Raw genomic sequence first — 57,671 nt, 5'->3', positions numbered from 1 at the left:
TTAGTATTCTAATTATTGTTTGGGGTACCTTCTTTAGAGACCTGCCCAAAGGTTACAGCTGGTTAGAGTGTTCCATGGATCCAATAATCATTGGTGCGGCTTCTACGGCAGGATTAATTGCTATGGCCTTGGTCTTTATGCTGTATAATAAAAGCAAAACTAAAGAGTACGCATAATTTTGGAACTGGGGAAACAGGCATGGATTAAGATAGGGAGGGTGCTTCTGCCCCCATTACTTCTTTTAATGCTACTGCTCTTCTTCCCATTTTCTATAACTATCATAGATGCCCTAAGCTTACAACCCCTAGCAGATTACAGTATTCAGATACATTTCTGGAGAACGGTCTTTGAACCCTTTTTGGGTCCTTTGCTTTATTTTAAAAGATCTATAAACCCACTGCAGGAAGTGCCAATGGCAATCCTGTGGGGGCTTGTGATCTATCTGCTCCATGGGTTTTGGAAGTACAAAAAAATGGAGGATAAATCTGGAGGGGGAAAATACTTTTTAAGGAAACTAAGCAATTTACCTTTGATTTTGGGAATGGGGTTTGCTTACTTTCTTTTAGTCCTTTTTATTCCATTGCCAACCAATACCATCGTCAATAATTCCGAGCACGATATTTTGGTGACCACCCATGCACATTCCGAATACAGCCATGACGGATTAATCTCTCCAATACAATTGTGGGAATGGCATAAAAGAAATGGATTTGACGCCTTGTTTATTACCGAACATGCCCATCATCATAAAACCCTAGAGTTTTCAAGACAACAGCGCAATAGTAAATTTCCTATGGATCCATTGGTTATGGTAGGGCAGGAGTATTCTGGCTCTAACCATATGAGTCTTTTGGGGTTAAACGGAAGCTTTGTGACCAAAGGAAAAACAGATGCAGAAATTGTGGACTTAACCCACAGGCATGGGGGTGCAGTAATCGTTAACCATTGGTTTGATGGGAAAGGAAAGGAAAAAGAATTCTATACGGCCATGGGAGTAGATGGATTTGAAATTGAAAATGTAGGCAAGAAATTATACTACAATCGGTTAGTTTTCAAGAATCTTAAAGAACACTGTGAGGAAAACGGACTTATCATGGTGGGCGGCTTAGACTATCACGGATATGGAAGGGGATGTTCCCTTTGGAATGCTTTCACCATTCCCAATTGGCACAAAATGAACCCAAAAGCAAAAGAAAGTGCCATACTACAGATTTTACAGGATAGGGATCAGTCTAAGCTTAAGGTACTTATGTACAGGGATAGGCCTTTTTACGAGGGGATCCCTCCTTTGATTAGTCCACCTATTAACGCCCTATATTATTTTAGAACGCTCAATGGCTATCAAGTGGCATCTTGGATAGTTTGGTGGGCTATTTTTCAGTTGTTTCTTGTTGTAGGAAGGAGTTGGCTAATGTATTGGGAAGATGCTTTGCCATTAGGGGGAGGCCTAAGCGCAACGTTTATGCTGATCTTGGGCGTAATTTATTATTTAAAGGACCAGACGCTGCAGGGGTATAGTAGTTTGTATGCCGAATACGGTACCCTCTTGTTGACAATTGGGGGCATATATATCCTATACGCGGGCTACTTAATCCGTCGTCGTTTTTTTAGAGTGAAAATATAGTCTGAGGTAAAAGCCTGCTGTTCATTTTTATATCCAGCCTTCTACGGGTGGCCATTTACCATCTTTAACGGTGAAGCTTACGCGCTCTTAAATAATTTAAAAGAGCTTCCGGCAAATCTGTCTGTATTACATTTACATATTTTTTGCTCAAAAGGGCATCAAACCCAGCATCTTTCTCTAACCGCTCCATGCTATCATATTTTCCTAAGGCATTGATCCATACCCTTGTTCCCGAGTCTATAATCTTGCGCATCTTACGGTCCTTGTAAAAGCTTTCATCAATATGGATAATATCTATCAGGTCCATTTTTTGAATCGCCCTCACTTCTCTTCTAGAATACGCCCTAGGCATTATTCGTATTTCACTATCCATTTCTTGCAGCCTGGGGGTTTCCTTATAATCGTACAGAAAAAATAATATTTGGTTCTCCATCCCGAATTCTTGAATAAGGGAATAGGCTTTTTCAACAGCGGCCATATCCTCCAATTTAAAGTCGATGTCTAAAAGGACTTTTCCTTTAGTCAATTGCAGTACTTCTTTAAAGGTGGGAATACGCTCTGTAGTGATACTGTCTTTAAATAATAGGCGTAGGTCTTTTAGCTGGTCTAAGCTAAAATCGGACACATTTCCACTACCATTGGTGGTTCTATCCAAAGTGCGATCGTGCATTATCAGCAACACTCCATCCTTACTTTGTCTAATATCTAATTCCACGATATCTACTCCTATACGGATACTTTCCTTAATGGCAGCCAAAGAATTTTCTGGGTAATAATCATTGGTGGCTCTATGGGCAGCAACTAATATTTGTTCGGGATTGTTTTTAAAATCGATTAAAATACGATCCAAGTTGGACTCCTGTGCTGCTAATCCTACATAGAGAAATAACAATAGCACTAAGAGAAGCTTTTTTGGGTGTGGTGATAGGTGGTTGTTCATTTCAAAAATAAATAAACTGGCGCGGTAGCCAGTAATTATAAGCTTCCCTAAGTTAGGAAATTATTTTGGCTCTCCTTACTCTGCACCGGCTAGGATCAGTAGTTGGGCAATTTCTTTAAACCCACGACGTTTTGCGTGCTGTAAGGGAGTGATACCGTTATTGTCGGCAATATTAACGTTGGCACCTGCAGCTATAAGCATGGATACAGCTTGCTGGTAACGTTGGTTGCCTTCCCCTAAGATAATGGCCTCCAATAAGGCCGTCCATCCCAGGCGATTGATGTGGTCTATGGGATAATTGGGGTCGTCTAGTAAGAGCTTTATCACCTCTAAATGGGCATGCTCACTGGCGGGAATTAGGGCCGTTCCTTTATACCTGTTTAGTACCCCGTAATCTGGATTAGCAGTCATGCAGATTTTTACAATTTCTGTGAAGCCTTCGGCGCCAGCATATAAAAAAGGAGAGTTAAGCATATGATCTTGGGCATTGACATTGGCTCCTGCTTTTATAAGAATTTTTGCAGCTTCTACATGGTTGGCATAGGTAGCAAGCATAAGGGCAGTACGTCCCTTAGTGTCTTTTAAGTCTAGCTGAGCACCATTCGCTATCGCCTTCTTTAGGGAGAGGGTATCATTGTTGGCAGCCGCCCTAAGTAGTAAGGTGCTTTTCATTGTGTTTTGTCCCTTGCTCTGAGCGCAGGATACTCCGATGAGAAGCATACATCCCATCAAGAAAAAAGTCTTCATTTTTTATCATTTTCGGTAAAGTTAAGGATCATTTTCGTCAATGGGAAGAGGGGGGCTGTCGTAGGAGAAGCGCTCAGCTAAGGTTGTTTGCATCAATATATTTATGATAAGGATTCATTATAAATAAGGCAGACCTGTATTTTTAAAGAAAAAATGCCAATAGTAGGAAGTATCGTAAAAGGGTTTTTGGATTTGAGAGATCGATTGGTGAGTGATAAAAATCCGGTAGAGGCCCAAAAGGAGGTGTTGAAAATGCTCTTGGAAAAGGCCAAGAACACCGATTTTGGCAAGCACTATCAATTTTCAAAAATCCTGAAATCGCCCAATCTAGTAAGAACTTTTGCTGAAACCATCCCTTATTTTGATTATGATAAAATGAATGCCGAGTGGTGGTGCAAAATCCATGAGGGCACTCCGGATGTTAGTTGGCCGGGAAAGCCAGATTACTTTGCGTTGAGTTCTGGTACTACGGGAAAAACAAGTAAGCGTATCCCCGTTACTAATGACATGATTAAGGCTATACAGGAGGCGGGTTTAGAACAGGTGTATGCCCTAAGCAATTTTGACCTTCCTGCCGATTTCTTTGAGAAAGATATTATGATGTTGGGAAGCTCCACAGATTTGGAGAGTGTAGATCAGCATTTGGAAGGGGAAATCAGTGGAATTAGTGCTAGCCAGATCCCGGCATGGTTTAGAGGCTATTATAAACCAGGAGAAGAAATTGCCAAGATTGATGATTGGGACAAGCGGGTTGATCGTATTGTGGAGAAAGCGGCCGATTGGGATGTTGGGGCACTTAGTGGCATACCCTCTTGGATGGAGCTTATGTTAAAACAAGTAATAGAAAGACATCAGCTTAAAAATATTCATGAGTTATGGCCCAATTTACAGGTGTACACTTCCGGAGGGGTGGCTTTTGCCCCATACGAAAAGAGCTTTAATGCCCTTTTGGGAAAACCCATTACAGTTATTGATACCTATTTGGCTTCCGAAGGATTTATTGCGTTTCAGGCGAGACCAGAAACCGAAGCAATGCAGTTGGTGACCAATGGGGGAATATATTTCGAGTTTGTGCCGTTTAATCCAGACTATATTAACCAAAATGGTGCCTTAGTGAAAGATGCTCCATGTGTATCCCTGGCTGAGGTGGAGTTGAATCAGGACTATGTGCTGGTGATCAGTACCGTAGCGGGTGCATGGCGCTATATTATAGGGGATACCATTAAATTTACGGATTTAGAACGGGCCGAGATAAAGATTACCGGGAGGACCAAGTTTTTCCTTAATGTGGTTGGGTCCCAGCTGTCCGTAAATAAAATGGACGATGCTGTAAACCGATTGGAAGATGCATTTTCCATGAAAATTCCCGAGTATACCCTGTGTGCTAAAAAAATAGACGGCGAGTTTTACCATTGTTGGTATTTGGGAACCGATGCCACAATGGATGAGAATGAAATAGCGGCAAAACTGGACGAATATTTAAAGGATGCCAATAAGAATTATAAGGTGGCTCGCTCAAAAGCTTTGAAAGGGGTAAAGGTAAGCCCGGTACCAGTGGCTATCTTCCATGAATGGAATGCTGTTAATAAGAAGAAAGGCGGACAAGTAAAGATGGAACGGGTAATGGATACGGAGAAATTTGCGGAATGGGAAGAATTCGTAAAAGAAAATTTGTAGAAATCAACCTAATTTATTGCTCTTTATAATAGGGGTAGGCCTAGTGTTTTACCTTTTATCCATTTCTTCTACAAGGACCATAATCTCTTCCGGGGATAGGTAGTACTTTTTAATTCTGTCTTTATATTCCTGTCGGATTTCTGCATGATCCAATATAAAGTTCTTGGTATCCAAAATATAAGTTCCCATCCCTTGAGCTACTGCATAAGTGTCTGCGGCGCGCTCTGCTTCTACGATGTAGGATCCGGAAAAAAGATATTTAACCCCAAACCAAAGTAGGTTAAGACTGCTCCTGTTTTTATAATCCATAATATGCCCCAATTCATGACCTAACCAGCCAATCATAATTTTGGGATCTATGGATTTGGTATGAAACTCTGTCCCTGAAATTTTAAATTTCTCACTAATCAGAATAATATATTTCCTTTTTTTTCTAGACCCAAAAAGACTCCAGAAATTTGGCTGGGCCATCATGGTAGATTTTTTGATGTTTTTCTTGAATTTTACGGTAATCGGGGTGTTTTCCAATTCCGGATAATAGGATAGTGCCGTAGCTACTTCCTTCTTTATGGATTTGGGTGCTATGTGTTGGGCATTTAAGGAAACTAAACTCATGAATAGTATTGCGATTAATTGGATTTTCATCTGCGTTTCTAATGCTTGTCATTCTGATAAGCTATAAGTTATAAAAAATTAGTACGCGTATGAAATGGCCTTTGCAATTCCATTAAAAATTGTTGGAAATGGGATAAAAGGGTGCCACTTAAAGCATAGAAGCACTAACCTTACGCCTTATCTAGCCTAAGGGAAAGATACCCTGCATGAATACTAAACCTAATAACTGAAATCTTAGTTTGCAACGGTAGGTTTCTCCTCCTTTATTTTACTTTCAATATGATTGATAATCATAGGAGCATGTATCCTAGAGTTTTCTATAAACCACTTATGCGTTTCCATCCCGCCGCAAATTACTCCAGCCAAATAGATGCCTGCTATATTGGTTTCCATGGTCTCCGGGTTGTAGCTGGGTAGTCTTTTTGGGTCCTCGGATAAGTGAATGCCCAGTTTCTCCAAAAAGCCAAAGTTGGGCATATAACCGGTCAGGGCCAAAACGTAATCATTGGCCAATGGTACGCTTCCCTCGGGAGTGTTAATAAGAATTTCCTCCTCTCTAATCTCTTCTACCGTACTGTTGTAGTAAGCCTTTATACTCCCTTCACTAATCCTATTTAAAATATCGGGTCTTACCCAATATTTAACTCGTTCACCTATGCTAGAACCGCGAACTATTAAGCTCACATCGGCCCCTTTTCTATAGCATTCCAAAGCAGCGTCCACAGAGGAGTTGCTGGCGCCAATAACGGCCACTTTCTGATTAGAATAAAAGTGTGGATCCTTGTAGTAATGGGATACTTTATCCAAATCCTCTCCGGGGACATTCATCTTATTGGGTATATCATAGAATCCGGTGGCTACAATTACATTGTTTGCACGATAGTCGGTTTTTGTAGTGTTTACAAGAAAATGATCTTCGGTCTTTTGAACAGAATTCACCTTTTCGAAGAGTTGTATATTTAAGTTGTTAGAGGTTACAATTCTCCTGTAATATTCCAAAGCTTCGTTTCGTTTGGGTTTTGCCTCTATACTGATAAAGGGAATATCATCTATCTCCAACTTTTCGGAAGATGAGAAAAATTGCATATTTAAGGGGTAGTTGTAAAGTGAATTTACAATACATCCCTTTTCCAGAATTGTATAGGACAATCCTTTCTTTTGGGCTTCCAGTCCGCACGCAATACCGATGGGGCCACCACCGATGATTATAATATCAAAATCCTTCATTATCCCACGATTTCTTTTAATTTCTTAATTGTTTGGGTTGGGTCATCACTTTTAAAAATAAAACTTCCGGCCACTAATACATCCGCTCCGGCATCAACCAATTGTTTGGCATTTTCCGAAGTTACCCCGCCATCTATTTCTATCAGGGTATGCGACTCCTTTTGGTTAATTAAAGCCTTTACATCCCTAATTTTCTTATAGGTGTTTTCTATAAAGGATTGGCCTCCAAAACCTGGATTTACACTCATGATTAACACCAAATCCAAATCACCGATAATATCTTCCAAGAGACTTATTGGGGTATGCGGATTTATGGCAACCCCTGCGGTCATCCCCTCATCCTTAATAGCCTGAATTGTTCTGTGTAAATGCGGGCATGCCTCATAATGTACGGTAAGATTATCAGCTCCCAATTGCGCAAATGTTTTTATATACCTATCTGGATCTACAATCATCAGGTGCACATCAATTGTCTTAGTGGCATGGGCAGTAATCGATTTTAATACAGGCATGCCAAAGGAGATATTGGGAACAAAGACCCCGTCCATAATGTCTATATGGAACCAATCTGCATCGCTTCTATTCACCATTTCTATGTCTCGCTGTAGATTGGCGAAATCGGCTGCTAAAACGGAAGGTGCAATAATTTTTTTATCCATAGGAATGTGTCTGAGAGTTGGTGCAAATATAATTAAATGAAAGGTTCTACTAAAACTGCGTATTCATGGGCATGGGAATCACCGTAATAAATTTATTCCGGTTACCTATTACTAGCTGTTAGTACCAGCGTTTCTTTTTCTTTTTAGAGGCTTCGGACTTTCTTCCTTTCCTGTATTTACTACCCTTCTTTTTGTGTACCACAGGTTTCGCAGTGGGGTCTAAGGGGAAGGGGTGTTCCGTTACCACCTCTATTTGCTTTTGCATTAGCTTTTGAATACTTGCCACATATTCTTTTTCTTCTGCTGCGCATAAAGAGTAAGAAATACCACTTTGTCCTGCTCTTCCGGTCCGCCCTATTCGGTGTACATAGGTTTCGGGAATATTGGGAAGATCAAAGTTTATAACATTGTCTAGTTGTTCAATGTCTATTCCCCTAGCAGCGACATCTGTGGCAATTAAGATGCTTGCTTCCTTGTTCTTAAATCGGTTTAAGGCTTCCAGACGTTCCTCTTGGGATTTTCCTCCATGCAGGGTTTCTACCTTATACTGGTTCTTGAGTAGGGATTGCTCTAGCTTGTCTACCCCGTATTTGGTTCTCCTAAAAATAAGTACATTTCCTTTTATACTGTGTTTTAAAAGATGCAAACAAAGCTGAATTTTTTCGTGTATTGGAGTGTAATAAAGCAATTGATGTACTCTTGCAGCCGCCAAGGAAGTAGGGCTTATTTCAATTTTAATGGCATTCTGTAAAATGCTATTAGTCAATTGTACTACTTTATATGGAATGGTGGCAGAGAAAAGTAGGGTTTGTTTTCCTGTGGGGCAGAGGCGTTCTATCTTCTTTACGTCTTCTACAAAGCCCATATCTAACATGAGGTCTGCCTCATCCAAGACCAGGGTTTCTACATAGTCTAAATTTACAATATCTTGTTTATGCAGATCTAAGAGTCGGCCTGGGGTGGCTACTAAAATATCTACTCCTTTTCTTAGCTCCGCAATCTGTGGCTCCATGGCGGTGCCACCGTAAATCACAGCAGTAATTAAGCTAGCGTGGGTACCGTAATCCAAGAAGTTTTCATGGATTTGAATGGCCAATTCCCTAGTGGGACATACCACTAATGCCTTAATTTTTCGTCCTTTTTTGGTGCTTTCCTGTTTGTGGAAAAGCCGCTGAAGGATGGGAAGTGCATAAGCAGCGGTCTTACCGGTTCCCGTTTGCGCAGATACTATAACATCCTTACCCTCCAAAACCAAGGGAATGGTTATCTCCTGCACTGGGGTTGGGGCGTTGTAGTTTTTTTCGGCGACAGCTCTTAAAAGCGGTTTGTTAAGCTTTAATTCCTTGAAATTCATGCAAGTTGTTTAATAATACGGATACAAAAATACGGTTAAATTGGTAGCTATTGTTTTTGTTTCTAGGTAGTTTACTCCAGGGTTTGTGATTTTTTATTTTAAAAGGATATAAGATGGTCCAATGTTTTTAATAATATCCCATACGGTGTTTTACAATCCTCAATAAAGGTTTTTAGGAACCACTTCCCAACCCCTAAAATGAAAAAACTCCGGTAATCAGCCGGAGTTTATTCATCAATCAAAAAACGAACAGTCATGATAACTGTTGTTAATGGTCACAATCTACAATTTTTACGCGTAATATCCAATTTGAGTGGGTTTTAGCGTTAAAATTAAAATTGATTAGGCTACCCAAGATACGTTTTAAGAATCTTGCTTCTTGAGGTATGCTTTAATCTTCTGATAGCTTTTTCTTTAATTTGTCGTACTCTTTCCCTAGTTAGGTCAAAGGTTTCCCCTATCTCTTCTAAGGTCATAGAGTGTTGTCCGGCTAGGCCAAAGTATAGGCGGATTACATCTGCCTCTCTTGGAGTTAGTGTTTCCAAAGCTCTTTCAATTTCGGTCCTTAGGGATTCATGTAATAAATCCTTGTCCGGATTAGGAGATTCCCCACTACGCAATACATCGTATAGGTTAGAGTCTTCCCCGTCTATCAATGGAGCGTCCATAGAGACGTGGCGTCCAGAGTTCTTAAGGGACTGCTTTACATCCTCCACGGTCATGTCTAATTCCTTAGCAATTTCCTCTGGGGATGGCTGTCTTTCATGTGCCTGCTCCAAGAAGGCAAAAGTTTTGTTGATTTTATTGATGGAGCCAATTTTGTTTAATGGCAATCTTACAATACGGGATTGCTCTGCCAAAGCCTGTAAAATGGACTGTCTAATCCACCAAACTGCATAAGAGATAAATTTAAATCCACGTGTTTCATCAAAACGCTGGGCAGCCTTTATAAGGCCAAGGTTTCCTTCATTTATTAAATCGGGAAGGGTTAAACCTTGGTTTTGGTATTGTTTTGCAACGGAAACCACAAATCGCAAGTTGGCCTTGGTTAGCTTTTCAAGGGCAATCTGGTCACCAGCCTTGATTCGTTGTGCCAATTCAACTTCCTCATCTGCAGTAATCAGGTCTACCTTTCCAATTTCTTGTAGGTACTTGTCTAAAGAAGCGGTTTCCCTATTGGTAACCTGTTTAGTAATTTTAAGCTGTCTCATCTAAATATTTCCTTTCTAAATTAAGTGCGCTAATCATATGCTGCATTAGTTATACGTAGGAATGTTGGAAATGTTACAAAGGGACCCCTTTATTTTTCATTTTTGGCTTATTGGCATAAAAAAAACCACGTATTCACAGTTTAATTGGAATACGTGGCTGATAATTAAGAGAATGAGATTTTACCTAGTCTCTTCTAGGTTTACGATCGCGATCTCTATTTCTATCGTTTCTCCTATCATTTCCTCGATCGTTTCTATCACGATCTGTTCTTGGAGCTCTTTCCTTAAAGCCTTCTGGCTTGGGCAAAATAGCTTTTCTAGAAACTTTCTCCTTTCTGGTTCTTGGGTCTATACCAAAGTACTTAACATCAAAAACATCGCCCATATTAACAACATCGGAAACATTTTCGGTTCTTTCCCACGCCAATTCGGATACGTGTAATAGTACTTCGTTCCCTGGGGCTTCCGTGTATTCTACTACCGCTCCAAAATCGAGCATTTTTATAACTTTAACCTCATAGATGCTTCCCACTTCTGGTTTAAACATCAAGGAGTCAATTTTTGCAAGTACCTGATCAATTCCTTCCTGAGAGGTTCCTAGAATTTCTACGATACCTTCTTCAGTAACTGGATCTTCGTTGATCACAATAGTAGTGTTGGTAGCCTTTTGCAACTCTTGGATTACTTTTCCTCCAGGTCCAATCAACGCTCCAATGAATTCGCCAGGAATAACTCTGGTAACCATTTTTGGTGCATGGGCTTTAACATCTGGATTGGGGGTGGCAATGGTTTCCACTAGTTTGTCCAAAATATGTAAGCGTCCGGCAGCGGCTTGTTTTAAAGCGTTTACCAAGATTTCATAGGATAATCCTTTAACTTTAATGTCCATCTGGCAAGCAGTAATACCATCGGCGGTACCGGTTACTTTAAAGTCCATATCTCCCAAATGATCTTCATCACCAAGAATATCGGATAATACTGCATATTTACCAGTCTCACCGTCGGAAATTAATCCCATGGCAATTCCGGAAACAGGCTTTTTCAACTGAACTCCAGCATCCATTAGCGCCATAGTACCAGAACAAACGGTAGCCATGGAGGAGGATCCGTTAGATTCTAATACCTCCGCTACTACACGAACAGTATAAGGGCAATCTGCAGGAATCATTCCCTTTAGGGCGCGTTGCGCTAAGTTACCATGACCTACTTCCCTACGAGAAGTACCTCTAATAGGTCTTGCTTCACCCGTTGAGAACGGTGGGAAGTTGTAGTGAAGGTAAAAAGTTTCCTCTCCCTCGTAGGACGGCATGTCTATCTGATTGGCTTCCCTAGATGTTCCTAAGGTAACAGTAGCCAAGGCTTGGGTTTCCCCACGCGTAAAGATAGCAGAACCATGGGTAGAGGGTAGGTAATCTACCTCGCACCAAATGGGTCTAATCTCATCAGTTTTTCTACCATCTAAACGAAGGCCTTCGTTTAGGGTTAGGTCCCTAACGGCAGCTTTCTCTGCCTTATAGTAGTATTTGGAGATTAAGTCTCCATAATCTTCTAGTTCCTCTTCAGAGAAACTGGCTTTAATTTCTTCCTTTATGGCATCAAAGGCAGCTGATCTTTCGTGTTTGGATGAACCTGCTTTAGCAACCTCGTACACTTTGTCGTAAGCCATTTCATGGATCTTCTTGGCCAACTCCTCATCTTCCCTCTCACCCTCGTATTCGCGAACTTCTTTCTTGCCAAAAGCCTCGGCTAATCTAACTTGGGCGGCACATTGTACCTTAATGTGCTCGTGGGCAAATTTAATGGCCTCAACCATTTCCTCTTCGGAAATTTCTTTCATTTCTCCTTCCACCATCATTACAGAATCTGCAGATGCACCAATGATCATATCCAAATCGGAATCTTCCAATTGGGTTCTGGTAGGGTTAATGATAAATTCTCCGTTAATACGTCCTACTCTTACTTCAGAAATAGCACATTCAAAAGGCAAGTCGGATAGTTGGATAGCTGCAGAAGCGGCCAATCCTGCCATAGCATCTGGCATAACATCCGCATCGTGAGACATCAACTGGATCATTACTTGAGTTTCCGAATGGTAATCGGATGGGAAAAGTGGGCGTAAAACGCGGTCTACCAACCTCATGGTCAATACTTCACCGTCGCTTGGCCTTGCTTCTCTCTTAAAAAAACCTCCTGGATAACGTCCAGAGGCTGCAAATTTCTCACGGTAATCTACCGTTAGTGGAAGGAAATCCACATCACTTTGTTTGTAATTGGAAACAACTGTACATAATAACATACAATTTCCAGACTTCACAACAACAGAACCATGGGCCTGTTTTGCCAATTTACCGGTTTCGATAGAAATTTCTCTACCGTCCCCGAGGTCAATGACCTCTTTAAATACTTTTGGTATCATAAATACGAATTAAAACCTACCTAGCTGTAGGCTTGTTAAACAATGGTCTTTCGTCTGTTTAGACGACGTTGTTGTGTTGTAGTTGTTGTTGACCAATGAAAAACTAGATGTAAGCTTTTTATATTGCCCTAAAATAAAAAAAAGGGACTTGGTAAAAAAAACAATACTGATTAAATATTAGTATTGGCAATATATAAAAAAAGGGGAAAGTAAAACGTTTCCCCTTTTTCAAATTATTTTCTAATTCCTAATTCTTTAATTATCGCACGGTATCTAACAATATCCGTCTTAATTAAATAATCTAAAAGGGATCTTCTCTTACCTACCAATTTAACCAAGGAGCGCTCGGTGTTAAAATCCTTCTGATTTTTCTTAAGGTGCTCAGATAAGTGTTGAATTCTATAGGTGAACAAGGCTATCTGTCCCTCAGTAGAACCTGTATTCTTTGCGTCACCGCCATGTTTTTTAAAAATGTCGGCCTTTACTTCTTTACTTAAATACATTCCAATATTTGTTTAATGATTATTATGTATGTGATTGTTTTTCAACCAGGCTGCAAAGATAGACTATTTTTTATATCCAGCGCGCATGATTTTTTGATTTTTAGGAAGTTTTTATTTTTGGACGAAATAGTAAAACTAAAAAGGCCCTATCTTTATTAGTCAGGGCCTTTAGCATTAGTTTCTTTATGCTTCCTTTCTTACTGGATTGTTTTCTATTAAATCTATATAGAGATTAATCTTCTTTTTAAGGTCCCTTCTATGGACAATAAAGTCTAAAAATCCGTGTTCTTGAAGAAATTCGGCTGTTTGAAAACCTTCTGGTAGTTCCTTGCCAGTCGCCTCTTTTACCACTCGTGGTCCTGCAAAACCAATTAAGGCCCCAGGTTCGGATATGTTAATATCCCCCAACATAGCGTAAGATGCGGTGGTCCCTCCAGTGGTAGGGTCCGTACATAGGGAAATGTAAGGAATGCCGGCATCGGCAAGTTGTGCCAATTTAGCCGAGGTTTTAGCCAATTGCATTAAGGACAGGGCGGCCTCCATCATTCTGGCCCCACCAGATTTGGATATCATTAAAAATGGAATCTTATTTTTAATGGAATAATCTATAGCCCTTGCAATTTTCTCTCCTACAACGCTTCCCATGGATCCACCAATAAAACTGAAGTCCATACAGGCAATCACCAAATCTTTTCCTAGTGATTTTCCCACAGCGGTCTTAACAGCGTCCTTTAAACCTGTTTTTTTCTCCGCGGCGGCCAAGCGATCTACATACTTTTTGGTGTCTTCAAATTTCAATGGGTCTTTGGAGGAGAGCTTAGCGTCTAACTCCGTAAACTCATTGTTGTCGAACAAGATTTCAAAATACTCCTTGCTGCCAATGCGCACATGATAATCATCCTCTGGACTAACATAAAAGTTTTTAGCCAGTTCATCCGATTCCACTATTTTTCCAGTGGGCGACTTGTACCATAGCCCTTTTGGGGTATCTTTCTTCTGATCCGTAGCGGTCTGAATTCCTTTTTCCTTTCTTTTGAACCAAGATGACATAAGTTACTTTTTAAGTTATAGTGTGTTCACGTTGTTAAGGTCCTCAAAGGCCTTCTTTAAACGTGTAACGAAGGTTTTCTCTCCTTCTCTTAACCAAACACGTGGGTCGTAATACTTTTTGTTGGGCTCGTCCGCCCCGTTTGGATTTCCAATTTGCGAACCTAAGTAGTCTGCCTTGTCTTTCATATAGTCTCTGATCCCTTCCATAAAGGCATATTGAAGATCGGTGTCTATATTCATTTTTATTACTCCGTAGCCAATGGACTCGCGAATTTCTTCTAGGGAAGAACCAGATCCACCATGAAAAACAAAATCTATGTGATTGTGCTCCACTCCAAATTTTTCAGAAACGTATTCCTGAGAGTTCTTTAAAATTTTAGGAGTAAGCTTTACATTTCCTGGTTTGTAAACTCCGTGTACGTTACCAAATGCCGCAGCAATAGTAAATTTAGGGCTTACTTTGGAAAGCTCTTCGTAGGCATAAGCTACCTCTTCTGGTTGGGTGTACAGTTTAGAAACGTCTACATCGGTATTGTCTACTCCGTCTTCTTCTCCACCTGTGATCCCTAGTTCAATCTCCAAGGTCATTCCCATTTTGCTCATTCTAGCAAGGTACTGCTTACAGATTTCGATATTTTCTTCTAACGGCTCCTCGGATAGGTCAATCATATGTGAGCTATACAAGGGCTTTCCAGTTTCTTTAAAGTGTTGTTCGCTGGCGTCTAATAGCCCGTCTATCCAAGGTAATAGTTTTTTGGCACAGTGGTCTGTGTGCAATATAACGGTAGCGCCATAGGCTTCTGCCAATGCGTGTACGTGCTTGGCACCTGCAACAGCTCCTAATATGGCAGCTTGTTGGTTTTCGTTAGACAAGCCTTTGCCTGCATTAAATTGTGCGCCTCCGTTGGAAAACTGAATAATGACAGGTGCATTTAGACTTGCGGCCGTTTCCAAAACGCCGTTTATTGTGTCAGAACCAATAACATTGACAGCAGGTAGTGCAAATCCCTTCTCCTTTGCGTAATTGAAAATTTTCTGAACGTCATCTCCAGTTGCAACTCCTGGTTTAATATTGTGTGCCATAATTTTAATTTATTGTAATGGTTTAAATAGATGCGACAAAAGTAAATAAAAATATTAGGGTTAAAAAGGATAATTAATTCCGATGTTAAATACCCCGTTGGCCAAATTATAGTCTCGGAACCACTTTTTGCCAGATTCTTCGGCCGGATTATAGGTTTTAAAGCCCATATCTAGTCGGAAAACAAAATACGAAAAGTCGTATCTGATTCCCAGTCCTGTACCCAAGGCGATATCGGCAAGTGATTCCAAGTTTTCAAAGGTGGCAGCGTCATCCTTAACATTATCCAATACATTCCAAATATTGCCTGCATCGGCAAATAAGGCCCCTTTAATATTTCCCACTATGGGAAAGCGGTATTCTACATTTAAGGCCAGTTTTAAGTTAGCCTCATTAAAATCGTTTAGACCCTGGGTGCTTCCTGGGCCCAAAGAGTAGGGAAGCCATGCACGATTGTCGTTGGAGCCTCCTGCAAAGTAACTTCTAGCAAATGGAATATTGTCCGAGTTTCCATATGGGATGGCAATCCCAAAAAAGCTCCTGAGTGCCAGTACGGTGTTTCTGGGGAAACTCCAATGTTGGATGTAATCGAATTCAGTTTTTATATACTGGGAGTAGGGAACCCCAAACACCAGTTTTTTATCGGTTTCGCTGGTATTAAAAGGAATTATGTTGGAGATGCCCGATAATAAATTACCTGCACTTTCTACCTTAAAACGAAATTGGTGAAAATCATTGTCCGTAATGCCAATTTTATTGTTTCTTGTGTAGGTGTAATTGCTAGTGAAGATCAGGTTGTTCTCGGAAAGGCGCTTTCTTCGCTCCTCAATACTGCTTACTTCGTTAAAGTCTAAAGAAGAGGAAATCACTTCCCTATTTAAAATGGCATTGGTAAAGCCGGTGGTTCCAGTAGGGATTATCAATCTAGGCTCGGTGCCGTCCTCGGGAGTTTCAAAATAATCGGACAAGGCCGGATTGTCTTGATAGTCATCGGCTATCCTATCCAGTTTGTTATAGGTATTCTGGTAAACTTTAAAAAATCTACTCGGATTCACATTGCGCACAAATTGCACGTTTAACAATTCTACCGTATTTCTCTTAAAATCTGTGGGCGACCAATTATATCCTAAAATGGCATTAAAGGTCTCCTTGTCCAAACCAATATTCTGTTGAAAACTGGTTCCCATAGATATTTTGGTCTGTGGAAGCATGTAGTTAGAGATTATTTTAGAGGTGCTAAAAAAAGGCATCCAAATCCGAGGTAGATTAAGATTGATATCGCCCCCAAATTCCAGTATATTAAAAAACCGATTGTCCACTATACTGGGGTCCTTGGAGGCTCCCATGTTGATTCTGCCAGAAATACTGAGGTTTTCGGCACCTTTAAATAAATTTCTTGCCTGTAGGGAGGGGCTAAAGCCCAGTCCTAAAAACTGTATGTTAGAGTGGGTGATGTCAAAATCTGTCCCCAAAGAGTATTTCGGTCGTGGGGAAAGGTAGATGTTGGCGGTCAATTTTGCCTCCGTGGTATCTGCCACGAATTCAATATTGGGGTACTTAAAGTTGTTAAGGTTGGTAATTTGACGGTGGGTCCTAATACGGTCTATTTCCTTGTAAATGCTGTCCTTTTTTAAGAAGACGGCATCGGTCAATGCCTTGGGCTTATAACGAAGTCTATCTTTGTAATAGATAGTGAAATTTTTGTATTCCACAGATTGTAGGCTGTCTTGCTCACCGTTGAAGGTGAAATCTGTGTAAATGTTGATTTTATCAAAGGAATGTACCTTGTATTCCTCGGTGGTGATTGCATTATCCGTCCTTCTTTTTAAGTCTTCTATGTTTAGTTGGATGTCTAGTTTTTGATTGCTGCCTACTTTAGTGGTATCACCAATAAGGTCAAAGGAAATAGCACTTTCCTGGAAGTTGTAAACTCCGGTGTTCCTGTATAATTCCGTTAGCCGTTCCCGTTCCATATTTAAATCTTGGAGGTTTATTTGGCTGCCCGACTTTAGGTAGGAGTCGGCCACGTAGAGCTGGTGGATAGAATCTAGTTGGGGAGAGCTAATACGGCGCAATAGCGAGTCTATTTTATAGGGGGTGCCCAAATCTATATGGTATTGGATTGCTGCCCGTTGCTTGCGGTTGCTGCTATCCACAATAAAAGTGGTGTTGTTGTTAAAATAACCTTTACTTTTATAGTAGGCACTTAATCGCTGTAGGGAGCGTCTGGTTCTAAAGGTGTCAATAACTACTGGGGCTTCCCCAATATTTTTGAGCCAAATGCTTGCGCCCTTTACCAAAAAGGACTCTCCCAATCGTTCTACCTGTTTCTTGGAAAGGAATTTTATGAGTCGCTCTTCTCTCTTTTCTTTCTTGTGTAGCCATGCGTTAAAGGAAGAATCGGGGTCTTTCTTGGCTAAATTGTAAAGGTTTAATCGCAAAGGGTATCCCAGCAGGGTGCTGTTGGGTTTCTGATAGATAAGACTATGGACATCCTCGTTGTTTACTTTTGCACTATCTGCATAGACCGTGTTTTTAGTCAATAAAAGCTCATTGTCTCCCACTCTCCTCAATGCATTGCACGAGGTCATTGCAATTACTAGCAATAATAAGCTTATTTTCGTAGCGTTAAATTTCATAAACGATCGCGTCCCTATGGAGATCAAAAATACATTATTTGTATGGTTGTAAAAAGCCAAATAAAATTTATAAAAAGCTTACAGCAAAAAAAGTATCGATTACAGAATCGCTTGTTTGTGGTAGAAGGGGTGAAAACAGTTAGTGAGCTCTTGGATTCTACTTTAAAACCGTACAAAGTGTACGTAACGGATGCTTCCATTTTTAAGGACGACTTTAAGGAGGTGGAAGTGGTAAGCGAAGCCGATCTTAAAAAAATGAGTGGCTTGTCTACCCCAAATAAGGCGCTTGGTGTATTTCATTATCCAGAACCCAAGACAATAGATTATTCTGGTTGGGTAGTAGCCTTGGATGATGTGCGCGATCCCGGAAATCTGGGCACCATCATTAGGTTGTGCGATTGGTTTGGGATTACAGATCTTATCTGTTCTCTACAGACCGTGGATTGTTACAACCCGAAGACGCTGCAGGCAACCATGGGGTCTATTAGTAGGGTGAATATTGTATATCAAGATTTACAGGCCATTTTGGCAGAATCGGGGGCTACGGCCTTCGGGACATTTATGGATGGGGAAGCCGTATATGGAAAAAGACTGCCCAGTTCCGGGATATTGGTGATGGGGAATGAGGCCAATGGCATATCAACAGAAATAGAAAATATGGTTCAACAAAGAATTAGTATTCCCCAATTTGGCCCTAAAACTGCCGAGAGTTTAAATGTGGCTACGGCCGCGGCCATCTTACTGAGCGAAATAAGAAGGAGCTCCTAATTGCTATTCAAAGGTGAAATTCACAAATAATCCGCGCGTTTTCATGCTGTGAATGTTGTCTGTCCATGTGGTGTCAGGGGCAGTGTCGCGTATCAACTCGTCAGTGAGGGCAAAAACACCTCGGATGGAGGGGGAAAATTTAAAATACTCCAGGTAGAAATCGATGCCAAAGCCCATTTCGTAATAGTAGGTGTTCTTTTTCATCCTGAATTTACCATCCGAAATCTCCTCCATGCTTTTTTCGTTGCTCCCAAGGTTTAAGGAGGTAGAGATACCTCCAATAATAAATGGTTTCCAGTTACCCAATCGTTTAGTACTTACTTTTAATAGTAGAGGGAAATTGATGTAGGTGGATTTCACTTCTCTTATTGAGTCCGTTCCATTGGCGATATTACCTGGGAAGTCCAAACTTCGTTGATTGTAATGTAAGCCAGGTTCAAAACGAAGGTCTAAGTGGTCGTTGATGCGCAGTTCCCCTATTAGACCTACATTAAAACCAAGCGATTTATCCACTAGAATATCTGTGTTGTCTCCCTTATACGCTAAATAGTCAAACTTAAAATCGTATTGGTTAAAGCCTAGGAAATAGCCCCAATTAAGGAGGTGCTTGTCTTCATTCTCTAAATTTATAACGGGCCTCTCGTTAAATTGTGCAGATAAAGAGGTGCCCAAAAGCATACTGCCCATCCAAAGGATTATATTTTTTTTCATCTGCTTGGCCATGTATGGTTTTAATGAATTTACAAAAATTAGACTATAGATTAATTGTACGTTGGTGTAAATTACAAAGCAATTCCCTACCTGCTTTTACTTATTGGCAACATAAATGGATGCCACGCCAAAAGTTTGTGGTTTGTTCTCTACATTTATAAACCCTATTTTTTTTAAAATATTGTTGAAAGCTTCACCATGGGGAAAAACGGCTGCAGATTCTGATAGATAAGTGTAGGCACTGCGGTCTTTGGAAAATAATTTTCCAATGGTGGGCAATATAAATCTAGTGTAGAATTTATAACCTTGCTTATAGGGGGTTTTGGTCGGATTGGAGGTTTCCAAAACCACAAAAGTTCCGTCTTTCTTTAGCACCCTGTAAATTTCGGAAAGGCCTTTCTCTAGGTTTTCAAAATTCCGTACCCCAAAAGCAACGGTAATGGCGTCAAAGGAATTGTCCTCAAAAGGAAGGTTTTCGCTGTCCCCTACCACCATTTTCACGGTGTTTTCTAGTTTTTTGGCTTCAATTTTCTTGCGACCTACTGCTAGCATGCCAGGGGAAATGTCTAGCCCTGTAATCTCTTCGGCTCCTGTCTTTACCATATTAATAGCCAGGTCCCCTGTACCAGTGGCAATGTCTAAGATGGATTTAGGTTTGTTTTTACCAACAATAGCCACCACTTTTTTCCTCCACTTAACGTCTATTCCAAAGGAAATAACCCTATTCAATCCGTCATACTTGCCAGAAATGGTGTCAAACATTTTTGTTACCTGCTCCTTCTTTCCTAGGTCGGAATCTTTATATGGGGTAACCTTCTTAGTCATAAGCGTAAAATTTTTGGTAAATATACTATATAGTGAAATAGATATGGGTTTATTTTTTGTTTGATCGGGGTGATAAGGTCATTTTTAAGTTGTTGAAAGTGGAAGTCAACCAGATTTTATTATGTAGTTTTGCGTCGGTTTTTAAGAGATATTGATTCCTTGGTATTAGGCCAATGGTCGTAATCTTTAAAAAAGGATAAATCCTCTTTTGATCCTTTTAAATTTTAAAAAGCATAGGTTGGACCATTATTTGTATAGGTTGGGAAGGTTGCCGTATTGGTAAGTTCGGTCTACTGTACAACTTTCAAGTTCCTATGGTTTAACGATAATGAACAAAACACACTTGTAATTTTGTACGGAAGAAGCTTAAGACTTGTGGGTTGGCAAATATTTACATTACCTTTAATTATATAATTAATATAGGATATCAATGAAAATTATTATTGCGGGTGCGGGTGAAGTGGGTTTTCATTTGGCAAAATTACTGTCGTATGAAGCCCAGGATATTACCCTCATAGACTGTGACAAGGAGAGCCTCGCATACCCCGATACCCATTTGGATATTAGGGTAATAAAAGGGGATGCCACCTCAATATCTATATTAAAGGAAGCACAGGTGGGGAGGTCTGATCTAATGATTGGGGTAACTTCCTCCGAGACTACCAATATTACCCTGTGTATGTTGGCCAAGCAATTGGGATGCAAACGTACCATTGCGCGTATTTCCAATGCAGAGTTTATACATAATAAGGACCTTATTAGATTTGATAAGCTTGGGATAGACGAGCTTATCTCTCCAGAAGCCCTAGCGGCCGCGGAAATTCAATTGCTTTTAAATCAATCGGCATTTAATAATACCTACGAGTTTGAAGAGGGGCTATTGATTATGGTGGGGGTTTCCCTTCCAAAAACGGCACCTTTCGTAGGGAAGACCGTACAAGAGGCCGCAAAAATATTTCCAGAACTCCACTTTATGCCCATTGCCCTGCAAAGGATGGGAACCCAATATACCATAGTGCCAAGAGGTGGTACCGTTTTTAGAGAAAGGGATCAGGTGTATTTTGTTACTAATAGGGAAGGCTTGGATGATCTATACAAGCTTACCGGAAAGGTGAAGCGGGAGATTAAAAATGTAATGATTCTAGGAGGTAGTAATGTAGGCTTTAAAACGGCTAGGGATCTTTGCGCAAATAATTTTAAGGTTAAGTTAATAGAAAAAAACAAGGAGCGGGCATTTGAACTTGCAGATGAATTGTCCTCCGCTTTAATCATTAATGGGGATGGACGAAATGTAGAGCTGCTAGAAGAGGAAGGATTGGAAGCAATGGACGCTTTTATTGCTGTTACTGGTAATTCTGAAACCAATATTATGTCTTGTTTGGTGGCAAAGTCTAAAAATGTGAAGAAAACCATGGCCCTTGTAGAAAATATGGATTATTTTCAATTGTCCCACTCTATAGGGATAGATACTCTGCTGAATAAAAAACTGCTTGCCGCCAACCATATATTTAGGCACATTAGGAAAGGGGAGGTTGTGGCTATGACCAGGCTTAATAATTTAAATGCGGAGATTTTGGAGTTTAATGTTAAGCCTACTTCCATAGTGAACGGAAAATATATAAGGGATCTAAATTTTCCTAAAGAGGCTACCATTGGTGGTGTAATACGGGATAATCAAGGAATAATTGCCTTAGGTGGATTTAAGATTGCCGAAGGCGATAGGGTAGTGGTGTGTTGTTTACCCAATGCTATCCGTAAAATAGAAAAGCTTTTCCTATAACATGGCACTGAATTTCCGGATAATTTTTCACTTAATGGGTCTCCTGTTATTATGTAACGGAGGCTTTATGGTTTTGGCTGCTATTGTGAGTGGTATTTATGAAGATGGCGTAACGCTAGATATAGCCCTTGCTGCTATTGTTACCATGTTATTGGGGATGTTGTCCATGTTTTATACGCGGGAGCACGACAAGGAGGTGAAGCGGCGTGAAGGTTATATCATTGTTACTTTTGGCTGGTTGGTGATGTCTGCTTCTGGAATGTTGCCCTATCTTTTTTCCGAGTCAATTCCCGGGGTTACCAATGCCTTTTTTGAAACTATATCTGGCTATACTACCACCGGCGCGTCTATAGTAGACGATATTGAGGCCTTGCCAAAGGGTATCCTATTCTGGCGGAGTTTAACCCATTGGATAGGGGGAATGGGTATCATTGTATTGGCTATTGCTATTTTACCGCTATTGGGAATTGGGGGGATGCAGTTGTTTGCGGCGGAAGCGCCTGGTCCCGGCGGGGATAAGTTGCATCCTAGGATTACGGATACTGCTAAAAGGTTATGGTTAATATATTTTGCCTATACCGTGGCCGAAACCATTTTATTGAAATTGGCGGGGATGAACTTTTTTGACGCTATAAACCACTCCCTAGCTACACTCTCTACAGGCGGATTTTCTACCAAAAATGACAGTATGGCGTATTGGAATGATCAGCCTTTAATACAGTATATTGTTATTTTGTTTATGTTCTTGGCAGGAAGCAACTTTGTACTTAGTTATTATGCCTTTAAAGGAAAGGTTCAAAAAGTAATTAAGGACGAAGAATTTAAGTTTTACGCCATTTTTGCAGGCTGCTTTGTAGTCCTTGCCGCCGTAGTAATCTATCTTAAAGCCAATGTTCCGGTATCCGAGTTTCATCCCATGGTGTTTGGGGAGGCCGAAAGTGCATTTAGGCATGCCTTGTTTCAGGTGGTGTCAGTAATCACTACCACGGGCTTTGTAACGGCAGATTTTACATCGTGGACCCCCTTTTTAACCATTCTCTTTTTTATTTTGATGTTTTTGGGAGGGTCTTCGGGGTCTACTTCTGGTGGAATTAAAGTTATGCGGCATATCCTTATTATTAAAAATGGATTGCTAGAATTTAAACGTACCATGCATACCAATGCAATAATTCCAGTGCGTTATAATAATAAGACGGTACAAGAGCATATTGTATACAATATTATAGGATTTTTAGTGCTCTATATGTTGTTATTTGTAGTGGGTTCTTTGGTGCTAGGGGCGCTTGGGCTCGATTTTGTAAGTGCTATTGGGGGTGCGGCTTCCTCTTTAGGGAATGTGGGACCTGCTTTTGGGGACTTAAACCCAGTAAGCAATTACAATAGTTTACCCAGCTTAGGTAAATGGTGGTGCGGTATATTAATGCTACTTGGGAGATTAGAGCTCTTTACGGTCTTGATACTGTTTTCGCCCCATTTTTGGAAAAGGACCTAGGTGGCCTCTTTAAGGTGGTAGTATCTTATTAGGAATTTTGAAGGTGGATGGTTCCTGTGATGTTTTGAAGCTTTACTTATTTTTATAAAATATATTAAATAAAAATGGACATCGGTTAGGATGTCCATTTGTAATTCTAGGGGCTTAATAAAAGGTATTATAAAACCGCCTTAATTCTTGCTATTGCTTCTCTTAATTCTTTTTCAGATGCTGCATAGGAAATCCTAATGCAATTTTTGTTTCCAAAGGCCTCACCAGTTACGGTAGCAACATTGGCATTCTCCAAAAGGTAAAGAGAGAAGTCCGAAGCGTTATTGATCTCGGTACCGTTAATAGTCTTTCCAAAGAAGCTGGAGATATCTGGGAACACATAAAATGCGCCTTCTGGTACGTTTAGGTTAAAACCTTCAATTTCACCTAACAGCTCTAAGACAAGGTCTCTTCTTTTGTGAAACTCATCAATCATATATTTAATGGAGGATACCGGGGCATTGATAGCAGCAATGGTTGCGCGCTGTGCTATGGCATTGGCACCGCTGGTAATCTGTCCCTGAAACTTGTTGCAAGCCCTTGCAATCCACTCAGGACCACCAATGTAACCAATACGCCATCCAGTCATGGCAAATGCTTTAGATACTCCGTTAACGGTAACCGTACGGTCGTACATACCATCTATATTGGCTATGCTTACGTGGCTGCCTTTAAAGTTGATGTGCTCGTATATTTCGTCAGATACCACAAAGATATCGGGGTGGTTTCTAAGTACGGCTGCTAAGCCTTCTAGCTCTTCCCTGCTGTAAACAGATCCACTTGGATTACAAGGGGAGCTAAACCACATCATTTTTGTTTTTGGGGTGATGGCCTTTTCCAATTGCTCGGGGGTCATTTTAAAATCGGTATCTATACTGGTAGGTACTTCAACCGGAACGCCGCCTGCCAATTTTACGATGTCGCTGTAACTTACCCAATATGGTGCTGGTAAGATAACCTCGTCCCCGTCGTTTAACATTACCATGGCAACATTGGCCAAGGATTGCTTGGCTCCCGTAGAGACTACAATCTGGCTTAAACCATAGGTAAGGCCATTGTCTCTTTTAAATTTGTTCGCAATTGCTTCCTTTAGGTCTGCATACCCATCTACCGGGGAATAGCTGCTGTAGTTCTGGTCTATGGCTTCCTTGGCAGCCTCCTTAATGAACTCTGGAATGTTAAAGTCCGGCTCTCCCAAACTTAGACCGATAATGTCTTTTCCTTCACTTTTTAATTCCCTTGCTTTTGCGGCCATAGCTAAAGTGGCCGAAGTTGACATGGAGTTGATCCTGTCGGATAAATGGTTCTTCATTGCTATTCTCGATTTACTAATATTGTAGTGATGGGTTTTTGCCCAATTCTTTTAAATGTTTGAAGTGCGAAATTATGGCTTTTCTTGTAGTTTCATATTCGTTGTAAGGCAAATTAAACTCGTTTGCCGTCTCTTTCACAATTTTGGCAATTTTTGTGTAATGTATATGGCTAATATTGGGGAATATATGGTGCTCTACCTGATGATTTAATCCGCCCGTAAACCAATTTACAATGCGATTATTGGTTCCAAAATTTACCGTGGTGAACAATTGATGGATGGCCCAGGTGTTTTTCATGCTACCGTCTTCGGCAGGTAAAGGCGTATCCGCATGGTCTACAACGTGTGCCAATTGGAAAACTACACTAAGAATTACCCCAGCTACGTAATGCATAATGAAGAAGCCCAATAGAATCTTCCACCAAGCTATATTAAGAATCAGCATTGGGAGGATGATCCAAATAGTTAGATAAATTAGTTTGGTGACTACCAACATAGACCAGTTTAAAATGGGACTGGGAAATTTTCCATAAGATAATTTTCTTTTAGTATACCGGTACATTTGTTGGAAATCGGTTGTAATTGCCCAGTTAAAGGTTAGCAATCCATAAAGGAATATGGAGTAATAATGCTGAAACCTATGAAATCTATGCCATTTGGCGTGCTTGGAAAATCTCAGGATGCGTCCTGCTTCTAGATCCTCGTCGTGTTCGTGTATATTGGTGTAAGTATGGTGAAGCACATTGTGCTGTACCTGCCAGTTGTAGACGTTCCCAGCAAGGATATAGATGCTACCCCCCATAATTTTATTTACCCATTTTTTATTGGAGTAGGATCCATGATTTCCATCATGCATCACATTCATGCCTACCCCCGCCATGCCAATTCCCATTACGATGGTAAGAAGGAGGTTGGCCCAATTGGGAAGTCCTAGGGTTAAAATAAGGAAATAGGGCGTTAAAAACAGCGCGAACATAATGGCTGTTTTTACATGTAATTTCCAGTTTCCGGTTTTCTTTATGTTGTTTTCCTTGAAATAATCGTTGACTCTTTTATTCAGTGTTTTAAAAAATTGAGCTGAATCTTTTCTAGAAAATCTAATGGTTTTATTTTCCATGATTTAATTTTTTGTAAATATACGGCAAAAGAACATTTATTTTGTGAATTAGAGGGGGGTTAAACCTAGCCGATGTGAATGAAAGTGCTATTTTTGGCAATAATTTTAATATACATATGGACCTTTCTATTATCTATAAATACTTTCCTGAGCTAACAGAGTTACAAAAGGAACAGTTTTCCAAGTTGCAAGATATATATCAGGATTGGAATACAAAAATCAATGTGGTTTCCAGAAAGGATATCGATGAGCTTTACATACGTCATGTATTGCATTCAATGGGAATTGCTAAGTTTCATCAGTTTGCGCCCGGTTCCTCGGTCTTGGATGTAGGAACGGGGGGTGGTTTTCCCGGGATTCCCTTGGCAATTCTTTTCCCAGAAACCCAATTTGTTTTGGTAGATGCTATTGGTAAAAAAATTAAAGTTGTTCAGGAGGTGATAGACAAATTAGGAATCACCAATGTAACGGCCATGCATACCAGAGTGGAAGAGTTAGATCAGCAGTTCGATTTTATTGTGAGTCGTGCCGTAGCAGCCATGCCTACCTTTGTGCATTGGGTGAAGGGGAAGATAAAAAAAGATTCTGTCCACAATATAAGGAACGGAATCCTTTATCTTAAAGGAGGTGATTTGGAAGAGGAGCTTAAAGAATATCGCACCGTGGAAGTGTATCCTTTGTCAGATTACTTCGAGGAGGAATTTTTTGAGACCAAAAAGCTGGTTTATCTTCCTGTGAAATATAGGGGTTAAATGTGTAGTAGGGATTTATAGGACTCTCTACAGCGCCTTCCGTATTCCTTGATGGCAGTTAATAAGTTGATGGCCCAAGAAATGGGATTTAAGCTTTGTTTGTGGTGGTTTAATGGTTGTCTCATACGAAGATTATTTTAAGTGTTAAGGTGGTTGGTATGTAAATGTAACGTTTCAATTCTTAAAATATTGCGTTTAGGAGAGGTATAAAATAAGGTTGATGACAGCTGTAAATAAAACCCGTAGCAAATTGTTCGCTACGGGTTTTTTATTGGGGAGAATAATAGTTGCCATAGTATAGGTTGTTGTGGTTGTGATTTTTTTAACAAAAGTCGCGCAGTTTGTTAAAAAGGGTGAGGTGTGCGTAATGCTGTTTCTTTTTTTATTCTTGATTGGATGGTTATGGCCAATGTTTATAGGCTGTTGGGTGAGTTATTATAGATTTATTGGTCGAGGTTTAGGGAGTATTGTTTAAAGCTTTTTTTCAAATTCTCTTCATTAATTTTCACAATACGTTAACAGTTTCTGTGATTTTTTTCTACATTTACGGTGTAAGTGTAGAAATTACAATTGTTCTTTTTGTTCAGTGTTCCTTTTATATCCATAATGGGTTTTACGGTGTACCCTTGTATGCCAACTGATCTAAGAGTGCTGATTTTTAATGGATGCACCGCTGCGTTTAAAACCATTTCTCTGAAAGAGGGAAAAAAATAACCATCTAAACATTGAACATTATGGAGGAGAATTCCAGGCTTACTATTCTTAGAGAATACGTATTTAAAAAGAAACCGAGGTTTGGGCTATCAGTACTGCTTTTTGCGATGTCACTGTGCAGCCTACAAGGGTATGCGAACTTTAATTTTTATGAAGATTTTCCTGTATCCCCGCAGCAGGAAATCAGCGGAACCGTAACGGATGGTCTTGGGCCGCTTCCAGGGGCTAGTATAGTGGTAAAAGGTACCACTAATGGTACCCAATCGGATTTTGATGGAAATTACGCTATTTCAGGAGTTCCTAGTGATGCCGTGCTGGTCTTTAGTTATATTGGTTATAAAACAGCCGAGATTCAGGTAAACGGACAAACTACTATTAACGTTACGCTGGAGGAAGATGCCAGCCAGTTAGAAGAAGTGGTGGTAGTAGGTTATGGAACCCAGAAAAAGGCAACCCTTACAGGATCGGTTGCGACCGTTGATGGGGAAGCTCTGGAAAAATCATCTTCTCCAAACCTAGGTACAGCACTAGCCGGTAAAGTGGCGGGTCTGTATATTGATACGGGGAATGCTGCTCCTGGTGCAGAGAATACTGGTATCAGGGTGCGTGGAACCAATACGTTTAACAATTCCTCGGCACTGGTAGTAATCGACGGGATTCCAGATCGTGCAGGAGGGATTAGCAGAATCAATCCGGCCGATATCGAGAGTATCTCGGTATTGAAGGATGCTTCGGCGGCCATTTATGGGGCGCGAGCTGCAAACGGGGTGATTTTGGTAACCACAAAACGAGGAAAGATCGGAAAACCACAAGTGAAAATTACAAGTAGCTATGGTTTGCAAAGCTTTACAACAACACCGGATATGTTAACAGGTGCCGAATATATGGACTTGGTTAACCTACTAAATGTATATAAGCTTCCCACCAATGAATGGGCAGCGGCAAATGCAGTTAGGGGGGAGCCTTTTACACGTCCAAATGGAGAGGTTTTAAACCCTACCTATACCACCGAAAGAATTAGGAAAACAGCTGCGGGCGATGATCCATGGGCTTTTCCTGATACCGATTGGATGGAAGAGGTGACTACTTCTGGTGCGCCTATCCAACGTCAAGGGATCCAGGTCTCTGGAGGTACCGAGAGTGTTAGGTATATGGCGTCTTTGGGGCACTTAAGACAGGATGTGAATTTTAAGAATGCGCCAAAAGGATATACTCAGTATGATTTGAGACTTAATCTAGATGCTGATATCAATGATTACCTTAAAATGAACGTAGGCCTATACTCTAGGCAAGAAGAGAATTATACTGCTACCAATACCCCTGGGAATGTTTTTAACGATTTGGTAAGACAGTATCCTTGGTTTCCAGCATATTGGCCAACAGGTGAATTTGGTCCGGATATAGAAAACGGAAATAACCCTGCTATAAGGGTTACAGACTTGCCCGGATATAACGACAGGAGTACCAATTTTGTACAGAGTAACATAGGAGTAACCTTGAAAGTGCCTGGAATAGAGGGGCTAGAGTTAATGGCAAATATGTCCTATGATAAAATGAATATGGACTTTAAGCAGTGGCAACGCCCATGGCAGTTGTATACCTGGGATGGGGTTAATAGAGATTCCTCTGGTTTAACTGCTGCAGATAGAGGTCCAGGTGATCCAAGTTTAACTCAGGAACACACTACCCTAACAGATTTCACTGCATCTTTCAATGCTTCCTATGAAAAGGAATTTGGGAATCATTATTTTAAATTACTTGGTGGGGTTACCCGTGAAGAATCCGAACAGAGTTTCTTTGGTGCCTTTAGAAGATTTTTCCTTTCCAGTGACCTTGCTCAATTGGATGTGGGAGGAAATGAAGGGCAGAATAGTTATGGTAATGGGTATGAGACTGCTCGTTTAAACTATTACGGTCGTCTAAACTATACCTACAAGGATAAGTATCTATTGGAAGGCCTGTTTAGATATGACGGATCTTATTTATTTCCGGAGAACAATAGATTTGGATTCTTTCCTGGTGTATCCGCTGGTTGGGTAGTATCCGAGGAGCCATTTTTCCAGAAGGCAGCGCCCTTTATCAATTTCTTTAAGCTAAGAGGTTCCTACGGACAGTTAGGAAATGATAATGTACAGCCTTTTCAATACATAGCTTCTTACGAATTGTCTGCAACGGGGCTTGGTTCCGTAGTTACCACAGCCTATGAGAATAAAGTGGCCAACCCAAATATCTCATGGGAAACCGCTACTTCCAGAAATGTTGGTTTCGACTTAAGAACCTTTAATAATAAGGTGGTAGTAGGGTTTGACCTTTATAAGAATTCAAGATCCGATATTTTGACAACCCCACAAAAAACCCTTCCAGAGTATAGTGGAATTGCGGCTCCGGCGATAAATATTGGGGAGTTCGAGAATTCGGGATACGAAATTAGTTTGGGACTGAACGGAGGTGATCCTTCAGGATTTAATTATAGTCTTACTTTCAATTTTAGTGATTCCGATAATAAATTGGTGTTCTTTGATGAACCAGATTTGGACGACCGCCCTTGGCAACGTCAAACTGGTGGTGAAATAGGAAGACCGCTTCGTTATAAGTTCGACGGTGTATTTAGATCCCAAGCAGAAATTGATGCAGAAACCTTGGATTATAGTGGGGTTACTCCGCAACTTAAGCCAGGTGATGCTAGAGTAGTAGACATCAGTGGAGATGGGAAAATTGGTCCGGAAGATAAGACTAGGGTAGGAGGCAGTGCCTTTGCCGATACCCAGTTTGGATGGAACACCGCTATGAACTATAAGAACTTTGACTTTAGTATGTACTGGACCGGTTCCGCAGGAGGGTACAATACCTACGAGTGGAGTTTTATGTCCGGAACCTTAGCTAATGTTCAGCGAGATGTTAGGGATAGAGCTTGGTCCATAGATAACCCGGATGCCCCTGCTCCTAGGTTGGCAGATAGGGGAGATCAATGGTATTCTGGTCAAACCGATTATGCACTTATTACTAGAGACTTCTTTAGATTGAAAAATTTGGAATTAGGGTATAACTTTAATGAAGATGTAATTGGTAGGTTCGGTATCCAAAGCCTCAGGGTTTCCGTTTCAGGTACTAACCTGATTACAATTACCGATTTCCCATTTGATCCGGAAGTAACGCAGAACGGAGTAAGCGTAGGATCCACTAGGGATGCTAGCGGTGGAGCGGTAAATAATGGAGGTGCCTACCCCATGTTGAAAACAATAATGACCGGATTACAAATAACATTTTAAAAAATACTGAAATGAAGAAGAATATTATAAAAATTACAACATTGTTGGTCTTCGGATTTCTGGTTGTGGGATGTAACGAGGACTTCCTGGAAACAACCCCATTGAGTGAAGTGGCGGAAGACAACGTATGGTCCGATAAAAAATTGGCAGAAGCAGCTGTATTGGACCTCTATCAAGGGACTTGGGCTGGTACCCTGACCCGTGAGGAAACTACGGACGCCTTTACAGATCAAGCGGTATTTACCCACCCCGGAAGAGGGGTAGATGGGTATACCGAAGGAAAGATGAACCCCGCTGGAAACTTTATGGATATGCAATGGATGAGCTGGCCTCAACTATATCCATTCATCAGGAGTGCTAATATTGCCATCGAGAAACTTACCATTAATGAAGCTGGAATAGAAGACGGATTGGTAAAGCGTTTGCTGGGGGAAGCCCATTTTATGAGAGGGTATTTCTATACGCAGCTAATGAGGCAATTTGGAGGTGTGGTATTGTTAACCAAGCCTTTAACCTTAGATAGCGAAGCCAATAACCCCAGAGCAACTTTTGAGGAGACCGTAAATCAGATTCTTGCCGATTTAAATCAGGCGATTGTTTTATTGGAGGATGCTCCCATAGATCCGGCAAGGGCACATAAGATCACGGCCCTGGCTATGAAGTCCAGAGTGCTGACCCATGTTGCCAGTGATTTATATCATCCATCAAAAAATTCGCATGTTTCTACCATAGCTTCCTATGGTCATCCAGAATTAATTGGCTGGACCAGTGGGTCCCAGTTAGATAGATGGGAGGCGGCAAAAGTAGCTTCAAAAGCCTTGTTGGATGCTACTACGGGGTATAAGTTAGACTATACCGCACCTGCTTCACAGGAAGAAGCAATTCAGAATTACGAGGACATTTGGCTTCAAGGAGATCAGAACCAAGACTTTATTTGGGGCCGATTGGTAGAAGAATTTGGTTTTGGATCTAGAACATACCCAGGAGGGGATGGCTGGTCTCAAGGTCCAGGAATGGTGGCTTTGTACCACGGTCCCAATGGATATCACGAATGGGCAGGAACCACTCCTACCGAAGCCTTGGTATCTAAGTACGACTTTGCAGATGGTACCAAGTTTGACTGGGATAACCCAGACCATGCAGCTGCTCCTTATGATGATAGGGAAGCAAGATTTTACTCTACCTTCCTTTATGACGGAGCTCCTTGGAAGCAAAGAACGGATGATGTAGTGAAATATGATAATTTTAACGAAATTCAAACTGGCTTTTATACCCTTACCGATGGTACCATTATCAATGGTGTAGACACGCGTCAAGGTCCAATAGAAGATTGGAATGGTTCAAGAACGGGCTACTATTTTAGAAAATTTTCCGATCCTAGACAACCAGCCTCTTGGCCAAACAACCTGCAAAAGGTAGATGCTCCTTATATTAGATATACAGAGGTGCTGTTAAACTATGTAGAGGCAAATATTAATCTAGGGGAAGAAGGGGAAGCAATTACCTGGTTAAATAAACTTAGATTTAGAAATGGTTTGCCGGCGGTTACAGTGTCTGGAGCAGAATTAATGGAGCTCTACAAAAGGGAAAGAGATAAGGAATTGGTGAATGAAGATGCCAGATTATTCGATATGAAGCGTTGGTTAGAAGGCCCTCAGTCTTTGAATAAACCCGTACAGCAAATACTTGTGAAGGGTACTCAAAAACCAGGGACCACGGTAACCGATTATAGAAAAGATACCGCGCTTTTTGATTATACCTATAAGCCTACGGATATCGTTTTTGAAAATAGAATTTGGCAAGATCATGTTTATTTCATGCCAATTAAACAAGAGGAGATCGATAAGGACCCCTCTATTATCCAAAATCCAGGATATTAAAAAACATTGATGAAGTATTAAGAATGACCCTTAGCACTTTTGTGCGGGGTTTTTCTTATTTTAATGACCTATAGAGAATACCTACTAATTATGCATAGAATTGTTTACCTTTTTTGTTTGGGATTGTTGGTTGCGGCCTGTACGCCAAAATCCGATACTTTGTTTACCAAGTTAGCCTCCAGTGAGACGGGGATCGATTTCAATAATAAGCTTACGGAAACCCATACCTATAACTATTTTACCTATCCCTATATGTACCTGGGAGGTGGGGTTGCCGTTGGAGATGTGAATAATGACGGTCTGGAAGATTTGTTTTTTACCGGGAATATGGTAGAAAACAAACTATATCTCAATAAAGGCAATATGCAATTCGAGGATATTACTGAATCTGCCGGATTAAAAGGCGATGATCGTTGGTATTCAGGGGCATCCTTTGTAGATATAAACCAAGATGGTTTTGTGGATATTTATATTGCTGTGGGAGGTAAATATGGTCCCAATAATAACGTGCTCTATATCAATAATGGGGATAATACCTTTACAGAAATGGGTGCAGAATACGGGGTGGATTGTGATGGTATAAGTATGCACGCTACTTTTTTTGATTATGATAATGATGGCGACTTAGATCTATATGTTATAAACTACCCGCCTACCAGTTTTACGGCACCCGTAGAGTATTATCACTATATGTTGACCAACCACGAACATAAGGATTCCGATAGGCTTTATAGAAATGATAACGGTAAGTTTACGGATGTAACCAAAGAAGCGGGCCTAAGTTCATTCGGCCTAAGTTTGGGCGTGGTGGCTTCCGATGTTAATGACGATGGCTATATAGATATTTTTGTGTCGAACGACTTTAATGCGCCCGATTTTTTATTCATTAATAACCAGGACGGGACTTTTACCAATCAAATAGATACCAGTTTACAGCAAACTTCATTTTTCGGAATGGGAGCGGATATAGCCGATTTTAACAACGACGGCCTGTTCGATATTTTTCAATTGGATATGTCTGCCGAAGATAATTTTAGATCCAAAGCAAATATGTCTTCCATGGACCCGGATGCTTTTTATAGGTCAGTAGATCTAGGGTTGCACCATCAATATATGCAGAACTCCCTGCAATTGAACCATGGTAATGCAGCGGGAGAACTTCCTTTGTTTAGCAATGTCGCTAGAATGGCAGGAGTGTCTTCCACGGATTGGAGTTGGGGCGGACTCATGGCCGATTTTGATAATGATGGATGGAAAGATTTATTTGTGACAAATGGTATCCGTAGGGATGTAAATAATAAAGACTTTTATGCCAAACACCGGGAGTTTTTCGATAAAATGGAGAATGATCCCAACTATAAGAACAAAGAAGAAGAGGTTAAGTTGTTAAAGTATTTAGAGCAGCTGCCCTCCGAAAAGCTTAGTAACTATATGTTCCATAGCAATGGAGACCTTACATTTTCCAACAAATCCGAGGCATGGGGATTGGGAGAGAAAACATTTTCTAATGGGGTGGCTTTTGCCGACTTGGACAATGATGGCGACTTAGATTTAATTGTTAATAACCTAGAAGATATTGCTAGTGTTTATAGAAACAACACCAGTGAGAAGAACCATTTAACCGTAGACCTGAACGGCGGAGGCGAAGTGTTGCCCAATGGTAGTAGGGTTTTTATCTATACCAAGCAGGGAATGCAGGCGCAAGAACATAATACGGTAAGAGGTTATATGTCCTCGGTAACACCTTTGTTGCATTTTGGACTTGGAGATGTGGAGCAAGTGGATAGTTTAGTGGTGAAATGGCCAAATGGCGCAATCACCAAGCTAAACGATATTGCGGCAAATCAGCGCCTTGTGGTAGCTTATAAGGAGGATAAAAAGGAGGCCATCGGTAGTTCGCCGCATGTAGTTGCTTCTAAGTTCGAAACCATTGATACTCCTGATATTTTTAAGCATCAGGAAAATGTGTTCAATGATTTTGAGGTTGAAGTGTTATTGCCCCACAAAAACTCCACCTTAGGACCGGCATTGGCGGTAGGGGATTTAAATGGAGACGGTTTGGACGATTATATTGTTGGAGGTGCCGTTGGGCAACCGGCAGCCGTGTTTTTACAAACCAGGGATGGTAGCTTTGAAGAGTTGGAAATCCCAGATCTAGTAAAAGATAAATACTATGAGGATTTGGGTATTGTCATATTTGATCCCGATAACGATGGGGATATGGATTTTTATATTGCTAGTGGAGGAAATGAATTTAAACCTAATTCCCTAGGGTATGAAGATAGAATCTATGAAAACCTAGGAAATAATAAATTTGTTAGAAATAAGGAGGCGCTTCCTGATCTTAAAATCAGTGGAATGAATGTTTCCGTAGCAGACTATGATAAGGATGGGGATTTGGATCTGTTTGTAGGAGGTAGGTTGATGCCTAAAAAATACCCGTATCCCACAGATTCCTATATTCTGGAAAATGTAAGTACGGAAAACGGTATAAAATTTAGGGATGCTACAGAAAAAGTGCTTCCGGAACTTAAATCCCTTGGATTGGTTACGGCTTCCGTTTGGATCGATTTTGATAATGATGGTTGGGAAGACTTAGTGGTAGTAGGGGAGTGGATGCCTATTAAATTCTTTAAAAATACCCGTGGCGTGTTCGAGGATGTTTCCAGTAAAATGTATGATGGACCTTCGTCCGGATGGTGGTTTGCCATGGAGAAGGCCGATTTTGACAATGACGGAGATGAAGATATTATTATTGGAAATTTGGGAATGAATTATAAGTACCAAGCGAGTGAGGAAGCTCCATTTAGGGTGTATTTAAACGATTTTGATGACAATAACACTCCAGATATTGTGTTGAGTTATAAAAGTGGGGAAACGGAATTTCCGGTTAGGGGGCGCCAATGTTCCTCACAACAGATGCCCGCCATCAAGGCAAAGTTTCAGGATTACAATTCCTTTGCAAGTGCCTCCCTTAATCAGATTTATACGGATAAAAAGTTGGAGGAGTCCTTGAGTTATGAAATAACCTCCTTTAAGCATGTTTATTTGGAGAATAACGGAGGTGTTTTTACTGCTAAACAATTACCACAGCTATCACAAATATCCAGTATTAATAGGTTTGTGGTGGAAGACTTGAACAACGATGGGAATATGGATGTAGTGTTGGCTGGGAACCTTTACAATTCCGAGGTAGAAACCCCTAGGAACGATGCTAGCTTTGGGTTGTTTCTTAATGGACTAGGTGATGGGAATTTTAAAGCGAATACAATGTTAGAATCTGGTCTTAAAATTGTTGGGGATGTTCGTGGAATGGAAACAATAACTATTAACGGAGAAAAGCATATTCTAGTTGCTAAAAATGATGATTACCTTCAATTGATAAAAGTTAATCTTTAAGATTGGCTGTAGCATGTCCCACCAAGCGCAACTCCCTGGTCTTTGGTGGGGCATTCTCTTAAAGGATGCACCGGATTGTTTTTAAAAACGCCTTTTAAAAGAACCTAGATGTGGAATAGGAAGCAATTGGTAAGCTGGATACTTGGATTAGCCGGTCTGGGATTGGGAGTATTGGTGTTTAATTGTAAAAATGCTAATAAAGAGTCAGACTACCTTAGTCTGCCTATTTTGGCAACGCATGCCAATGGGGAGCATTATGTAGGTTCTAAAACCTGCATGGGATGTCATGCCGATATCTATGATAGTTATTTGGAAACCGCTCATTACAATACCTCCTCAGTGGCAGATACTAGCACTGTAAAAGGAAGTTTTATGGTTGGGGCCAATAGCCTAGATCTGGCCGATGTTTCTTTTACCATGACGCAGGAAGGGGATTCTTTGTTCCAGCACATAAAAATAAGAAATAGAAGTATAGCACTCCCACCCACGCCCTTCGATGTGGTTGTTGGATCTGGTGTTAGAGGGCAGTCTTATCTGTCTTGGGAAGAAAACGATCTATACCAACTCCAGGTGTCTTACCACTCACAGTCAGATAATTGGGTGAATAGTCCGGGGTATCCATCCTATCATACCAAAAGACCTATACGCAGTGCCTGTTTAAAATGTCATGTAACCCATGCGGAGAAAAAAGGGGAGTCAGTCATGGGAAATTCCTTTGACCGGTCTAAGTTGATTTTAGGGATAAGCTGTGAAAAATGCCATGGTCCTTCATTGAAACACGTTGCCTATCAACAAAAACATCCAGAAGCGGGTGAATCTAAATTCGTTATTAAAATAGATACCTTATTAAGGCAACAGCGTTTGGATCTATGTGCGCAATGTCACTCCGGCCCAAGGGATGTACAACTAAAGGGCGATGCGTTTTCATATTTTACTGGGGAAGACCTAAATCAGCATTCCAGAAATATAGATTCTGGAAAACCCCAGGAAACCTTGGATGTGCATGGGAATCAATATGGGTTATTAATTCAAAGCGAATGTTTTAAGGAGACGCCTACTATGGATTGTAACACCTGCCATAACCCCCATAAGAAAGAACGAGGGGATATAGCGTCTTTTATACTGAAGTGTATTGCGTGTCATGGGGAAATGAAAAAGCACTATAGTGTAGACGCAAAGCTTTCTACCGAAATGCAGGATAATTGTATAAGTTGTCATATGCCCTCCAAGCCTTCCAAGGCTATGATGGTGCAATTGACTCCAGATAGTGTGGAGACCTCTTTTAAAATAAGATCCCATTTAATTGGAATCTATGCGGAATCCTTGTGGAAGGAATAAATAGAGGATCGACTCTTGGTGATACTTAAGAAAAGACCTATTCAAATGAAAAATCCCGTAGCGAACTGCTCGCTACGGGATTTTATATTAAGTGATCATAGGTGACTACCCTAAGAAAGGATACCTATAATCTGTTGGCGTTACAAAGGTCTCCTTGATTAATCTTGGAGAAACCCAACGCAATAAGTTCTGAGCAGATCCCGCCTTGTCATTGGTTCCAGAAGCTCTTGCACCTCCAAACGGCTGCTGTCCTACAACGGCACCGGTAGGTTTGTCATTGATGTAGAAGTTTCCAGCACAGTTTTGAAGCGCTTTGGTAGCTTCGTCTATGGAGTAACGATCTCCGGAGATTACGGCTCCCGTAAGGGCGTATTCCGAGGTGCTATCTACCAACTTCAAGGTTTCAGACCAGTCCTTGTCTTCATACACATATACGGTAACTATAGGCCCAAAAAGCTCAGTTTCCATGGTGGTGTACTTAGGATCCGTGGTAAGGATTACCGTTGGCTCAATAAAATAGCCCTTGGTCTTATCGTAGTTACCACCGGCAACGATGGTGGCATTTTTATCCTTTTTTGCTTGGTCTATATACTTGGCCAGTTTGTCAAAAGAGGCTTCATGAATAACGGCTGTTACAAAATTCCCCATGTTTTCTGGAGATCCTGGTTCGTTGATGGATGCTAGGTCTTCCTTTACTAAATCTAAGATCTCATTAGAGATAGATTTTGGAAGGTATACCCTAGAGGCAGCACTACATTTTTGTCCTTGAAATTCAAAGGCACCCCTCACAATAGCGGTGGATACCTGTTTTGGATTTGCCGTAGGGTGGGCAAGGATAAAATCCTTTCCACCAGTCTCACCTACTATTCTTGGGTAGGTTTTATAGGTGTGGATGTTGTTCCCTATCTGTTTCCATAAATCCTTAAAAACTTGGGTAGATCCAGTAAAGTGGATTCCAGCAAAATCTGGACTCTCTAGGGCTACCTTGGTGATCATAGCGGGGTCTCCGTAAACTACGTTGATAACCCCGTCTGGTACACCGGCTTCTTTGAAGATGTCTACAATTACTTTGGCAGAATAAATTTGACTGTCACTAGGTTTCCACAATACTACATTCCCCATCATAGCGGCACTGGCAGGAAGGTTACCTGCAATGGCGGTAAAGTTGAACGGTGTAATAGCGTATACAAAGCCTTCTAATGGCCTATATTCAACGCGGTTCCAAACCCCCTCGGAAGATTCTGGTTGCTCCGCATAGATTTGTGACATGTATTCCACGTTAAAGCGGAGGAAATCTATTAATTCACAGGCTGCATCAATCTCTGCCTGATGAATGGTTTTGGATTGAGCGATCATAGTGGCAGCGTTGATTTTAGCCCTGTAAGGACCTGCAATCAGATCGGCTGCTTTTAAAAAGATGGCAGCTCTTTGCTCCCAAGGTAAATTGGCCCATTTTTCGCGGGATTCCAAAGCATTCGCGATGGCTTCCGAGACGTGTTCCTTTTCTGCTAGGTGATAATGACCTACAATATGCTGATGGTCGTGCGGAGGTGACATCGGGGCAGTGTTGCCCGTTCTTACCTCTTTGCTACCAATGTACATAGGTATATCTACCTGGTTGTTGAAATAGCTATTGTACTGAATTAATACCTCTTCCCGTTCTGGAGATCCGGGTGCGTAGCTCTTAATTGGCTCGTTATATGCAGTAGGTACTTGAAAAAAACCTTTACCCATAATTATTATATGTTATAATTTACGCAAAGATACTAAAAGCATCTGCGAAAATAAAGTAGGAAATATCGAGATTCTGAATGGGGGAAATGAGGCCCTTCAAGAAAGGAAACTGGAGGCTTGGGAAGTTAATTTCGGGGGATTGTTATGGGTGAGGATGAGTTTACATGCCTATGTCAACCCCACTGGTTTTAGCGGATATCCTTTATTGTGTAATTGATGGAGCCCCTACCTGGGAGTCTATCGGTTTTTATTTAGGTGACATCTGTAAACAACTATTTAAGGAGTAAGTCCATGTTTCCTTTTTTTTGTTACAAGCATCTTCTGGGCTGATCCTAGGAATGAACACTAATTAAGACCACAGGGCAAATCGCTCATGGCATGGGGAAACCAAGATTTTAAGGGATTTAATTTAGGGCAAAAGGGGCGCTAAATTTAAAAGTGGGGATATAAACCCTAAAATTCTCCGAAGTGGTCAAGGTTACCATATTATAATGTCCCTTCATGGCACCAATAGTAGAGGCCAAAAGGCATCCAGAACTGTAGGTATGGGATTCACCAGGTTGTATCACCGGCTGAAGACCAATAACACCCTTCCCATCCAAGAGCTCCAGTTCGTTTAAGGAGTCATAAATTTGCCAATGACGGGAGGTAAGCTGTACTGGGTCTTTGCTCTGGTTCTCTATGGTAATCGTATATCCAAAGGCAAAATGCACTTTGTAATTCTTAAAAAATGTCCCATCAAAATTGGTGCTTACCGAAATTTTAATTCCTTTGGTTACCTGTGTTATCATAAGGATCTCTTTTGACTAATTTATAAATAAGCTGGTTCTGAGGGGGAAACTAGCAATGCTCCAAATGGTCCTATAAGTAGGCCAATTGCCTAAATCGTATTTTTTTCTTTTGTAGTAGCAGATGGTTCAATAAAACTATTCATCTGCAGCTATCTTAAATCTAAAAACGTAAAATTACGAATAAAACTATACCTGCCTTGAGTTTTAACACAGGTAATTGTTAAAATGCTATAGTACAACAAGATAAATAAGAATTTATCAACTGAGAGATTTGGGCATATTTATTCGATGTAATTATAAAAAATATGGATTTAGTTGCAAGATTTCAACATCTAAGCCGATGGAGCTGGGGGCTTTATCCCCAAGGAAACTAGCCTGACTTTCATTTAAAATGAGCGGGAAAAGTAAATAGGAGGTAGTTTTATTGGGATGTGGGTCTGGTCGGCCATTTAATTGGTGATGTTCCTAGAGTTTACGGAACCAAACCCAATGAGGCTATCGTGCTGGTCTCCAAACTTCCTGTAATAAACCAAAATTAAATAATTGTTTTCGGTAAAGTGGAAATTTCCGGATATGGTGTTTTGGTCCAGGCTGCCGTCTTGGCCTACCAATACATATTTATAATTGTAAAACCCTTGCTTCATCTTAAGCGTGGCTTCCATATTTCCCGTCTCTTCATTGTAGGTCATTTTGTTCTCTGGGCTTATGGCGTAATTGTTAAATTTCCCGTAAACGTACACTTCGTCCAGTCCAATCAACTCTGTATAGGGAAGTTTAAAATGTACGTAGGTATACTCGGCTTCTTTGGAGGAGTCCGTGCCTTGAAGGGTTCTTATCACAAAATCCCCATTGATATCCGGGTAGTAGGTATAGGGGCGGTTGTGCCTATAGTAGTCCGTAAAAAGGTAGTGGTTATAGAGGTCGGTCAGGGCAATTTTGGAAATGGAGGAGCTGGGGGCTCTTAGGTCTTTGGTGTCAAAATTAAAATATTCATTTCCTCCCCAAAAACTGGTTTCCTGGTCGTATTTGTAGACCAGTTCATTGCCCAAGGTAAATTGAGGGGGGATATTTCCGATGGTCGTAGTCCATTGATAATTTTGTATAAGGGCTACCTTTACTTCCCTTTTGGGGTTAGATACTGGGTAGTTGCTTGTGTTGATGTTAAAATGGACCACCTGTTTTTCGTCTATGTGGTTAAAGTCTCTAGATTGCTTTATGGTAGCTCCTACCTTCACCAAGTCTTCATAGACCAAAAATCTTCTTGAAAATTGAATTTCATTATAGCTGTTGTAAATTTCTAGTAGGTAATTGCCGCTCACCTTTAATTGGGTGTATGCATTGGGGATGGTGAGTTTGTAGTTGGAGTATGGCTGTAAGGTAGAATAGCTATTTTGATAATCCGTTATTCGTTCATTATCCATACCCTGTAGGTATTGCGACTTTAATAAGGTGGAAGGGGTCCAGTCATAGTTGCAGTGAACAATTTTATAATAGTAGTCCTGTTCGCTGGCAAATAAGTCATCAAATTCCAGGTAAATAGGTGCGCCTAAAGGAACTATGGGGAATTGGTCTTCCGTACTGCCTTTAAAAACGACGGACTTAATATGGGAGGGGGCATTTATTTCCTCCTGTACCTGGGCCTGTAGATAAAGGCTATGGAGAAGGATGAAAGCAAGACTGACGATACGACGCATTTTGACCAGTTTTTTGGGTAAAGTTAAACAAAAACTCACCCCAATGTCCATTGCACGGTCTAAACGCTAAATAATTTGGTAATTATTATGAATACGTTCTATTAAGTGCTAAATTTGCACGAAATTTTGATAACCTAAGGTCTACTAAATATGTCAAAAGACATTCGAATTAAGAAAGGCTTGAACATTAATCTTATTGGGGAGGCTGAAAAGTCTCTTTCCAAGGCAGTAGAGAGTAATGTTTATGCGATCAATCTTCTAGATTTTCACGGAATTACTCCCAAAATGTTAGTTAAACAAGGTGCCGAGGTAAAGGCAGGAGAACCATTGTTCTTTAATAAGAACGTGGAGGATATGCTCTTTGTTTCGCCCGTAAGTGGAGAATTAATTGAGGTGGAAAGAGGTGCCAGGAGAAGAATACTAACGTTGAAAATTCTGGCGGATAAGAATCAGGAATCCATTGAGCATGCCCCAGTAGCACCAAGTGCTAATGCAGAGGACATTAAGGCGTTGCTGTTAAAATCAGGATGTTGGCCATTTATTAAACAACGTCCCTACGATATGGTGGCAAATCCTGAGAGGACTCCCAAGGCTATTTTTATTTCGGCCTACGTAACCAGTCCATTAGCTGCAGACTTGGAGTATTCCCTTAAAGGTAAGGAAAAGGAAATTCAGGCGGCATTGACTGCCTTGGGTAAATTAACCCCCGGCAAGGTGCATGTTTCAATTGGCAAAGGCACGCAATCCCTATTCTCTGGAATGGAAGGAGTGGAGCTGCATAATGTGTCTGGGCCCCATCCGGCAGGACTTGTTGGTACTCAGATCAATAAGATAGATCCCGTAAATAAAGGAGAGGTTGTTTGGACCATTGCCCCGCAGGATCTTGTGGTAATCGGAGAATTGTTGTTAACCGGAAAATACAATCCAGAGCGTGTAGTTGCCTTGGTGGGGTCGTCTGTAAAGGCGCCTAAATATTACACCACTAAGATTGGTGCGGAGGTTTCTACTTTTCTTTATGCAAGCGGAGTAAATACAGATAATTTTAGGGTTATCAATGGCGATGTGCTTACCGGCAGTAAGACACAGCCAGACGGCCACTTAGGCTTCTATAATAATACAGTATCCGTAATTCCTGAAGGGGACGATTATGAGTTGTTCGGATGGAATAAGCCGGTCTTTGATAAGATTTCCGCTACTAGGTCGCTAACCTTCTCTTGGTTACAGCCTAATAAGAAGTACGACTTGGATACCAATACCAATGGGGAGCATAGAAACTTTGTGTTTACAGGATTCTATGAGAAGGTGTTTCCCCTGGATATTTACCCAATGCAATTGTTAAAGGCTTGTATGGTGCAAGACTTGGATGAGATGGAACAACTGGGACTTTATGAAGTAGCTCCGGAAGATTTTTCACTTACAGAATTTATTTGCGTCTCTAAACAGCCCCATCAGCAGATTATTAGGGAAGGGTTGGATTTATTATATAAAGAAATAGGATAAAGATGAGCTTAAAAAATAATTTACATCAACTTAAGGAGAAGTATAAGGGTAAAAAAATGGCGCCCGCATTCAATGCCTTGCATACTTTCTTGTATTCGCCTAACGAAACAACCCATTCCGGATCCCATATTCGCGTGGTGGACGACTTAAAGCGAAACATGAATACGGTAATTATGTCCCTGATTCCAGTATTGTTGTTTGGAATCTTTAATGCTGGGTATCAGCATTATGCTGCAGTAGACGCAGCCAAGGGAATAGCTAGGGAAGCTTCCCTTTTCGGGAATTTTATTACTTGGGAAAACTTTATCATGGGTGCCTGGACGGTATTGCCATTGTTAATTGTTTCCTATGGGGTGGGTTTAACCATCGAGTTTATCTTTGCCGTTATTAAAGGGCACGAGGTGGAGGAAGGCTACTTGGTAACAGGGATGCTGGTTCCATTAATCGTTCCTATAGATACGCCGCTTTGGATGTTGGCTGTGGCCGTTGTATTTGGAGTGGTCATTGGAAAAGAGATTTTTGGGGGTACAGGGATGAACATCCTTAACCCTGCACTAACCATTAGAGCCTTTTTGTTCTTTGCTTATCCTACTTGGATGAGTGGTGATAAGGTATGGGTACACCAAGCAGTAGACTTGGCTGGTGGTCCGGATGCAATTTCTGGAGAAACCGTTCTAGGTTACTTGGCGCAAGGAAGAGGGGCAGAGATGTCTTATTCAGTAGCAGATATGTTCTTTGGGTTTATCCCCGGGTCTGTAGGTGAAACTTCTACTTTGTTGATACTACTAGGAGGATTGTTCTTATTGTTTACCAAGATTGCAAGCTGGAGGATTATGCTTAGTGCCGTTATAGGTTCCTTGGTTATGGGACTTATTTTCAATGGCGTGGTAGCTGCAGGTTGGATTCCCGAGTATAGTACATTTTACGGCCTTATGAGCTTTGCGTACTGGAAACACTTAATTGTAGGTGGATTGGCGTTTGGTATTGTGTACATGGCAACCGATCCGGTGACCGGGTCGCAAACCAATCGTGGAAAATGGATCTATGGATTTTTGATAGGGTTTATCTCTGTTTTGATTAGAGTATTCAATCCTGCCTATCCAGAAGGCGTTTTCTTGGCCATCTTGTTGATGAACGTGTTTGCTCCTACAATTGATCATTACGTGGTTAAAGGAAATATTAATAAAAGGTTGAAGCGTGCAAAAAACGCTATGGTGTTACCTACCGATGGTGAAGGAAAAGCAGAAGAATTAAAAGCAGAAACAGTATAGACATGGCATTTGATACAGAAAAGAATAGTTACACGGTAATTTTTGCCGCCATTATGGTGGTCATCGTAGGATCTCTTTTGGCTTTTATGGCTTCATCACTTAGTGATAGGATCAGTGAAAACGAAAGATTAGAGAAGCAGCAGAACATTCTTTATGCCATGGGCGTAAATGAGAATGGGGATGATGAAGGAAGTGTGAATTTCGTTTCCACTAGTACGGTTGCTGGCGAGTTTAATAAATATATCACTGAGCAGCTGATTATTGAAGGCGAAGAGGTTACTAAGGACGAAAATGCTTATTTGATAGATCTTAAGAAAGAAGAAACCCGTGCCAAGGCAGGGGAGGTAAGAAGGCTTCCTTTGTTTATCGGTGAAAAAGACGGACAGAAGTACTACATTATTCCTATGAGAGGTAAAGGACTCTGGGATGCTATTTGGGGCTTTATGTCCTTGGATGAGAATATGGTAGTGCAAGGAGTTTTCTTCGATCACGCAGGGGAAACCCCAGGTTTGGGAGCTAACATTAACCAGCGTTATTTCATGGACGATTTCATTGGAGAGTCTGTACTTAGCGGAAGTAGATACGTTGGAGTTGCTGTTACCAAAGGAAACAATGACCCTACCAATGAGCGTAAAGACGATAATGCAGTAGATGCATTGGCAGGATCTACGATTACTGGGGATGGTGTTACTGCCATGATCAGAGAAACTTTAAAATTATATAAACCTTATTTGGAAACCATAAGAGTTAAAAATTAAACTATGGCACTACTTTCAAAAAAAGATACTAGTCTAATATTAGATCCGCTATCGGATAACAACCCAATTACTATTCAGGTACTGGGGATATGTTCCGCTCTAGCAATTACGGCCGAATTAAAAGCGTCCATCGTGATGTCTATTTCGGTACTGTTTGTAATGGGAATGGGGAACGTTGTTATTTCCTTGATGCGAAACATCATCCCATCAAAAATTAGAATTATTGTGCAATTGGTCGTTGTGGCGACCCTTGTGATTATTGTGGATCAGGTTCTAAAGGCCTTTGCCTATGAGCTTAGTAAGACCCTCTCGGTTTTTGTGGGGTTAATTATTACCAACTGTATCATTATGGGACGTTTTGAGGCTTTTGCCTTGGCTAACGGAACTTGGAGATCCTTCTTGGACGGAATAGGGAATGCCGCCGGATACGGGGTTATCCTTATCATCATCGGATTCTTTAGAGAGTTGTTGGGCTCCGGGACCTTGCTTGGTTATAAAGTATTGGGAGATCCCATCGCTAAAACCGGACTATATGCAATAGGGTACGAGAACAATGGATTTATGTTGTTGTCGCCCATGGCATTGATTGTGGTTGGACTCATTATATGGGTACAACGTTCTAGAAACAAGGACTTAATTGAAGAAAACTAGTAGTTACCAAAATAATAGAATGTTATGTTAGAACATATAGAGTTATTTTTTAGATCCATATTTATAGATAATATGGTGTTTGCAACCTTCTTGGGAATGTGTTCCTATTTGGCGGTATCCAAAAGGGTAGCTACTGCAGTAGGTTTAGGAGCGGCCGTTATTTTTGTATTAGCCGTTACAGTACCCTTAAACTGGTTGTTAGATCAGTACCTTCTTAGGGATGGGGCTTTGGCCTGGTTAGGACCAGAATATGCAGATTATAACCTTGGCTTCCTTTCTTTTATCCTATTTATTGCCACTATTGCTACTATGGTGCAATTGGTAGAGATTGTGGTAGAGAAATTTTCACCAGCCCTTTATAATTCCCTGGGGATTTTCTTGCCCCTGATTGCGGTAAACTGTGCCATATTAGGTGGATCTTTGTTTATGCAGTCTAGGGATATCCAAACCTTGGGATTGGCTTTTAATTACGGGCTTAGTTCTGGAATTGGATGGTTCCTTGCCATCTTGGCCATTGCAGCCATTAGGGAGAAAATTAGATACTCTAATGTGCCTGCCCCATTAAGAGGTCTTGGTATTACTTTTATTATTACAGGGCTAATGGCTATTGGGTTTATGAGCTTTGGAGGTATGTTGACCGGAGGGGATGAAGCACCGCAAGAAGAAGTGAATACTACGGCACAAAAAGAAAAGGAGCTTAAAGTAACGGAAGAGGTTAAAGAAAACACCGTTTCCTTCAACAACCTTATAAATAACAACAACTAGAGATGATATTAGCTACAAGCACACTTGGAACTATTCTGATAACAGTAATTGCGTTTTTAATACTATTGTTATTGTTGGTGGCACTTTTGCTGTTCACCAAAGAGAAATTATCCCCATCAGGACCCGTTACCATCACCATTAATGGGGAGAGAAAGATAGAAGTAGGATCTGGGGATACCTTATTGACTACTTTAGGAAACCAGAAAATTTTCCTTCCTTCGGCCTGTGGTGGAGGAGGAACCTGTATTCAGTGCGAATGTCACGTTCTATCTGGAGGTGGAGAAGCTTTACCAACAGAAACGCCACATTTCTCTAGAAAGGAATTAAGCGAAGGAGCACGTCTGTCTTGCCAGGTAAGAGTAAAACAGGATATGGAGATTACCATCCCTGAAGAGGTTTTTGGTATTAAGAAATGGGAGGCAACTGTAGTAAGAAACTATAACGTAGCTTCCTTTATTAAGGAATTCGTAGTTGAAATTCCCGAAGATATGGGATATAAGGCTGGTGGTTATATCCAGATCGAGATTCCTGAGTGTGAGGTTAAGTTTTCCGAAATGGATATTACTGCACACCCAGAGGAGCACGCTAGCCCCGATATGTTCCAGGCAGAATGGGATAAATTTAATCTGTGGCCGTTGGTGATGAAGAACACGGAAACAGTAGAAAGAGCGTACTCCATGGCTTCCTACCCTGCAGAAGGTAGAGAGATTATGTTGAACGTTCGTATTGCCACTCCGCCATGGGATAGAGCAAAGAACGATTGGATGGATGTTAATCCAGGGATTGCATCGTCCTATATCTTTAATTTGAAAAAAGGCGATAAGTGTATCATTTCTGGTCCTTATGGTGAATTCTTTATCAACGAATCTGAGTCCGAAATGCTCTACGTTGGTGGAGGTGCAGGGATGGCGCCAATGAGATCGCATCTATATCACCTATTCCACACCTTAAAGACCAATAGAAAGGTTACTTATTGGTATGGTGGTAGGTCTAAACGTGAATTGTTCTATATAGATCATTTCAAGAAATTAGAGGAAGAATTCCCGAACTTCAAATTCTATATGGCACTTTCTGAGCCGTTAGAAGAAGACGATTGGAAAGTAAAAGAGAATATCGATGCTCCTGGTGACGGATTTGTAGGGTTTATTCACAACTGTGTGATAGAGCACTACCTTGATCATCACGAAAGCCCAGAGGATATTGAATTGTACTTCTGTGGACCTCCATTGATGAACAAAGCAGTACAGAAAATGGGAGAGGATTTTGGAATCCCAGATGAGCATATTAGATTTGATGATTTTGGAGGATAATCCAAAATTGATTTTCATCTAAGTTATTTTATGGACCTGTCCTGTTTTATAAACAAGACAGGTCTATTTTTTTACTACTATAAATTAACTTTATTAGTATCAATGAGGAGAGCATTAACCAGTCAGGAATTGCATAATCTGGCCATGAATATTGTGGGAAAGGAGTTGGAGGCCCAAGGGTATGAGTTTATGGGAATCAATAGTAAGCCTAAAAAGAACCCCCAATTTGTATGTTTAAAGGATAAGAGATTACACTTTATTGTAGTGCGTAGTATATCGTATCCCCTAGACCCTACTAAATACGATGAGGAGTTTATGCAAAAGATGAAAGACCACGCAGAGAAGCATGAGGCAGAGGCCTATTATGCTGGGGTAGGGCTCTACAACGCCCTGGATAAAAGTTTGCCTGTTTATTTAAATGAAGATTATATATTGGATTATGAAGGACTTGTTAAGATATAAGATTATAGGCTTGCTAGCGCTAGTGCTTACTTCACTGGTGATAAGCTGTGGGCAACGGAATGGTAAATGGGTAAAGAATGTAGCCGTGGGGGAGGCCCTAGGGACTTCTTATAGCCTTATTTATATATCCGAAAAGGAGTTGGATTATCAGTCGCAATTCGATTCCATCTTTCAGGTGATCAATCGGTCTATGTCTACGTATATCCCTACTTCCGATATTTCCAAAATAAACCGAGGTGATACTACTGTTGTGGTAGATCATATGTTTCGGGAGGTGTTTGAGCTCTCTAAGAAGATATATAACGCCACTGGGGGCTATTTTGACCCTACAGTAGGGGTTTTGGTTAATGCCTGGGGTTTTGGTCCAGGGAAGGAATTGGAGATGAATACCGAGCGTGTAGACAGTCTTTTACATTATGTGGGATTTAACAAGGTCAATATTTCCCCCAACAATACCATCTCCAAGACAGACCCTCATATCTATTTCGATTTTAATGCCATAGCAAAAGGATATGCGGTAGATAGATTGGCGGTATTCTTAGATGAAAAAGGCATTGAGAACTACCTACTGGAAGTTGGAGGAGAACTGGTGGCAAAGGGCGAAAATACACTCAGGAAAAAGCAATGGGTGGTAGCCATAGACGATCCACAAATGGATTGGGAGCGAACCTCCAAGCAAACGGTCAATATGAAGGATAATGCCATGGCATCCTCCGGCAATTACAGAAAGTTTAAAATAGATCCGGAAACGGGTGCCAAATATGTGCACACCATTGATCCCCTCACCGGATTTACCAAAAACTCCAATATACTAGCGGCCACAGTCGTAGCCAAGGATTGTGCCACAGCAGATGCGTATGCCACTTCTTTAATGGCGATGGACTTAACACGCTCCAAGGAGGTTTTAGAGGCAGATCAATTGCTAGAAGGTTACATCATCTATCTGGACGATGCCGGAGCGGTACAAGAGTATATGACGGAAGGCTTTAAAAAGATGCTTATAAAGTAATTATTTGGTGACCACAGGTATTATTTCACCAGGACTTAATCGGTAGCGATCTACTTCTTCCGGACTGAGTTTGGAATTGGTGTAATCTACCTCGGTTACCTTAAATCCAATTGCTCTTAATTTGTCAAAGTAGTCCCTTCCATAGATGCGAACATGATCGTACTGGCCAAATATTTTGGCCCGTTCCCTTTTGTCCGTTATGCTGTTGTCCTCAAAAGTCTGGGCCCTATTTAAATCCTGAGGGATCTGGAAAACTCCCCAGCCTCCGGGCTTTAATATTCTGTAGAGCTCAGACATTGCCTTCTCGTCGTCCTGGATATGTTCTAGTACATGGTTGCACAATACCACATCGTAGGTGTTGTCTTGAAAAGGAAGGTCGCATATATCCGCTGTGATATCTGCTAAGGGAGAATTTAAATCCGTGGTGGTGTAATCTAAGTTTTCTAGTTTTCTAAAGCGCTTGTAAAAGGCCTGCTCTGGAGCAAAGTGTAAAACCTTAAGGGGGCTATCAAAAAAATCGGTTTCGTTTTTTAAGTACAACCATAATAGCCTATGGCGCTCAAGGGATAGGGTAGAGGGCGATAGCACATTGTCTCGCGAATGCTCATAGCCATAGGGAAGGAATTTCCTGAAAGATTTCCCATCTATGGGGTCGGTGTACTTACTGCCACGCATAGACAATTCCAATATCGGCCTGGCCATGAGGCTCAATTTAATTAGCACCGGTCTGGGGACCGTATTAAGGACTAGCTTAAAAACTTTTTTTAATGCCATCTTCAAATGTTAGAGCTCCTAGGAATAGGGCGCGTGAATTTTATTAGGGGGTGGACAGACATTTTGCCAATTGGATGCTGAAAAGAATCGTTATTGCATGCAAAAAGCTCCTGTTTGGTATAAACAGGAGCCTTAAAATAGTTTGTTATAGTACCAGTGCTTTTTGGCGGAATTCGTCTTCCTCGTTACTTTTAATGCCCAAGGCTTCGTAGATATAGGCAAAGGTGGAGAGAATCTCCGGTTTACCATCTACAATAGCGACATTATGCTCAAAATGGGCGCTTGGTTTTCCGTCCTTGGTAAGTATGGTCCAACCATCGCTCAATTGCTTTATATTACGAGTTCCCATATTGGTCATAGGTTCTATGGCAACAACCATTCCCTCCTGAAATTTCTTTCCGCGACCACGTTTTCCATAGTTGGGCATTTCGGGATCTTCATGCATCTTTCTGCCAATGCCATGACCTACTAGTTCTCGGACTACTCCATAACCGTGATCTTCTGTGAACTTTTGAATAGCATAGCCCACATCGCCTACGCGATTACCAAGTTTAAATTCCCGAATTCCTACATACAGGGATTCCTTGGTTACTTCCAACAACTTTTTTACTTCAGGGGAAACTTCACCTACTTCAAAAGTGTAGGCATGATCTCCGTAAAAATCATTCTTCAAGGCCCCACAGTCTATGGAAATTATATCACCCTCCTCTAATGGGGTGTCGTTGGGAATTCCGTGTACCACTTGGGCATTTGGACTCATACAAAGGGAGTTGGGGAAATCATACATTCCAAGAAAACCGGGTTCTGCCCCGTGATCTCGAATAAAGGTTTCCGCCAGTTTATCCAATTGTAGGGTGGTTACGCCAGGTTTTACCTCACTGGCCAGCATTCCCAAGGTTTTACTAACAATCAAGGCGCTCTCGCGCATCAATTCTATCTCTTCTGGTGTTTTTATTATAATCATAGGCTGCAAAGGTAAAACATTACTTTTAAAATGGGCAATAACGGTTTTGGGACCTACCTGGTCCCAAAACCTGTTATTTAAACCAAGCTTTTCCCAGTCATTGCTTTTGGTTGATCTACTCCCATTAAGCTAAGGATGGTGGGGGCTATATCGCCCAACACCCCATCCTGAATGTTCTTTAAATCCTTGTCCACCAAAATTAGAGGTACAGGATTGGTAGTATGTGCCGTATTGGGGCTACCATCGGGGTTAATCATGGTTTCACAATTGCCATGGTCTGCAATCACTATGGTGGTATAACCGTTATTGAGTCCGGCAGTAATCACCGAATTAGCACAGCTGTCCACAGTTTCACAGGCTTTTATAGCAGCTTGCATATCTCCGGTATGGCCTACCATATCGGGGTTTGCAAAATTTAAACACACAAAGTCCACTTCCCCTTTATCCAATTCGGGAATGATTGCATCGCGTATCTCATAGGCACTCATCTCTGGTTTTAAATCGTAAGTAGCTACTTTAGGTGAGGGGCAAAGAATCCGTTCCTCTCCCTCAAACGGGGTTTCCCTTCCTCCGTTAAAGAAAAAGGTAACGTGGGGGTATTTTTCGGTCTCTGCAATTCGGATTTGTTTCTTGTTGGCCTTGGCCAAGGTCTCGCCCAAGGTTTCCTCAATATTGTCTTTATCGTAAATTACTTTTACCCCGCGATACGATTCGTCATAGTTGGTCATGGTAACATAGTAAAGGTCTAGCTTGTGCATGTTATGCTCGTGCATGTCTACCTGACTCAAAACCTGTGTTAGTTCCCTTCCCCGGTCTGTCCTGAAATTGAAGAAGATAACTACATCATCGTTCTTTATGGTTGCCAAGGGTGCTCCTTGGTCATTGGTAATGGATAAGGGCTTTAAGAATTCATCGGTAATTCCCTCTTCGTAACTGTTTAGAACAGCCGCTTCAATATCCTGTGTCTTGGTACCTGTGCCATTTACCAAAAGATCATAGGCCATTTTTACGCGCTCCCATCTTTTATCACGGTCCATGGCGTAATAGCGTCCGATTACGCTCGCCAATTGTACATTCTTATCGGCACAGTAGTCATTGATCGCCTTTAGGTAACCAACGCCACTCTTTGGGTCTACATCCCTACCATCGGTAAAGGCATGTATAAAGCTGTTTTTAATGCCATAGCTTTCACAGGCATCTATTAGACCTCTTAGGTGGGAAGTATGACTGTGTACGCCCCCATCACTCAACAGCCCAAGGAAATGAACCGTTTTATTGTTGGTTTTGGCGTGCAATAAGGCCTCTTTTAATACTGGTACCTCCTTTAAGGTGTCCTCTTCTATGGCTAAGTTTATTTTAGCGAGGTCTTGGTAAACAATTCTTCCGGCCCCTAAATTCATGTGCCCTACCTCACTATTACCCATCTGCCCTTCCGGCAAGCCTACATGCATACCATCGGTCAGTAAATTTGCGTGGGCATATTTGGTGTAAAGGGAGTCTATAAAAGGGGTGTTGGCATTTTCTATTGCAGATACTTTGGGGTCAGGAGATTTTCCCCAACCGTCCAAAATCATTAGGATTACTTTCTTGTTCATATGATTATTGTTATACAGGTCAAAAATAAAACTATTGCCTAAGGATTGCTAGAATTTGCGATAGGAATTTTAAAATATTCCCCCAATCTTTTAAGAAAATGCAATCGTAATCCCGATGTATTCAATAAGTTAAAATTATGTTATTTGTTAACGATTGATGAAACAAAATAAGAAAGGTGTGGTCTATTAAGTACAATCAAAAACTATTTTAATTAAATCTTATTCATCATGAGAAAAACAATCGTAATCGCTGCCTGGGCAATATTATGCGCAGTACCCGGCTTTAGTGCCGAAAAACCTATGGAATTACAAGGGGTGTCCAGCTCCTTGCCGATGGAAACCACCAGGGAACTGAACTCTTTTTGTAAGGCTATTATAAAAGGGGATATACAAACTGTGAAACGACTAATAGCTTTGGGGGAGGATGTGAATAAAAAATCACTGGGTAAAACCCCGGTAATTTTTGCTGCCCGTTACAACAAGGCTGAAATAGTAAAACTCTTATTGGACAATGGTGCTGATCCAAGCATTAGGTGCGAAAGTGGCTATAATGCGAAAAAGCATGCCGAACTCTCCAATGCCAAGGAAGCGCTGGCGGTTATTAATGCCCATTCTATGAAATAGAACGTAGGCTGTTGCCTAAAACCAAAAGGACCTATCGTAAGGAAACGATAGGTCCTTTTGGTTTCTAGAATTTGCTAAATGTACAAATAGAGGGCTCCTTGAATGCTAAAAATCAAAGCCTGTAAATAATCTGTACATAAAGGCATACAATGCCAGGGATAACATAATGAAGCAAAAAACGGAATACAGTTTTAAAAGGAATACGGCAATTAACGGCCTGCATTGTTCAAATGCCCCTACGTAAAGGTTCTTAAGGTGTAATAGTGTTCCCATATAGTTGTCTTTAGATTGGTGATAATCAAAGCTATAAGGGTTAAATTGGTAAAGGGTAAAGTATTTGGGAATCTATGCAAGTTACAAAAAAATATTGAGAAACTATTGCATGGAATACAACGGATGCATCACCCTTATAGTTTGTTTTGGTGTTTTTTAATCGCTGCTTTAATTTTTTCGATCCTATTGTCCGGGTCAGGGTGGGTACTTTTAAATTCGGGAACCCTATTGGGGCCAGCGGCTTCCTTTAAGATCTCCATGACGCGAATCATTTCTTGTGGGTTGTATCCGGAGCGAAGCATTAATAGGACTCCTAGATCATCGCTTTCTAGCTCGTCTTCCCTACCATTGGTTAGCAAGGTGTTCTGTCCTATACGACCTACAATATCCCCGGCATCGGCTCCTACGGAAGCCCCTACGGAGACGGTTTTCCAAAAGTTGCCCTCGGCAATCCTTTCGGCGGAATGTCTGCCTATTACATGGCCTATTTCGTGCCCCAAAACGCCAGCCAGTTGGGCTTCGTTCAATTTGGAAAAAAGGGCATAGGTAATAAATACCTGTCCTCCGGGAAGCGCAAAGGCATTGATGGTCTGGTTATCTGCCAGTAAGTGAAATTCGTAGCGGTAGGGAGTTTCACTTGCAATACTGTTATTCACCAATTTGTGCCCCACTTGATCCACATAGTTTTGCAACTGATCATCGGGATAGAGTCCGCCATACTGCTGGGCTATTTCCGGGGCACTTTGTAGGCCAATGGCAATTTCCTGTTCCGTACTCATGCTAATGTTTTGCACCCTGCCGGTATACGGATTTTCCTCCTTATTGGTACAGCGCTGTATATAGGCGAAGGCCACAATGGCCACGCCAATTAAAATCCTGAATCTCCAATTCCTTCCCATAATTGTCAAGCATTGATATCGCCACAACAATCCTGATCTTCCCCCTGCTTTTGCAGATAGGGCGTTAAAATAATCTAAGTGCTACTAGTTCTGAGTATTCCCTTGCCCACGGTGCTTGCCGTAGATCTCCAAAGGAAGCTTGCATTAGTAGATGGGGAACCCCTACAATTGTATTTAAATCCTTTGAAAAAAACGACCCAGCAGCTCCTTAAGATTGCCCTTAATGCCTGAATACATATAGCAAGCCGCTATAGAATATTCACCTCTAAATAGTTCTGGTGCTTAGGTAACAATTTACGAAAAATATGGTTACAGTAGGGCGGAATTTATATCTAAAATATGGTCTTGTATATAGCTTTTTAGAAATCCAGAGGTAAAGTGTTCCTTTCCAATTATGTCTTCCTGCATAATCAATTTGGCGATATTCTTTTTGCGAAATGCTTTTAGCATGGGTTTGGAAATAGGGGCGTAGCTGTAGTGCCAAGGCTCGTATTTAAAACCCTTGCGTTTTGGATCGTTGGTGTAGACTAGGTAGAAATCGAACTTATTGGCATTTTCGTCCATCCATTGTTTAAATAGCGCAAAGGGACCTCCCTCTTCAAATTTTTGGGGACTTAGTACGCTACCAGTGGTTTTACGGTAGCCGTCAATAATATCCACATCGGTCCCCCAATGGTGTCTGCTAGTACCCGGAATGGTAGAGTATTCTATTATCTTTTCTATGGCTGCAAGGTTTGTCATACCCTTTTCATTGGTGTTCTGAAGGTATTTTCGTTCCCAAATGGCATCTTGCCGGTAGAAGCTTCTAAAACTGGAAACTACTTTTAAATCTATTCCGTCCCCATAGGCTGCCTTCCTCATTTCCACAAAGGCATCGTGGGCGTCTTTTCTAAGATTAATATCCTTCCCAAACAAGGGTATGTCTTTTTTTCCCATTAATTCTTCCAGGGAATATTCGGGATCCTGGGAAAGGGTAAGACCAGGCATCACTGAAAGGGCCAAGCCAGTATACCCGGTTTTTTTAATGAAGGTTCTTCGTTGCATAGGGCAATACGGTTTTAATAGTTGTATTTATCTACGCTATCTAACACCATAACACTGCCAGATAGTCCGTTAAGTTTCTAAATATAACAATACCTAAGAATAAACGCAGGATTGAAGGTAAAGTTGTTGGTTTTAATGGGAAATTCTTAAGTGAGTTGATTCACTATATTGAGATAAGTTCCCGATTGCGGATGGCTTTTGAAACGCGGGCTCCACCCAACAATGTGGGATCTGACAGGTTTATTTTAGGGGGATATTGTTTAGGAAGTACACTCACTACTCAATACTCTGTACTCAATACTCTATAACCTACCTTGCCCTTTCCAAATACAAATACCCCTGATGGCTTTTATTGAGGTCCTTCATATCCACAATGTAGAAATAGACACCATTTGGAAGGCCTTGATCCCGATTAATGACTAGGTTGTTAATATTGGAGTAGCCCGTAAAACCGTTGGTATAGTTCTTTTCTTCGTAGACTTTTAGTCCATTCCTATCAAAGATCCTTAGCATGTAGTCTTTGGATGATTCTAGACCTTCCAGTTTAAGAAAATCATTTACCCCATCCCCATTCGGAGTTACTAGGTAATTGTCTAGTGTAGGAGCTTCGTCTGTTGTGGAAACGCTGCCAAAGGTAATAACGGCATAGTCTGAGGGGGTAAATCTTTTGGATACCAATATTCCTAAATCCAGGCTACCCACTACTGAGGTGGTCCCAAGGTTCACCCAAGCTTCCTGGGAAATGCTCCATCCAACTGGTACAATATGGGCAACATTCTGTGTTAAGGAGGCAATATCACTATTCGGATTCCAGCTTATTTGAATGGTTGAGGGCAAATTGGCTTCCAGATGCCAAAATTCTTTGGTGCTGATGTTTATTATGGAATCTAGTTTTTGGCTGGTATCAAATCCTGGAAACGGATTGGAGGGTTCCGCTACATTAGCCCGATAATAGGCACATTTTACAATGGCATTGATGCCGCTACTGTTTAGGTCTAGTGCTCGGAGCTGGGAGGCATCTCCAACGGGAAAATCAAAATTTCGAACCTGGTTGGCGGTAACATAACCGTCTACTTTGGAAAAATCCGTACTTCCCACGTAATTGGCCTGCTCTAAAAAATTAAGGGAAATGTCTTGCTGTGGTCTTGGAGTGATAATATTCCCGATTATAAAATTGGTGTTGTGAAGCACGTGTATCCCGGTACTGAGTTCTAGCCCCTGCTCATTGGCAATTTCCATATCGTAAAAAGTGGGTGCAAATGCGCCGGATACCCTAAGAAGGTCATTGCCGTAAAATCCTGCCAGGCCCAGATTTTGGTCAAATGCGGTGTTATTGATCAGGTTGGTGTGAAAGCCAATCTGGCCCTGCTGGTGGATTCGGATATTGCCGGTATTGTACATAGCCGTTTGGGCCTGTAGACCTAGGCTTAATAAAATGGCGAGGATGGTGGCTGTTTTTTTCATCCTTAGAACTACTAATTTTCTTTTGGTTCCCGATGGCTGTTACTTAAAAGCGCCCGTATTTCCAGTAAGTCCTGTTTTATGGACGCCAACTCTTTGGTGAGGGAGGCGTTTTCATTTTTCAGTTGCTCAATTTTCTTTTCCTGTTCGATAGTATGCAGGTATAACTCCTCAATTTTTTCCAAGTTTTTTAATGCACCGTCAGTTAGATTCCAAAAGCCATCTGCTTTCACCTCGGCTGCCGACTTAATCCCTGGGAGGTGATGGTGCTTTTTTACAAAAGCTTCAATTTCCAACAGACTTTTAAATTGGTAAGTGTTGTCTATGGAGGAGGTCCCCTCAAAATATTTTTGGAAAACGTAGTCGGGGTGAACAGTTGTGCCTCCAACTATAACTGATGCCGATACTGATAAATTTCCTGTAACTGTAGTGTTGCCTGCTGCTAATGTCCCTGAAGTTGAGATATTTTGACTGCCAAAGTTTGGATTTATTTTATTGCCCTCAATACCTGCTGCTCCAAAAATATCTTCATTTGTGATAGTTCCATTTACAATCATTGCGGCGGTTACTGCGTCGGATTGTATTTCCAAGGTCACGTTTCCTAATAAAGCGTTATTGTCACCACCTACGATTAATGTTCCAGAAGTTATATTTCCGTTACCGGCTATGGAAGATGGGTCTATGCCCAATGCTCCACTAGGTTCTTGGAGTAGCCCTGTTCCTGCAACGTTGGAGTTGATCATTGCGGCGGTTACTGCGTCGGATTGTATTTCCAAGGTTACGTTGCCCAATAGAGCGTTATTGTCACCACCTACGATTAATGTTCCAGAAGTTATATTTCCGTTACCGGTTATGGAAGATGGGTCTATGGCCAATGCTCCACTAGGTTGTTGGAGTAGCCCTGTTCCTACTACGTTAGAATTGATCATTGCGGCGGTTATTGCATCATCGGCTATTGCCAA

The 57,671-nt window shown here is 41.1% G+C and carries 47 protein-coding genes and 1 pseudogene (1 of these 48 running past the window's edge); 20 read left to right on the top strand and 28 right to left on the bottom strand.

Annotated features, from left to right (window positions below; all coding sequences use genetic code 11):
* Both F1E73_RS05695 and F1E73_RS05690 read left to right on the top strand, forming a co-directional pair.
* Positions 1-176, top strand: the 3' portion of a protein-coding gene (locus F1E73_RS05695) for a sodium:solute symporter family transporter (RefSeq protein ID WP_150451360.1). The gene continues 1,315 nt to the left of window position 1, outside the view; the window shows 176 of its 1,491 coding nt (coding positions 1,316-1,491); the start codon falls outside the window, past its left edge; the stop codon is at positions 174-176.
* 2 nt (positions 177-178) lie between these two features.
* Positions 179-1,624, top strand: coding sequence for a PHP domain-containing protein (locus F1E73_RS05690; RefSeq protein ID WP_150451359.1), 1,446 nt, complete (start codon positions 179-181; stop codon positions 1,622-1,624).
* Positions 1,625-1,688: 64 nt separating this feature from the next.
* On the opposite strand, the gene F1E73_RS05685 is transcribed toward F1E73_RS05690, so the two are convergent.
* Positions 1,689-2,564, bottom strand: a complete 876-nt coding sequence (locus F1E73_RS05685; protein ID WP_086476127.1) for a glycerophosphodiester phosphodiesterase family protein — start codon at positions 2,562-2,564, stop codon at positions 1,689-1,691.
* A gap of 75 nt (positions 2,565-2,639) precedes the next feature.
* A complete protein-coding gene (locus F1E73_RS05680; RefSeq protein WP_150451358.1) occupies positions 2,640-3,311 on the bottom strand; it encodes an ankyrin repeat domain-containing protein in 672 nt (223 codons plus the stop codon).
* Positions 3,312-3,464: 153 nt separating this feature from the next.
* Here F1E73_RS05680 and F1E73_RS05675 point away from each other — a divergent pair, with 153 nt between their 5' ends.
* The gene (locus F1E73_RS05675; protein WP_086476129.1) at positions 3,465-4,988 is read left to right on the top strand and encodes a GH3 family domain-containing protein; all 1,524 of its coding nucleotides are present in this window, start codon (positions 3,465-3,467) and stop codon (positions 4,986-4,988) included.
* Between the two features lie 48 nt (positions 4,989-5,036).
* Here the strand turns inward: F1E73_RS05675 and F1E73_RS05670 are convergent, their stop codons facing one another.
* From F1E73_RS05670 to tamL, 10 genes are all read right to left on the bottom strand, one after another.
* Positions 5,037-5,603 carry a hypothetical protein gene (locus F1E73_RS05670; protein ID WP_223883368.1) on the bottom strand — a complete coding sequence of 189 codons (567 nt, stop codon included), beginning with the start codon at positions 5,601-5,603 and terminating at the stop codon, positions 5,037-5,039.
* A 234-nt stretch (positions 5,604-5,837) separates the two neighbouring features.
* Complete coding sequence (locus F1E73_RS05665; RefSeq protein WP_086476131.1) at positions 5,838-6,830, bottom strand: YpdA family putative bacillithiol disulfide reductase; 993 nt, start codon at positions 6,828-6,830, stop codon at positions 5,838-5,840.
* On the bottom strand, positions 6,830-7,489 hold the full coding sequence (gene rpe, locus F1E73_RS05660; RefSeq protein ID WP_086476132.1) for a ribulose-phosphate 3-epimerase: 660 nt from the start codon (positions 7,487-7,489) through the stop codon (positions 6,830-6,832). The genes F1E73_RS05665 and rpe overlap by 1 nt, the downstream gene beginning before the upstream one ends.
* A 118-nt stretch (positions 7,490-7,607) precedes the next feature.
* Entirely contained in the window at positions 7,608-8,843 is a 1,236-nt protein-coding gene (locus F1E73_RS05655; RefSeq protein WP_150451357.1) for a DEAD/DEAH box helicase, read from the bottom strand.
* 347 nt (positions 8,844-9,190) lie between these two features.
* Positions 9,191-10,054, bottom strand: coding sequence for a sigma-70 family RNA polymerase sigma factor (locus F1E73_RS05650; RefSeq protein WP_086476134.1), 864 nt, complete (start codon positions 10,052-10,054; stop codon positions 9,191-9,193).
* Positions 10,055-10,238: 184 nt separating this feature from the next.
* Complete coding sequence (locus F1E73_RS05645) at positions 10,239-12,470, bottom strand: polyribonucleotide nucleotidyltransferase (protein WP_086476135.1); 2,232 nt, start codon at positions 12,468-12,470, stop codon at positions 10,239-10,241.
* A gap of 233 nt (positions 12,471-12,703) precedes the next feature.
* The gene (gene rpsO / locus F1E73_RS05640; protein ID WP_086476136.1) at positions 12,704-12,973 is read right to left on the bottom strand and encodes a 30S ribosomal protein S15; all 270 of its coding nucleotides are present in this window, start codon (positions 12,971-12,973) and stop codon (positions 12,704-12,706) included.
* A gap of 183 nt (positions 12,974-13,156) precedes the next feature.
* Positions 13,157-14,023, bottom strand: coding sequence for an acetyl-CoA carboxylase, carboxyltransferase subunit beta (accD, locus tag F1E73_RS05635; RefSeq protein ID WP_086476137.1), 867 nt, complete (start codon positions 14,021-14,023; stop codon positions 13,157-13,159).
* Between the two features lie 15 nt (positions 14,024-14,038).
* Positions 14,039-15,106, bottom strand: a complete 1,068-nt coding sequence (fbaA, locus tag F1E73_RS05630; protein ID WP_086476138.1) for a class II fructose-bisphosphate aldolase — start codon at positions 15,104-15,106, stop codon at positions 14,039-14,041.
* A 60-nt stretch (positions 15,107-15,166) separates the two neighbouring features.
* Positions 15,167-17,710 carry a translocation and assembly module lipoprotein TamL gene (gene tamL / locus F1E73_RS05625; RefSeq protein ID WP_317132946.1) on the bottom strand — a complete coding sequence of 848 codons (2,544 nt, stop codon included), beginning with the start codon at positions 17,708-17,710 and terminating at the stop codon, positions 15,167-15,169.
* Between the two features lie 75 nt (positions 17,711-17,785).
* Here tamL and F1E73_RS05620 point away from each other — a divergent pair, with 75 nt between their 5' ends.
* Positions 17,786-18,511: a TrmH family RNA methyltransferase gene (locus F1E73_RS05620; protein WP_150451355.1), complete on the top strand. Its 726-nt coding sequence runs from the start codon at positions 17,786-17,788 to the stop codon at positions 18,509-18,511.
* A 3-nt stretch (positions 18,512-18,514) separates the two neighbouring features.
* Here F1E73_RS05620 and porT read toward each other — a convergent pair whose 3' ends face one another.
* Together porT and ubiE are read right to left on the bottom strand one after the other, a co-directional pair.
* On the bottom strand, positions 18,515-19,222 hold the full coding sequence (gene porT, locus F1E73_RS05615; RefSeq protein WP_086476168.1) for a type IX secretion/gliding motility protein PorT/SprT: 708 nt from the start codon (positions 19,220-19,222) through the stop codon (positions 18,515-18,517).
* Between the two features lie 96 nt (positions 19,223-19,318).
* Positions 19,319-20,047: a bifunctional demethylmenaquinone methyltransferase/2-methoxy-6-polyprenyl-1,4-benzoquinol methylase UbiE gene (gene ubiE, locus F1E73_RS05610; protein ID WP_086476141.1), complete on the bottom strand. Its 729-nt coding sequence runs from the start codon at positions 20,045-20,047 to the stop codon at positions 19,319-19,321.
* A 430-nt stretch (positions 20,048-20,477) separates the two neighbouring features.
* On the opposite strand from ubiE, the gene trkA reads away from it, so the two are divergent.
* Positions 20,478-21,827 (top strand): Trk system potassium transporter TrkA, encoded by a 1,350-nt coding sequence (gene trkA / locus F1E73_RS05605; protein ID WP_150451354.1) that lies wholly within the window; start codon positions 20,478-20,480, stop codon positions 21,825-21,827.
* Between the two features lies 1 nt (position 21,828).
* On the top strand, positions 21,829-23,319 hold the full coding sequence (locus tag F1E73_RS05600; protein ID WP_150451353.1) for a TrkH family potassium uptake protein: 1,491 nt from the start codon (positions 21,829-21,831) through the stop codon (positions 23,317-23,319).
* A gap of 157 nt (positions 23,320-23,476) precedes the next feature.
* Here F1E73_RS05600 and F1E73_RS05595 read toward each other — a convergent pair whose 3' ends face one another.
* Both F1E73_RS05595 and F1E73_RS05590 read right to left on the bottom strand, forming a co-directional pair.
* Positions 23,477-24,661: a pyridoxal phosphate-dependent aminotransferase gene (locus F1E73_RS05595; protein WP_086476144.1), complete on the bottom strand. Its 1,185-nt coding sequence runs from the start codon at positions 24,659-24,661 to the stop codon at positions 23,477-23,479.
* Positions 24,662-24,677: 16 nt separating this feature from the next.
* Positions 24,678-25,778 (bottom strand): fatty acid desaturase family protein, encoded by a 1,101-nt coding sequence (locus tag F1E73_RS05590; RefSeq protein ID WP_086476145.1) that lies wholly within the window; start codon positions 25,776-25,778, stop codon positions 24,678-24,680.
* Positions 25,779-25,894: 116 nt separating this feature from the next.
* Here F1E73_RS05590 and rsmG point away from each other — a divergent pair, with 116 nt between their 5' ends.
* Positions 25,895-26,530 (top strand): 16S rRNA (guanine(527)-N(7))-methyltransferase RsmG, encoded by a 636-nt coding sequence (rsmG, locus tag F1E73_RS05585; protein ID WP_086476169.1) that lies wholly within the window; start codon positions 25,895-25,897, stop codon positions 26,528-26,530.
* Here the strand turns inward: rsmG and F1E73_RS18000 are convergent.
* Entirely contained in the window at positions 26,527-26,655 is a 129-nt protein-coding gene (locus tag F1E73_RS18000; RefSeq protein ID WP_262483062.1) for a hypothetical protein, read from the bottom strand. The two genes, rsmG and F1E73_RS18000, sit on opposite strands and share 4 nt — an antisense overlap.
* Positions 26,656-27,264: 609 nt before the next feature.
* Here F1E73_RS18000 and F1E73_RS05580 point away from each other — a divergent pair.
* The 4 genes from F1E73_RS05580 to F1E73_RS05565 all read left to right on the top strand — a co-directional run bounded on the left by F1E73_RS05580 (position 27,265) and on the right by F1E73_RS05565 (position 37,130).
* Positions 27,265-30,513: a SusC/RagA family TonB-linked outer membrane protein gene (locus tag F1E73_RS05580; protein WP_223883367.1), complete on the top strand. Its 3,249-nt coding sequence runs from the start codon at positions 27,265-27,267 to the stop codon at positions 30,511-30,513.
* Between the two features lie 11 nt (positions 30,514-30,524).
* On the top strand, positions 30,525-32,393 hold the full coding sequence (locus F1E73_RS05575; protein ID WP_086476146.1) for a RagB/SusD family nutrient uptake outer membrane protein: 1,869 nt from the start codon (positions 30,525-30,527) through the stop codon (positions 32,391-32,393).
* Positions 32,394-32,483: 90 nt separating this feature from the next.
* A complete protein-coding gene (locus F1E73_RS05570) occupies positions 32,484-35,792 on the top strand; it encodes a VCBS repeat-containing protein (protein ID WP_150451352.1) in 3,309 nt (1,102 codons plus the stop codon).
* 108 nt (positions 35,793-35,900) lie between these two features.
* Complete coding sequence (locus F1E73_RS05565) at positions 35,901-37,130, top strand: multiheme c-type cytochrome (RefSeq protein WP_150451351.1); 1,230 nt, start codon at positions 35,901-35,903, stop codon at positions 37,128-37,130.
* Between the two features lie 105 nt (positions 37,131-37,235).
* Here F1E73_RS05565 and pruA read toward each other — a convergent pair whose 3' ends face one another.
* The 3 genes from pruA to F1E73_RS05550 form a co-directional block, all read right to left on the bottom strand.
* The gene (pruA, locus tag F1E73_RS05560) at positions 37,236-38,864 is read right to left on the bottom strand and encodes an L-glutamate gamma-semialdehyde dehydrogenase (RefSeq protein WP_150451350.1); all 1,629 of its coding nucleotides are present in this window, start codon (positions 38,862-38,864) and stop codon (positions 37,236-37,238) included.
* A 404-nt stretch (positions 38,865-39,268) separates the two neighbouring features.
* On the bottom strand, positions 39,269-39,655 hold the full coding sequence (gene apaG, locus F1E73_RS05555) for a Co2+/Mg2+ efflux protein ApaG (RefSeq protein WP_086476149.1): 387 nt from the start codon (positions 39,653-39,655) through the stop codon (positions 39,269-39,271).
* Positions 39,656-40,104: 449 nt separating this feature from the next.
* Positions 40,105-41,349 (bottom strand): type IX secretion system plug protein, encoded by a 1,245-nt coding sequence (locus F1E73_RS05550; RefSeq protein WP_150451349.1) that lies wholly within the window; start codon positions 41,347-41,349, stop codon positions 40,105-40,107.
* Positions 41,350-41,499: 150 nt separating this feature from the next.
* Here F1E73_RS05550 and F1E73_RS05545 point away from each other — a divergent pair, with 150 nt between their 5' ends.
* The 8 genes from F1E73_RS05545 to F1E73_RS05510 all read left to right on the top strand — a co-directional run bounded on the left by F1E73_RS05545 (position 41,500) and on the right by F1E73_RS05510 (position 49,075).
* Positions 41,500-42,849, top strand: coding sequence for a Na(+)-translocating NADH-quinone reductase subunit A (locus tag F1E73_RS05545; RefSeq protein ID WP_086476150.1), 1,350 nt, complete (start codon positions 41,500-41,502; stop codon positions 42,847-42,849).
* Between the two features lie 2 nt (positions 42,850-42,851).
* A complete protein-coding gene (locus tag F1E73_RS05540; protein WP_150451348.1) occupies positions 42,852-44,120 on the top strand; it encodes an NADH:ubiquinone reductase (Na(+)-transporting) subunit B in 1,269 nt (422 codons plus the stop codon).
* A gap of 2 nt (positions 44,121-44,122) precedes the next feature.
* Positions 44,123-44,878, top strand: coding sequence for a Na(+)-translocating NADH-quinone reductase subunit C (locus tag F1E73_RS05535; RefSeq protein WP_086476152.1), 756 nt, complete (start codon positions 44,123-44,125; stop codon positions 44,876-44,878).
* Positions 44,879-44,881: 3 nt separating this feature from the next.
* Complete coding sequence (locus tag F1E73_RS05530) at positions 44,882-45,529, top strand: NADH:ubiquinone reductase (Na(+)-transporting) subunit D (protein ID WP_086476153.1); 648 nt, start codon at positions 44,882-44,884, stop codon at positions 45,527-45,529.
* A 24-nt stretch (positions 45,530-45,553) separates the two neighbouring features.
* Complete coding sequence (gene nqrE, locus F1E73_RS05525; RefSeq protein ID WP_086476154.1) at positions 45,554-46,294, top strand: NADH:ubiquinone reductase (Na(+)-transporting) subunit E; 741 nt, start codon at positions 45,554-45,556, stop codon at positions 46,292-46,294.
* Positions 46,295-46,296: 2 nt separating this feature from the next.
* Positions 46,297-47,604, top strand: a complete 1,308-nt coding sequence (gene nqrF, locus F1E73_RS05520; RefSeq protein WP_086476155.1) for an NADH:ubiquinone reductase (Na(+)-transporting) subunit F — start codon at positions 46,297-46,299, stop codon at positions 47,602-47,604.
* Positions 47,605-47,706: 102 nt separating this feature from the next.
* Positions 47,707-48,066 (top strand): Na(+)-translocating NADH-quinone reductase subunit F, encoded by a 360-nt coding sequence (locus F1E73_RS05515; RefSeq protein ID WP_086476156.1) that lies wholly within the window; start codon positions 47,707-47,709, stop codon positions 48,064-48,066.
* Positions 48,044-49,075 carry an FAD:protein FMN transferase gene (locus F1E73_RS05510; protein ID WP_150451347.1) on the top strand — a complete coding sequence of 344 codons (1,032 nt, stop codon included), beginning with the start codon at positions 48,044-48,046 and terminating at the stop codon, positions 49,073-49,075. Before F1E73_RS05515 ends, F1E73_RS05510 begins: the two co-directional genes overlap by 23 nt.
* On the opposite strand, the gene F1E73_RS05505 is transcribed toward F1E73_RS05510, so the two are convergent.
* From F1E73_RS05505 to gpmI, 3 genes are all read right to left on the bottom strand, one after another.
* Complete coding sequence (locus F1E73_RS05505; RefSeq protein WP_086476158.1) at positions 49,076-49,849, bottom strand: class I SAM-dependent methyltransferase; 774 nt, start codon at positions 49,847-49,849, stop codon at positions 49,076-49,078.
* A 145-nt stretch (positions 49,850-49,994) separates the two neighbouring features.
* Complete coding sequence (map, locus tag F1E73_RS05500) at positions 49,995-50,813, bottom strand: type I methionyl aminopeptidase (protein ID WP_086476159.1); 819 nt, start codon at positions 50,811-50,813, stop codon at positions 49,995-49,997.
* Between the two features lie 77 nt (positions 50,814-50,890).
* Positions 50,891-52,408, bottom strand: a complete 1,518-nt coding sequence (gpmI, locus tag F1E73_RS05495; RefSeq protein WP_086476160.1) for a 2,3-bisphosphoglycerate-independent phosphoglycerate mutase — start codon at positions 52,406-52,408, stop codon at positions 50,891-50,893.
* A 228-nt stretch (positions 52,409-52,636) separates the two neighbouring features.
* On the opposite strand from gpmI, the gene F1E73_RS05490 reads away from it, so the two are divergent.
* Complete coding sequence (locus F1E73_RS05490; protein ID WP_150451346.1) at positions 52,637-53,032, top strand: ankyrin repeat domain-containing protein; 396 nt, start codon at positions 52,637-52,639, stop codon at positions 53,030-53,032.
* 105 nt (positions 53,033-53,137) lie between these two features.
* Here F1E73_RS05490 and F1E73_RS18035 read toward each other — a convergent pair whose 3' ends face one another.
* The 5 genes and pseudogenes from F1E73_RS18035 to F1E73_RS17575 form a co-directional block, all read right to left on the bottom strand.
* Complete coding sequence (locus F1E73_RS18035) at positions 53,138-53,305, bottom strand: DUF6747 family protein (RefSeq protein ID WP_317045160.1); 168 nt, start codon at positions 53,303-53,305, stop codon at positions 53,138-53,140.
* Positions 53,306-53,439: 134 nt separating this feature from the next.
* Positions 53,440-54,204, bottom strand: coding sequence for a M48 family metalloprotease (locus F1E73_RS05485; protein ID WP_086476162.1), 765 nt, complete (start codon positions 54,202-54,204; stop codon positions 53,440-53,442).
* A 309-nt stretch (positions 54,205-54,513) separates the two neighbouring features.
* Complete coding sequence (locus F1E73_RS05480) at positions 54,514-55,248, bottom strand: M15 family metallopeptidase (protein WP_086476163.1); 735 nt, start codon at positions 55,246-55,248, stop codon at positions 54,514-54,516.
* Between the two features lie 309 nt (positions 55,249-55,557).
* Complete coding sequence (locus F1E73_RS05475) at positions 55,558-56,712, bottom strand: gliding motility-associated C-terminal domain-containing protein (protein ID WP_150451345.1); 1,155 nt, start codon at positions 56,710-56,712, stop codon at positions 55,558-55,560.
* A gap of 11 nt (positions 56,713-56,723) precedes the next feature.
* Positions 56,724-57,671: pseudogene (locus F1E73_RS17575) on the bottom strand (hypothetical protein); the annotation flags it as partial.

It is taken from the genome of Arenibacter lacus, assembly GCF_008711145.1.
Classification (GTDB): domain Bacteria; phylum Bacteroidota; class Bacteroidia; order Flavobacteriales; family Flavobacteriaceae; genus Arenibacter; species Arenibacter amylolyticus.
This window is presented reverse-complemented; position numbering and strand designations above follow the sequence as displayed.

What these genes read in the sequence shown, in the direction of transcription:
- F1E73_RS05685 (WP_086476127.1), bottom strand. Translation starts at nt 2,564, where the DNA reads ATGAACAACCACCTATCACCACACCCAAAAAAGCTTCTCTTAGTGCTA.
- F1E73_RS05680 (WP_150451358.1), bottom strand. Translation starts at nt 3,311, where the DNA reads ATGAAGACTTTTTTCTTGATGGGATGTATGCTTCTCATCGGAGTATCC.
- F1E73_RS05675 (WP_086476129.1), top strand. Translation starts at nt 3,465, where the DNA reads ATGCCAATAGTAGGAAGTATCGTAAAAGGGTTTTTGGATTTGAGAGAT.
- F1E73_RS05670 (WP_223883368.1), bottom strand. Translation starts at nt 5,603, where the DNA reads ATGAGTTTAGTTTCCTTAAATGCCCAACACATAGCACCCAAATCCATA.
- F1E73_RS05665 (WP_086476131.1), bottom strand. Translation starts at nt 6,830, where the DNA reads ATGAAGGATTTTGATATTATAATCATCGGTGGTGGCCCCATCGGTATT.
- rpe (WP_086476132.1), bottom strand. Translation starts at nt 7,489, where the DNA reads ATGGATAAAAAAATTATTGCACCTTCCGTTTTAGCAGCCGATTTCGCC.
- F1E73_RS05655 (WP_150451357.1), bottom strand. Translation starts at nt 8,843, where the DNA reads ATGAATTTCAAGGAATTAAAGCTTAACAAACCGCTTTTAAGAGCTGTC.
- F1E73_RS05650 (WP_086476134.1), bottom strand. Translation starts at nt 10,054, where the DNA reads ATGAGACAGCTTAAAATTACTAAACAGGTTACCAATAGGGAAACCGCT.
- F1E73_RS05645 (WP_086476135.1), bottom strand. Translation starts at nt 12,470, where the DNA reads ATGATACCAAAAGTATTTAAAGAGGTCATTGACCTCGGGGACGGTAGA.
- rpsO (WP_086476136.1), bottom strand. Translation starts at nt 12,973, where the DNA reads ATGTATTTAAGTAAAGAAGTAAAGGCCGACATTTTTAAAAAACATGGC.
- accD (WP_086476137.1), bottom strand. Translation starts at nt 14,023, where the DNA reads ATGTCATCTTGGTTCAAAAGAAAGGAAAAAGGAATTCAGACCGCTACG.
- fbaA (WP_086476138.1), bottom strand. Translation starts at nt 15,106, where the DNA reads ATGGCACACAATATTAAACCAGGAGTTGCAACTGGAGATGACGTTCAG.
- F1E73_RS05620 (WP_150451355.1), top strand. Translation starts at nt 17,786, where the DNA reads ATGGTTGTAAAAAGCCAAATAAAATTTATAAAAAGCTTACAGCAAAAA.
- porT (WP_086476168.1), bottom strand. Translation starts at nt 19,222, where the DNA reads ATGAAAAAAAATATAATCCTTTGGATGGGCAGTATGCTTTTGGGCACC.
- ubiE (WP_086476141.1), bottom strand. Translation starts at nt 20,047, where the DNA reads ATGACTAAGAAGGTTACCCCATATAAAGATTCCGACCTAGGAAAGAAG.
- trkA (WP_150451354.1), top strand. Translation starts at nt 20,478, where the DNA reads ATGAAAATTATTATTGCGGGTGCGGGTGAAGTGGGTTTTCATTTGGCA.
- F1E73_RS05600 (WP_150451353.1), top strand. Translation starts at nt 21,829, where the DNA reads ATGGCACTGAATTTCCGGATAATTTTTCACTTAATGGGTCTCCTGTTA.
- F1E73_RS05595 (WP_086476144.1), bottom strand. Translation starts at nt 24,661, where the DNA reads ATGAAGAACCATTTATCCGACAGGATCAACTCCATGTCAACTTCGGCC.
- F1E73_RS05590 (WP_086476145.1), bottom strand. Translation starts at nt 25,778, where the DNA reads ATGGAAAATAAAACCATTAGATTTTCTAGAAAAGATTCAGCTCAATTT.
- rsmG (WP_086476169.1), top strand. Translation starts at nt 25,895, where the DNA reads ATGGACCTTTCTATTATCTATAAATACTTTCCTGAGCTAACAGAGTTA.
- F1E73_RS18000 (WP_262483062.1), bottom strand. Translation starts at nt 26,655, where the DNA reads ATGAGACAACCATTAAACCACCACAAACAAAGCTTAAATCCCATTTCT.
- F1E73_RS05580 (WP_223883367.1), top strand. Translation starts at nt 27,265, where the DNA reads ATGGAGGAGAATTCCAGGCTTACTATTCTTAGAGAATACGTATTTAAA.
- F1E73_RS05575 (WP_086476146.1), top strand. Translation starts at nt 30,525, where the DNA reads ATGAAGAAGAATATTATAAAAATTACAACATTGTTGGTCTTCGGATTT.
- F1E73_RS05570 (WP_150451352.1), top strand. Translation starts at nt 32,484, where the DNA reads ATGCATAGAATTGTTTACCTTTTTTGTTTGGGATTGTTGGTTGCGGCC.
- F1E73_RS05565 (WP_150451351.1), top strand. Translation starts at nt 35,901, where the DNA reads ATGTGGAATAGGAAGCAATTGGTAAGCTGGATACTTGGATTAGCCGGT.
- pruA (WP_150451350.1), bottom strand. Translation starts at nt 38,864, where the DNA reads ATGGGTAAAGGTTTTTTTCAAGTACCTACTGCATATAACGAGCCAATT.
- apaG (WP_086476149.1), bottom strand. Translation starts at nt 39,655, where the DNA reads ATGATAACACAGGTAACCAAAGGAATTAAAATTTCGGTAAGCACCAAT.
- F1E73_RS05550 (WP_150451349.1), bottom strand. Translation starts at nt 41,349, where the DNA reads ATGCGTCGTATCGTCAGTCTTGCTTTCATCCTTCTCCATAGCCTTTAT.
- F1E73_RS05545 (WP_086476150.1), top strand. Translation starts at nt 41,500, where the DNA reads ATGTCAAAAGACATTCGAATTAAGAAAGGCTTGAACATTAATCTTATT.
- F1E73_RS05540 (WP_150451348.1), top strand. Translation starts at nt 42,852, where the DNA reads ATGAGCTTAAAAAATAATTTACATCAACTTAAGGAGAAGTATAAGGGT.
- F1E73_RS05535 (WP_086476152.1), top strand. Translation starts at nt 44,123, where the DNA reads ATGGCATTTGATACAGAAAAGAATAGTTACACGGTAATTTTTGCCGCC.
- F1E73_RS05530 (WP_086476153.1), top strand. Translation starts at nt 44,882, where the DNA reads ATGGCACTACTTTCAAAAAAAGATACTAGTCTAATATTAGATCCGCTA.
- nqrE (WP_086476154.1), top strand. Translation starts at nt 45,554, where the DNA reads ATGTTAGAACATATAGAGTTATTTTTTAGATCCATATTTATAGATAAT.
- nqrF (WP_086476155.1), top strand. Translation starts at nt 46,297, where the DNA reads ATGATATTAGCTACAAGCACACTTGGAACTATTCTGATAACAGTAATT.
- F1E73_RS05515 (WP_086476156.1), top strand. Translation starts at nt 47,707, where the DNA reads ATGAGGAGAGCATTAACCAGTCAGGAATTGCATAATCTGGCCATGAAT.
- F1E73_RS05510 (WP_150451347.1), top strand. Translation starts at nt 48,044, where the DNA reads ATGAAGGACTTGTTAAGATATAAGATTATAGGCTTGCTAGCGCTAGTG.
- F1E73_RS05505 (WP_086476158.1), bottom strand. Translation starts at nt 49,849, where the DNA reads ATGGCATTAAAAAAAGTTTTTAAGCTAGTCCTTAATACGGTCCCCAGA.
- map (WP_086476159.1), bottom strand. Translation starts at nt 50,813, where the DNA reads ATGATTATAATAAAAACACCAGAAGAGATAGAATTGATGCGCGAGAGC.
- gpmI (WP_086476160.1), bottom strand. Translation starts at nt 52,408, where the DNA reads ATGAACAAGAAAGTAATCCTAATGATTTTGGACGGTTGGGGAAAATCT.
- F1E73_RS05490 (WP_150451346.1), top strand. Translation starts at nt 52,637, where the DNA reads ATGAGAAAAACAATCGTAATCGCTGCCTGGGCAATATTATGCGCAGTA.
- F1E73_RS18035 (WP_317045160.1), bottom strand. Translation starts at nt 53,305, where the DNA reads ATGGGAACACTATTACACCTTAAGAACCTTTACGTAGGGGCATTTGAA.
- F1E73_RS05485 (WP_086476162.1), bottom strand. Translation starts at nt 54,204, where the DNA reads ATGGGAAGGAATTGGAGATTCAGGATTTTAATTGGCGTGGCCATTGTG.
- F1E73_RS05480 (WP_086476163.1), bottom strand. Translation starts at nt 55,248, where the DNA reads ATGCAACGAAGAACCTTCATTAAAAAAACCGGGTATACTGGCTTGGCC.
- F1E73_RS05475 (WP_150451345.1), bottom strand. Translation starts at nt 56,712, where the DNA reads ATGAAAAAAACAGCCACCATCCTCGCCATTTTATTAAGCCTAGGTCTA.